This is a genomic window from Moorena sp. SIO1F2 (assembly GCF_010672755.1).
In the GTDB taxonomy this organism is placed as follows: Bacteria; Cyanobacteriota; Cyanobacteriia; order Cyanobacteriales; family Coleofasciculaceae; genus Moorena.
On sequence record NZ_JAAHFV010000021.1, the window covers coordinates 1 to 53,402 of the forward strand.

The following is a 53,402-nucleotide window of genomic DNA, read 5'->3' on the forward strand; positions in this document are numbered from 1 at the left end:
CTAAGTGCATTAGGTCTAAATCTCTGAGCTTTTGAATCTCAAAATGAGTTACGATTTCAGCTATACTTTAAGCCATACTGTTGAGGATTGTGATAGCATAGCGATGGGGAGAAAGATACCGCTGGGCTAAGTGCATTACGTCATTAGCTGTTAGCTTTTGAATCTCAATCGGATAACTATAGGCTGCTTCTGCTGTAGCAATAATGTTGTAGTAACCATACAAACCAGCAAGTTGACCAGCAGATTCTGTGGAAAAAATATAGTCGTTATAGAGCTGACGTTGACAGCGTTTGATTTCTGTGGTTGACACTGGTGTCTGTTGCAATTGCCACAGGTGTTCCCTAATTATTGCTTCTACCTGTTCTAGGTACTCGGGTTCTAGGTAGGCGGTAATAGTAAACAAACTCGAATCACGCTGTAGAGAGAAGCTACTACCAATGTCTTGCACTAATTGTTTCTCTTCCCTTAATTCTCTTACCAAGCGAGAAGAGCGTCCATCAGCCAGGAGCACAGAGAGTAAATCCAAACCACAAGCATCCCCAAGCTGATCTATCCCTGGTCCGTGCCAAGCCATCAATAGACGTGAGTGCTCCAGGCGAGGCAAGTTTAGTTCCTGACGCCTAATTCCGATAAATGGTGGTTCAGCTATCACCTCTGGTTTAGGACAATCAGTGGGGGAAGGAAAATCTTGAAATGACTGGTTAACTATAGTTAATGCTGATTCTTGGTCAATATCACCTACAATCACCACAGTCATATTTTGCGGCTGGTAATGGCATTGGTGGAAACAGCGCATTTGTTGGGGAGAGTGAGCCATCAAATCCGCTTCAGTACCCAGAATCGGTCTGCCATAGGGGTGACGTTGGTAAACGCTCTCAGAAAGAGCCTGAAATCCCACCCAATCAGGATTATCGTAGCTGCCACGAATTTCTTCTAACACCACACAGCGTTCCCGGACAAATTCTTCTTCAGGAATAGCAGGATGTAAGAGTAATTCTGCCAAGGGAGGCAGGGTGTGTTTTAAGTACTCAGAAGCACTGGTTACGAAAAAATGAGCAAAGTCATGGCTAGTAGCCGCATTCGTTACACCACCGTGGCTTTCAATCACATAGTCAAACACACCAGGAGCAATGGTCTCGGTACCCTTAAAAATCATGTGTTCCAAGAAGTGAGCCATGCCATACAATTCTTCTGGTTCTGCGATCGCACCAGCACCAACCCACACATCCGCCACTACTACTGGTGTAGCGCTTAGGTATTGATGAATGACATTCAAGCCATTGGTCAGTTTGAAAACACTAGCAGGAAACTTTACTTGAGGTAGGGGCTCAGATAACAATGCTTCTAATCTCAATGTGTAACTTTTTACATGATATTACTTAACGTTAATTTTGATTAACCCAGTGTTAAAGATCATGATTACTACTTCACACTTCCCTAAACTAAGTCCCAGGACTGTGTACCTGAATCAGAGCCCCGTCAGCGGTATAGATTTCCATAGGGATATCGGAATTATAGCTAATCCCTTTGAGGGCATCTTCTAAAGTCAATACGTGATTGACGATGCCAGCGTGAGCCTCTACATCACCTCTGACTTGAGCCGTAATGGCTGTTTGTCTGACCTGATACATATAAGTAGGTGTTAATTCTACTTTAATCAGACTTTCATGAATGGTGTAATTACAAACTCGAGTTTCCCCAGTACAGATTTGTTCAAGATCACCACCAATTTGTTTTAACTTTACCTGCAACTGCAACTTGCTTTGAACTGCCTTAAGGGCGTTTTGATAAGGCTCAATTAAAGACTGTGCATTTTTGTGGTAGTACGTAGAGTTTGGAACTTGCTTCACGTAAGTTAAAGCGTTGCGCCAATGAATCGCAGCCACCGACCATTGCTGCTTTCCCTGAGCTTTTTGAGCCAACTGAGCCAAACGTAGTCCCTGATTGTAGGCGTTGGTAGCAATTTTTTCCTGGGTTTTGCGATCGCGCGCCCTGGCCAGATTATTTTTATAGAATTCCTCCAGTCGTTGCTTGTCCTCTTCAACGGTTGTTCCTTTAGGAATTTTGTTCAGACGGTCTAATGCGGTTTTCCAAGTACTATAGACTAGTTGCCATTCCTCTAAAGTCTGGGCTACACCCTGACGAGCTTGGGCAATCTGAGCCGCTTTCTTAGCTGCTTTCATAATCTGATTACCCTGTCTTTCTTTGAGTAATCGCCGATTAACTTCCTCTAAATTGACCTTATATAGCTTAATTTTATGTTGCGCTATAGCATTCAGGCTACTCTCCTTAGGCATTTGTTCAAGGCGGGCAATTGCCTCTCGCCACAGTTTTTGAATTGCTATCCACTTTGATGCCTTATGGGGAGGATTTTTCCCTTTATGACCTGCCCTAGCCGCCATTTGCATGGCTGTCACTAACTGATCTAGGTCTTTACCTCTGACTTGATAGGCTTGAAGCAACTCTTGTGCTGTGTCATGCTTCATTGACCAAAACGGAATTGCTTTGAGTGCTTCAATCGCTGTCTTTAATTGCTTCTGAGCTTCGAGAATCTCCTTTCCCGATTTGGGTTTTTTCAGGGTGTCTGCTGACTTTTTACTCAATAGCTGAGCTTCATTCAGTGAACTACAAGACCCAAATACGCAGGGACGGGTAAAAACATAAAAGCCGCCGGTTAAAAATACTAAACCCAATCCCATGCCCACCACCACCAACAAAAGAAACGTACTTTTAGAATTTCCTTCATGGGGTTGTAGTGTTTCAGGGAATGGCTCATCGGTTTGAGCCTCGGGATCAGAAATTGGTTCGTCCCAAGGATGGGCTGCAACGTCAGAATCCATTGATTGATCGTTGCTTTGGTTAGACTCAGGGGTTAACTGGTTAGAATCCATTGCCTGTAGCAGGAGGAAAGCCAGGGATACCAAAAAAGGTACTTAATCTTAACCCAAAATATCCTCCTATGCTGCCAGTGGTTAGGCAGGAATTGGTGAGATATTAAGGCAACAGTGAGGAATTATAGGGGTTAGGGGGAAATTATGAAGAATCAAAGAAGCAAGCAGTGACATCCTCCGACACCGTCATCTTTGATTGGGTCTAGACTTCCAACCTTACGATTAGACATGCCAAGATCCGCACTTATCTAGAACCATCAACAAACAGCTACCGTGATCTGGCTGCGGCGGTGATCTGGAGTTATCAACTCCTAACTCCTATCATGGATTAATAACTCAGTGATGGCGTTTAAAGCGATCGACACCTGCTTCCCTTCTACCTATTCTACCTAGGGGCTACTGGGGGAATAATTTTCCTGTTTTTAATAACCAATTTCAGGCCGCTTCAGCTGGCAGACACTTTCACGGAAGTGTTTCTACAGCATGGACCAAGTGGCAAAAGATTTGAAATGTCGTGCTTAGGATTGTTCGCGAATCATGCATCTACTAGAATACCAGGCTAAAGAATTATTCCGTGAGATTGGCATTCCGGTTTTGCCTGCTCAACGCATTGACCATCCTACCGACATCAAGGGATTACAGATTCCCTATCCGGTGGTGCTCAAATCTCAAGTATCTACTTATGGAGACAACCCAGCTCGTCGCATCCGGTGTGTAGAGAATACCATCGATGCGATCGCAGCAGCTAGGGCAATTTTCAAACTCCCGATTCTGGGTAAGCATCCTCAAGTGCTGCTAGCAGAATCCCGTTACAATGCTGAACAAGAATTTTATCTAGCCGTGTTCCTAGACTACAACTTGGCCCGTCCTGTGCTATTGGGTTCTTCCCAAGGGCGTATGGAAACCAAAGCCTTGATCACCGATATGCAAAAGGTTGTGGTCGAGCAAAACTTTTCACCCTTCTATGGGCGGCGTCTTGCCATCAAAATGGGACTTCATGGTAACCTGATTGAGTCAGTGAGTGGGATTATTAATAAAATGTACCAACTTTTTGTCCAAAAAGATTTGGACATAGTGGAAATTAATCCCCTCGGTGTTAGCCCGACTGGTGAACTCATGGCTCTTGATGGCAGGATTGCTATCAACGACAAGGCTCTGAGACGTCATCAGGATTTGATCAACTTGACATCGACCATGGCTGACAGTGGATTTTACCAAGAGATGCCCACTAACTCAAGCCATAATTTCAATGGTTGTGATCTCAAAGGTCGTGATCTCAAAGGCAACATCGGGATTATATGCAACAGCATGTGTCTAGCTGCAACAACAGTTGATCTGGTATACCAAGCAAAGGGTAAACCAAGACAGTGTCATCTCGTTCCAACTATCAACTCTAACCAATACTGGCCAATAACCCCTGCTGCCATAGAGGAACTGCAAGAGGCTTTACGAAAACTAACCACATCTGAAGGGATTAAAGTGGTCTTAGTGAATATCTTGAGCAATAGGGCTACCAGCAATGCCGCAGCTGAGATGATTGCCAATTATCTACTGTCTCAAAGTTGGGAAACAGCTGTACTCAATTCAGAGAACCAGGAGCAAAATTCCACCAGTCATCCCCTTAGCTCCCATCACCAAGACCTGTTATCTAAGGGCAAATCTCCTGGATCAGCCTCTGGGATTGAGAGACCTCACCTTGTGATCCGTTTAGTTGGGACAAATTTTCACTCGATTCAACAGCGTTTGGCTCAGCTCCCGGTACACTTTACAGACAACTTAGATGAGGCAGTCAAGCAAGCTGTATCTATTGCCAGGAAAGGCTCACGACGTCCTAACCTAGTCAGCTAGCTGAGTGCGTCAGTGCTCAGTTACGATTCTTTTGTTCCTTATCCTTTTTGATTAGCCAGAGTCTTCTGGCAACTCAAAATGATCAATGATCATTGATCAATGATCATTGACCAATGACAAACAACAAATGACTAAGGATCAATCACCAATTAACTTGAGCAGCGATAGCAAAGTCCTAGTACAAGGTATTACACAACCCTTAGGTTTGTACTACGCTGCCCGGATGAAAGCCTATGGCACCAATGTCGTAGCCGGAGTTAGTACTGGTCAGGGAGGGCAAACCTTACATGGCATTCCTGTATTTGATTTAGTAGAGCAGGCTTGCCATCATGTCGAAGCTGTAGACACAACGATTATTTTTGAAGAATCTTACCAGGTCAAAGATGCTGCCTTGGAAGCGATAGATGCTGGGATAGGGCAAATTATTCTAGTGACTGGTGGTATTCCTCCCTTGGATATGGTAGAATTGATAGCTATTGCCCAAGCTACTAAGACAATTATTCAAGGTCCGAGCAGTTCTGGAATTATTGTTCCAGGAAAAGTTTTGCTAGGGACTCACGAAAGTGAATTTTACACCCCTGGCTCAGTGGGATTAATTACCCGTGGTAGTTATCTGATCTACGAAGTGGCTTTTGGCTTAACTCAAGCCAACCTAGGACAGTCAATCGCGATTAACCTTGGCAGTGAAGCAATTGTTGGTTCTTCGTTTAGCTATTGGCTGGAGGTTTTGGAAAAAGATAAAGCTACAAACGTTATTGTCCTAGTTGATCAGACTGGTGGCGGCTACGAAGACGTGGCCGCCGCTGCCTATATAGCCCAGGAAATCCATAAACCAGTGATTTCCTACATTGCAGGACGTTATACACCAGAGACACAACTAATTAGTAACCCTAGTGCTATGCTATCGACTCACCTACCAGAGGCTATGAGTAATATGACTAAAGTGTCTACGGCACAGGGAAAAGTGGCAGTATTTAAGCAAGGGAGAATCCCAGTAGCCGAACGCCCTTCCCAAATTCCCATCTTGGTTCAAAAGGCTCTCGAGCATTGACAGGCATTGATTCGCCACCCCATTACCCATTGGTCGGATTTACATCATACTTTGCATACTACAAACTGACATGGGTAATGTGGGTTATAACCGGTAACCTACAACCTACAACCTACAACCTTTAACCTACAACTTTTAACCTTGTTAAGCCTAGTTTTTTGCAAAGTATCGTTAAGCGGGCTGGAATTTGGTTGAGATTGTTTACTAGAAAACAATCCTTTGGAAATAAATCGATAAAATAGAGGATGTAGGGTTTATGATAAGACCCAACTAATCGTCGTTTTCAACTGACCTAGTTTAAATTTCAATTAATTTATGGAACTTAGTGGCTCATCTGCCAACTCTTCTGACCCTCACCCATATAGATGGGCAGAAGTCTTGGGTACGGTAATTGCGCTGTTGACCTTAACATTACCTTTGTTGATCATCGCTTACTACTCTTCTTCAAATAACTACGTTAATGTTTTGCCACAACCCACCTACTCGCCTACGAGATTAGAAAATTGAGATACAAGTTTTTTAGATAACCAAAGAAGGATATGTGGGTGCGCTGATTTAAAAACCTTCAATAGCTCAGGTGTAATAGAAAATGCCAGCGTCATGTCTCCTAGGCAATGGCGTAAGGGGGATTCTGTGAAATCTCAGCTTTATAGAAAGTTTGAGTTGAATGGTATACCACTTGCCTTGGCTCCTTGATGATAGTTAACAGCGGACTTGGAAAAGGAGAAAGGGGAATCAGAGGAGATTGGTGTCGTCTCTTTCACCCAGGCTACCTCTGATCAAGCAAAGGGAAGGGAGACAAGGGAAAACCATCAACAATGAACAACAATGAACAACAATGAACAATTACCAGTCTCCGTCGCTATATGCCAGCTTAAGTTGGTAGCCTTCACCCATAACCTTTCACTTTTCACTTTAACTAAATCTCTAAGGCAAAAAAACCTTTAATTTAAAGAGAATGAAAAAAATATAACTAGAAAATAAAAGAGTTTGTAAAGTTGCGGAATTTCCCGGTTTAGGGATTGAAAATTATGTCAATGTGCGTAAAGATTAATTTCGCCTAACTCCATCTTTGGGCGTATTCCCAAAATGATTTTCATCGCAAAAGGATTCTGGCAACACTTAACTAATGTAGGTTTACTGACTTTGGTTTACCTTGGGCTGGCAAACTTAGTCCATGGATTGATTGGAGGGAATACATTAGTACCACCAGTTTGGTCTCCCACAGGAATTACCCAAGCAACCGTATTACTACTAAGGGAGCATCTTTGGTGGTTAACCGAACACCAAGGAGTTTTGCCATCGGTTTCTTGGGGACAATTTTTCTGGACTGTGTCGCCTCAGAGGTTCTGGCCAGTTTCTGGGATCACTGCTTTAGGCTATATCTTGTCAGTATTGCTCTCGATAGGATTGGCACTGTGGTGGCAGCTTCGTCCTTCCCTAGAACGGCGACGAGATGTATTGGGTTTCCTAGGGGTGTCGATGTTTGCCACACTCATCGCTCCGACTGTCAGTCTAACTCACTTACACCTGAGTGGTGAATTTGATGGTAGGAATTTCGGCTGGATGTGGTGGCAATGGTGGTTAGGGGACTTAATGGTGGTTTTAGTCGTAGTACCAGTGTTTTTAGTTTGGTGCTACCTAGTGAAGGAGTTGAAGGTTGGCAGGTTCAAGGTTGAGAAAGTTGAAGAGTCAACCCAAACTAACCTCCAACTGTCTAACCAACAACCGTTAACCCCTCAAGCAAGCATAAAGATAAAGCAAATTATTTTGGTAGCTATCTGGCTGATTTCACTCTTGACAGTGAGTTGGGGAGTGTTTGGGTCGGACATTGCGCCAGAAATGGCAACCTATCCCCTCGCCTGCTTGATATTTCCCTGGCTGATTTGGGCTGCCCTCCAATTTGGTCAACGCCTGACCACCCTAGGCTGCTTGATGGTATCGAGCATTGCCATTGTAGGAACCAGTTTGGGTACCGGACCGTTTCTTGCCAGCACCGGGAACTTGAGCGAAGCAGTTCCCCTACTACAGGTTTTTATGATACTGATGGCGACAATCCCTTTATTCTTGGCAGCGACTACATCAGAACGAAACTCAGCAGCAGAGTTGTTGCGCTTAAGCGTTGCCAAATACCGCAGCATCTTCGAAAATGCTGTCGAGGGCATTTGTCAGACCACACCTGACGGACGCTATATCAGTGCTAACCCCGCACTAGCGAGAATATATGGCTATCAATCACCGGAAGAACTCATAGCAAGTGTCACCGATATTGCCCACCAACTTTACGTTGATCCTCAACGACGGGCAGATTTGCTTCTACAGCTACAGGAAGATGGTGTTGTTTCAGGGTTTGAAGCACAGATTTATCAAAAAGATGGTACTATAATTTGGATTTCCAAAAACGTGCGGGCTATCCGCGATAGTAGTAACTTTCTACTCTACTACGAAGCTACTGTTGAGGAGATCACAGAGCGCAAGCACGCTCAAGAGGCACTCCGTAACCAGAATGAACGGCTGGAACATCAATTTCAAGAGCGAACAGCTACCTTGAGGCAGCTCAATCGACAATTAATCGCGGAGGTTCTTGAACACAAGCGCATTGAGGATGCACTTAGGGAGAGTGAGGAACGGTTTGCTCTGGCTATTCAAGCTAACACCAACGGACTCTTTGAAATCAACCTGAAAACCTATGATCATTACTACTCGCCCCAATTTCTCAGCCTGATTGGCTACCCATTGGATCAAGAGGGACCGACCATTAATGAATTACTGGCGCTGATTCATCTTGAGGATCAAGATCAGGTCAAAGCCATCCTAGATAACCTATGTGCTGGACGAAGTTCTCAGTGGAAACAAAGGTTTCGTCTGCTGCGCAAAGATGGCTCAATTTCCTGGATTCTCTCGACTGGTCTAGTGATCTCAGATGATCAAGGTAAAGTGGTTCGTCTAGTCGGTACCTTTACTGACATTACTGATAGCCAGAGAGTTAAAGCCTTATTAGCTGGACAAAATCGTATCCTGGAAATGATTACCCAGTGGGAGAAGCTGCCAGATGTACTAGACCAACTGGCTCGATTGATTGAGCAGCAATTTCCCAAAATTAGGTGTGCCTTCTTCCTGGTGGACAAAAATGGGGTTAATTTGCGTTATACTGCCGCTCCCAGCCTTCCAGAATCCTACATTCAGGGGATTGATGGTATGGTTATTGGTCCATATATGGGTTGCTGTGGCACTGCCGCCTATTGGCGAGAACCGGTCATGGTTAAGGATATTGCCACTCATCCCCTGTGTCGAAGTATAAGGGATTTGGCACTTTGCCACAATCTCAGAGGGTGTTGGTCTATCCCGATTTTGTCCACTCAAGGGACGGTGCTAGGCACCTTCTCAACCTATTACACTGAACCTCATACCCCAAACCGCGAAGAGCAAGAACTGGCGGATAAGGCCACCCAACTCGCTAGAATTGCCATTGAGCGCTCTGTGGCACAGGAGGATGTGCTCCGTACAAATGCCATGCTCAAAGCGCAACAAGAAGCTGCCATTGATGGAATTTTAGTGGTTGATGAAAATTTTCGGGTGGTTTCCTACAACCACCGTTTCTGTGACTTGTGGCAGACTCCAGAACAGTTGTTTCAAGCCAATCATATTAAAGAATTGCTCAAGCAGGTGAGTTCTCAACTGAACCATCCCGAAGAATTTCTGGCTCAGGTGGACTATCTTCAGGCTCATCCCAAAACAACGAACTACGATGAACTTTTAATCAAGGATGGGCGTATTTTTGACTTTTATTCAGCACCAGTGCTTACCAGTGGTGGGGATTACTATGGTAGAATCTTCTGTAACCGAGATATCACTGAACGCAAGCTATCAGAGGCAAAACTACGGCAGGCGGAACAGAAGTATCGCAAATTAGTTGAGTCAGCTGGTGATGCCATTCTGATGGCAGATGCGGAAACCGGAATCATCCTGGAAGCCAATCAGATGGCGGAACAGATGCTGGGCCGTGGGAGATCTGAAATTATTGGGTTACATCAGAGTAAGATTATTCCACGAGAACGATTCAAAGCCTACTCCCAAATTTTCCAGCAACATGTGGAGGCAGGGGGTGTATTTCAAGTAGAACTGGAATTACTGCATCAAGTTGGTACAACCGTGCCTGTAGAAGTTAGTGGGACTACTTTAGAGCTGCAAGGGAAGACAGTTGTGCAGGGAATTTTTCGAGACATTAGCGATCGCAAACAGGCAGAACAGGCGTTGAAGCAGGCTAAAGTTGAGGCGGAAGTAGCCAATCGGGCTAAGAGTCAATTTTTAGCCAACATGAGCCATGAATTACGTACCCCCCTTAACGGAATTTTAGGTTATGCCCAAATCCTCCAAGAGGAACCTAATCTGAGCGCTACGCAAAAAGAGCAGCTGAGTATTATTCAGCAAAGTGGTCAGCATCTGTTAACCCTACTCAATGACATCCTGGATCTATCAAAAATCGAAGCCAGAAAAATGGAACTGGATGTCAGAGATTTTCAGTTTCCCAAGTTTCTGGAAGGTATTGTGGAAATTGTGGTGATCAGTGCTAAACAAAAAAACATTTCATTCCGTTACGAATTCCTTTCGCCCCTCCCTGAATTTGTCAAGGGTGATGAAATAAGACTGCGACAAGTTCTGATGAACCTTTTGGGAAATGCTGTCAAATTTACAGATACTGGCGAGGTAACGTTTAAAGTTGGTTATTTGGGGTGTTCAGAGTTGAACGTTGATCGGTCTTTAACCGAAAAGCAAGGTACTCAAAAAATGCGCTTTGTCATAGCAGACACTGGCATTGGTATCCCACCAAAACAACTAGCAGAAATATTTTTGCCATTCCATCAAGTGGGTAACACTGACCGTCAGGTTAATGGTACAGGCTTAGGACTATCGATTAGTAAACGTTTAGCGGAATTAATGGGTAGTGAATTAAAGGTTAAAAGCACTGTAGGTCAAGGTAGTATTTTTTGGCTAGATTTAGATTTACCAGATGTTTCCCAGGAACAACAAGGAGGACAAGGAATTGTAGAATCCACTAAGGAAGAGAAAGCTGAAGAGGTTATGCCTGTAGCGCCATCGCCAGAGAAAATCTCCGTTCTGTATGAACTCGCCATCATCGGTGATATTAGAGGGATCCAAGAGGAAGCTAATTTGATTGAACAGTTGGATGATAAATTCATCCCCTTTGCTCAAAATTTGCGTCAATTATCAAAAGGCTTTCAAGAAAGACAAATACTGGAATTTGTTGGCCAGTACATGGATAAAAAATACCGCGAATAACCTCGGGAACAAAATAATTTAAAAAATCGATAAACTGAGTTGAAAAAAATTACCAAAATTTTGTAAAATAAAGCAATTAAAATGATTGTTTAATCCAGGAATAATTTATTATATTTTTAGGGGTGTATTTTTAAGGTTTATTTTAAAATGTCAATAACTATTTTTTTTTGGAGATGATATCCGATTAGTTGGACTTTTATAATTAGCCATTGATTAGCGACAAACCCCAATAACGAGTTCATGTGATTATGAATATTTCCTCAGTAACTCAAACTACTAATTATTCCTCTTCCAGGAAAATTACCCTAACTGAGAGCTATAACAAAATTGGCTATAAAGGTGTAATTGTGATTGTTGATGATAGTCCGACTAATTTAGGGGTGATGTTTGAGTTGTTGAGCAATTCTGGCTTCAAAGTCTTAGTCGCTCAAGATGGCTATAGTGCCCTCCAGAAAGTCAACTATACTCAACCGGATCTAATCTTACTGGATATTATGATGCCCGGAATTGATGGGTTTGAAACTTGCCGTCGCTTGAAAGCTCAAGAGTCAACTAGAGACATCCCAGTTATTTTTCTGACGGCTCGTACTGATACTCTCGAAAAAGTTAAAGGTTTCAAACTCGGTGCAGTAGATTATCTCACCAAACCAGTGCAGCAGGAAGAAGTAAGAGCGAGAGTCAACACTCACTTGAAACTCGGGCGTTTACAAAAGCAACTACAAGAACAAAATTTTCAACTTCAACAGGAAATCAAGCAGAAACAAGAAGCTGAGCATAAATATCGCAGTATATTTGAAAATGCCACTGAAGGCATTTTTCAAGTTACACCAGAAGGACAATTTATCACCGCTAATCCAGCACTCGCAAGTATTTTGGGCTATCAGTCGCCAAAAGAACTGATTAATCAAGTCACCGATATTGGGACACAACTCTACCTCGAACCGATGCGTCGTGACGATATATTAGCCCTAATCCACAAAGAAGAAACCTTATCAGACGTTGAGTCCGAGGTCTATCGGAAAGATGGTATGGTAATTTGGATTTCGGAAAATATACGAGCAGTCAGAGACAATTTTGGTGATTTACTCTACTACGAAGGGACAGTTAGCGACATTACAGAGCGAAAAAAATATGAAGATGAACTTCGTCGTGCCCGAACCCAAGCTGAGCTTTTGCTGCTTAATATCTTGCCCCAACCGGTCGCAGAACAGTTAAAAAAAGGAGAACGTACCCTGGCAGAAAGTTTTGAAGATGTAACTGTTTTGTTTGCTGATTTAGTTGACTTTACCAAACTCTCAACCCAAACCTCTCCCACCGAACTGGTCGAAATTCTGAATGTAATTTTTTCAGAGTTTGACCAACTAGCTGAGGAGCATGGTGTGGAAAAAATTAAGACGATTGGTGATGCTTATATGGCTGTTGCCGGTCTGCCAAAACCCTGCAAGTATCATGCGGACGCGATCGCTAAAATGGCATTGGATATGCAAAAATTAATTGCCCAGTACAATGCTCAAACGAATCAAAATTTCCGTCTCAGGATTGGCATCAACAGTGGACCAGTGGTGGCTGGGGTAATTGGAATCAAAAAATTCAGCTATGATTTGTGGGGTGATACGGTAAATATGGCTAGCCGTATGGAATCTCAGGGTATACCAGGTGGCATTCAGGTTACAGGTACAACATATGAAAAATTAAAAGATAAGTACCTGTTTGATAAACGGGAACCGTTTGAAGTCAAAGGCAAAGGGAAAATGACTACTTATCTGCTCACAGGTCCATTAGCAATGGGTAATGGGTAATGGGTAATGGGTAATTGACCTAACTATACATGAGTTGACCCTTGACGGATTTCTTTAGTTCAGCCTTTAGATCAGCAGTTTAGCAACACCCTAAATTAAACTAACCCATGGAAAAATAACCCAGATTGAGCAACCTGTGCTACTATCTGGGAAAATCCTCCTAGCTGAGATCACCAATGGGTAAGGTTCTGGTGTTAAACGCCTCCTATGAGCCGCTCAACATCACCAACTGGCGACGGGCAGTTGTCTTGTTGATCAAGGGTAAGGCAGAGCGTATCGAACATAACGGCAAATACGTTTACGCAGATTTTCCACTGCCTACAGTGATTAGACTGCGCCATTACGTCCGGGTACCCTACAAAGAGATTCCCCTGACCCGTCGTAACATCCTGCACCGTGATGGTCACTCTTGTCAATACTGCGGCTACAGCGGTGATGACTTAACGTTAGATCATGTAATTCCTCGTTCTCGCCATGGAGGTGACTCCTGGGAAAATCTTGTTACAGCTTGCGTGCGCTGCAACGTCAAAAAAGGGAATCGCACCCCTAAAGAAGCCAACATGATGTTGCGAACCCAACCCCGGAGACCTTATAGTAGTCTCCACTTTGAAATTGCTAAAGACTTAAAAACTGGACGGCATCAGGAGTGGCGGAAGTATGTGATTGGTGCTTAGTCCGCTAATTCATCCCACGATTAATGAAGCCAAAAGGGGGTTGAGCAATGGCTAATGAGTAATGGCTAATGAGTAATGACCAATGGCTAATCACCAATGGCTAATGACTAATGACTCATAACTAATGACTAACAATTTACTTAACAGTGGTGCATCTAGCTTAGATTCAGAACAGGTTGATGCTAAAGCGCAACCGTCATCTACTCAAGATGTAAATCCTTCCGTGGGAAATTCCCAAACAACAAGGCGGCAGTCTACATCAGGTTCAAAAGTACATTCAAAAGTACAACAGTTCCAAGAGACTCTAGAGCGTCATCAAAATGAGCGGCAACTGATCATCCTACAAGATTTCCCTGACCCAGATGCTCTCTCTAGCGCTTGGGCTTACCAGCTGATTGCCCAGGAGTATAATATCCAATGCGATATTGTCTATGCTGGGACCCTCTCTCACCAGGAAAACATTGCCCTGGTTAAGCTGACTGGTTTACCAGCCAAACGCTCCAGTGTCGAGACCACAAAAAATCAAGATTTATCGGTGTATCAGGGCTATGTGCTGATTGATAACCAGGGTACAACCACCCAGCTATTACCGATTGTTACCAAGGCGAATATTCCTCTAATTGCCATCTTTGATCATCACAGTAGTCAAGGGGAGTGGAAAGCAGAATTTATTGACCTTCGTCCTCAAGCAAGAGCCACCGCGACGCTATTAACCCATTACCTTCAGGCTGGGTTACTACAGCTCGATAGTAGCATTAGTGAACATATCAAATGTGCGACAGCTTTGATGCATGGTCTGCGCTCTGATACTAATATGCTGATGCAGGCTCAGGAAGAGGATTTCTTGGCAGCTGGATATCTGAGCCGCTTCTATGACACTCAACTCCTTAACGCTATACTCAAGACATCTCGATCTCGTCGAGTGATGGATGTTATTGAGCGATCGCTTAAATATCGCATTCTCCAAGATAACTTCTCTATGGCTGGTGTGGGCTATCTTCGCTATGAAGACCGGGATGCTATTCCCCAAGCTGCTGACTTTTTAGTTACTGAAGAAAATGTTCACACTGCTGTGGTTTACGGGATTGTTTACGATGAAGACCAAGAATTAGAAGTGGTGATTGGTTCCTTGAGAACCAATAAGTTAACCCTCGACCCTGATGAATTTATCAAAGAAGCTTTCGGTCAAGACAGTCATGGGCGTTTCTTTGGTGGTGGACGCATGATGGCTGGTGGCTTTGAAATTCCGACGGGATTCTTGAGTAGTTTTAATGACAAATCGGAGTATGCCAAGCTCAAGTGGGAGGTGTTTGATACCCAAGTCAAGCAAAAACTACTGCGGTTAGTTAATCCCCAGGATACGGTTATCTAGAGTGACATACTCCCACACTGAATCCAAGATTAAAGTGTAGGCTTCTTACCAACTCCACCCAACGGTTAGGATACTCGGTAAGCTTTATTAACGATACGGTCAGAAGTTACCGCAAGAAGAGTGGAGCCTTTATGGTTAGCAGGCTATGCATAAAAGGGTTAAAACTTTATGATTAAGGCTCCACTCTTCTAAGGTTTCGTCTCCGGGATGCCCCTCCGCACGCCTTACAATACAATAAGTTCTGTTTTTGATTAGTAGGTGGCGGTTAGCTCTTAATTTGTCTTCCCTACTCTCTCTAGTATAAACTATATAAACGTTTTTGGGTTCCCTACTTGTTGAAAACTCTGTCCGCGATTCATATCAAACTCAATGTTAAGCCATGAGTTTGATATGAATCGCTTTTGAAGTTAATTAATAGCCAATGATGAACTCAGGAGTATTTTAAGTGTAGCGATCGCATTTTAAGCTACTGTTAACAATCAGCCCATGGAACTCTACTTAATTCGCCACGGTATTGCTGCTGAGCGAGGCACCTACAACAACGATCGAGAGCGGCCACTGACCAAAATTGGCCATGAAAAAACTAGTAAAGTAGCAAAGGAGCTCCATAAACGAGGGCTAAACTTTGACCTAATCTTGACTAGTCCATTGGTCAGAGCTAAGGAAACCGCTGCTATCCTCCAAGATGTTGGTTTAGGCTCATTGGTTGAAGAGTCGGATAGTCTCGCTCCTGAGGGTGACATTCACCAATGGCTCAGCTGGCTACAGCAGAGGTGGAGAAAGACTGATGTTCAAAGACGTTTGGCTCTAGTTGGTCATCAACCGGATTTAGCTAATTGGGCGGAAATGTTGGTGTGGGGAGTATCCGATCAAAAACTAGTGCTAAAAAAAGCTGGAGTAATTGGGTTAAAGCTTCCTAATACTGGGAAGCCCTTCGGTCGCAGTGAGCTATTCTTGCTGACCTCACCTAAGTGGTTAGTATAGCAATCTTTCAGGGTTGATGGGGTTCGGAATCTCCCCCGATTCATGAGTCAGATAAGTTAAAGAGTACTAGAGATTAATCGTAGCACAAAAAAGTAATAATCTTTGTAGCACGGAAGACTTAAGAAAACTCGCGGAATTCCCCACCTTCTTTCAAGGTGGGTTTGAAGTTACCGTAAGGTAGGTTCGCCAATCAGCGTAGGCAGATTATGCATAAAAGGTAACGGTCTTTTGTAATCAGGCTCCAAAACAATCAGGTTTCGTCTCCGGGATGGATAGCGATACGACAATCTATGACGATTCGTGCTAAAATGAATATGGTTGCTGACCCGCCTGACTGTCTAAAAGGCTACCTTACAAACGGTCTTATCCGGTTAGTAATGACCTGAAGGTATACAAAGTACTAGCAGAGATCAGGGAAGAGACAAGCCCCAGCTGGTTAGCCATAGATGCTGTAATTCCAAGGTGAGTCTGTCGTAAAACTATACGTCTGCGGAAGGCGGATGTCTGCCAGTGGACGCTGAGTAAGACCAATTCCAGCAGGCGCGCGCCTCCTAGGCCGCGAGCAATCCCTCGCGGCCTAGGGTCGCGCCTCTGGTTGAGGCGTCGGCGGATGAAGCGGGAAACCCTAAAGACGAATAAAACCGTCCCTGAGTTGACCTGAAAGTTGGAATCCCCAACCTCAGCTGATCAGTTTGGGGTACTTCACCCACTAATCTCTGGTAAGTTACCCTGAGATGACTGAAGATTCTGTAGGTAATAACCTGGTTGACTGACAAAACTATTCAACAGCGTAGTGGTACGTTTGTATTTTGAACTTATGCTGATAGCTTCGTTTCTCATGTTGCTTGCGCGAAGCCATAGTTGGGTCAGGATCATGATTACTGGTGAAACGGACTCGACGAATAAGTCTCCAGCCATTCTCGCTCATAAGATTTGACCCAATCTATGCCAATGCGAAAATAGCTGTTGCCCCGAAACCAGTGGGTGTCTACCCACCGACGTTTACCCGTTTCTACCACCTCAACACCAAGCGGCTGTGACGTATAGAGTGGCCACTGCCAGGATAAACCATAATCGTGATAGAGCTGAGACGGAGCGAATTTCTGACTTTTGCACATTCCAGCCGTTGGATTGGTCATCCAAGAAATTTTCCTCGATATCAAACCGCAAACCATATTCTTGAAAAGTTTGGAGGGTCGTCTTTTCATTGCTGACAATCGCCCAAAACTCACCATTGATATTGTTGCAACCGAAGATCAGATGAACCGAGCCATACCAATGCTCCTTGTGAATCCTGACATTATGAAAACACAGGGCTTCACCGGGTTTGAAGTGGAAATCTTTGAGCTGACACCAACCTTTACCGGCTCGCCAAATCCAGGTGTCTTTTTTCAGACGAATCCGATAATGCCAACCCCATTGATTGGTCATCGCTTTCATCAAATCGGTGTGGATAAACCCTCGATCTGCTAGTAATACGACCTTAACCCCTAAAGGTAAACGTGGGATGGCTTGTTGCAGCATCTCTCGATAATCGTTGAATGCAACCGTGGCACTGGGATGTTCCATCACTCGCCACACTACGGGCAAGGCACGTCCGGTGATGGACTACGACCAATCGCACCAGGCAGTACTTATCCCAAAACAGCGAAGTGTCCTTGCCTTAGATAAATACAATCGTCTTCCCAATCTGCTAAGGCTGCCTGGATCAAAGGTTTATACAATCGTTCGCGTAGCGTGGCCTTTTGGCCATGGATGTTAATCCGGGCATTATACAGCCAACGCTGCATCCGACGCTGTTTGCTTTGGGCATATTGGCCGAACCATGGGACGAACGGGAATCCAACGGGTCAAATTTACCTCCCCTGTCTGGATCAGGGCAGACACCATCCATAAACAGGTTGTCAGGTGGGTCAGATGTGCCCACTCACACACAGGTTGATCTATCCAGCTCTTCAAGGCATTGTATAGACGGGAGTTTTTTTCACAGCATTCCAAGGGTATGAGTGGTTTCTGTCCGAACGAATGCTGGCTCCCACTCACTTTAGTCAAGAGCGGCTATCTCTCTCGAGATAAGTATTTGAGCACTTTTGACTTCATTTTTTGTCAGTCAACCAGTTCTGTAGGTAATAACATGATAGCTTGCGAGTACCAGCCAGGTTTAGAAGGCATTCCAGCAGCTCAATCCAGTATCAGCTACGTTGATGGGCAGAAGGGAATACTAGAGTATCGTGGCATTAGGATCGAAGAACTCGCATCAAAAAGTACTTTCCTAGAAGCCGCGTATCTACTGATTTGGGGTGAGCTCCCTACTAAGAACGAACTTTATGAATTCCAGGAGGACGTTCGCCTCCACCGACGGATCAAGTACAGCATCCGGGACATGATGAAATGTTTTCCAGAAACTGGTCATCCGATGGATGCTCTACAAGCCTCTGCTGCTGCTTTGGGTCTGTTTTACTCCAAGCGGGCTTTAGACAATCCACAATACATTCGGGGAGCCGTGGTTCGCCTGTTGGCTAAGATCCCTACCATGGTAGCAGCATTTAAGCAGATGCGCAAAGGGGACGATCCAGTACGCCCTCGGGATGATCTTGACTATGCAGCTAACTTTCTGTATATGCTCAATGAGGAAGAGCCCACTCCCCTAGAGGCTCATGTCTTTGATGTTTGCCTGACACTCCATGCCGAACATACTATCAATCCCTCTACTTTTTCGGCTCTGGTGACTGCTTCTACTCTTACTGACCCCTATGCAGTAGTGGCATCAGCGGTGGGAACTCTAGCTGGTCCGTTACACGGAGGGGCGAATGAAGAAGTGATTACCATGTTGGAAACCATCGGCTCAGTGGAGAATGTCCACCCATACTTGGAGGAGCGCTTGCAGCGCAAAGAAAAAATTATGGGTTGCGGTCACCGAGTCTATAAGGTAAAAGACCCGCGAGCAACTATACTTCAGAACTTAGCGGAACAACTGTTTAAGGAATCTGGCACAGACAAGTACTACGACATTGCTTTGGAGTTGGAAAAAGCAGTGGAGGAAAAACTGGGTCACAAGGGGATTTATCCTAATGTGGATTTCTATTCCGGCTTAGTTTACCGGAAGCTGGGTATTCCGAGTGACTTGTTTACACCAGTGTTTGCGATCGCACGGGTTGCAGGTTGGCTAGCTCACTGGAAGGAACAGCTAGCAGTCAATCGAATTTTTAGACCTACTCAAGTTTACACTGGCACTCACGATTCTCCCTATATTCCTATCGAAGCTCGTTAGTCGTTAGTCATTAGTTATTAGTTATTGGTGATTTGGGCGTTGGTGATTCTTGAGGTTTGTCCACAAAGCTGGGAGCTAGCGCATATACCCAGGAAAATAAGAATTACCAATTACCAATTACCAATTAACTAATGAAATTTCCGTTAAGAAAAAAATTCAATAAATTTATAATTTGGATATTAATAGGAGTGGTGCTGTTGGTAGGAGTTAACATTATCATTCCTGCCCCTCGCCATACCCCAAAAACCACCAATAAAATTCAAGGAATTTGGGTAACTCATGTCGGTAACAACTTTCTCTCCTATATAGGACAAACTGACAATGTATTTCACCAGTTATCTGGTCTGAATTTTAATCGAATTTACGTTGATGTTTATAATGGTGGAACTACCTATCCTAGTAACTATTCCCTCAAAAATAACCGGATTACCTTACCCTTCACCGACCCCCTAAAAGCCGCCATTAAAGAAGGTGAACGACAAGGATTAAAAATCTATGCTTGGTATGAGCATGGCATGATGCTTCATCTTAATTCAAAATTTGCTAAGCAGCATCCCGATTGGCTCCTGAAGACATCAACAGGAGAAAAAGCTATCGATCAACATCTGTGGCTAAATCCAAACCACCCAGATGTTCAACAGTACTTCATTAATTTATTTACTGAAGTGGCTAAGAACTATCCCAACCTCTATGGTATTCAACTAGACGATCATTGGGGCATTCCAACTCAGTTTGGAAATCACGCCAGAGTGATGACAGAATTAACCCGTAAAATTTACCAAGCTGTTAAAAAAAATAACCCTAATTTAATTATATCTCTTTCCCCCAACTCCCCAAGTTTTTCCTACAGAAAATATTCTCAAAATTGGTTGTATTGGGTACGCCAAGGCTTGATTGATGAAGTGATCGTCCAAATTTATCGCAAGACCAGCCAAGAAGTAATCAATACTCTAAAATCTTCTGGTTTACGAGAAGCTAGTTATTACGTTCCGGTAGCCGTAGGTATCTACAGTGGAGAATTCTATCGCCCTAAGCCCATCAATGAACTCAACAAGCAGATAAAAATAGCCCAAAACTCTGGTTATGGTTATTCTCTTTTTTGTTGGGAATCTACCTATAGTCCATTTCGTCATGTAAAACCAGAGCACAAAGAAGCGTTTGTTAAAACTTACTTAGGCACAAAGAAGCTTTTATTTAAATTTATAAGGTTTCTGAAACTATTAGTTTAAGTAGTTAGGTATAGCAAAGGGAACAGGGAACAGGGAACAGGGAATAGGGAATAGGGAACAGGGAGCACAATTATCTCAATTCCTACAGGGATTGCTATATCAGCTCTCAGCAGTTAGCTAAAAACTAAACCCATTCGTTATGGATTAGGCGAAACTATTTACTTAATTTACTATTTTTGACCCATTTATCACTTTTATCCTCTTGCCTTGTCTATAGATACAGGACTTACGCACATAATCCATGGGTAGGGTGGGCAAAACCTTGCCCACCCTACAGGTAGCGTTAAATTGAGGGATTTGCGTAAGTCCTAAGATAAATCCTCAAAACCCATTAAATTTTAAATTTAGTAAAATTTTATTAAGTTTAATTAAGGCATGCCCTACCATGAAGCAAAACCTGATTGAAGGGAAGGTGAGCTCCCAGCTAACCCGACTAACGATACCCATGATTTGGGGAGTGTTTGCAGTTATTGCTTTCAACCTGATTGACACCTATTTTGTCGGACAACTGGGAACCAAACCCCTAGCAGCTATGAGTTTCACCTTTCCGGTGGTGATGACTTTAGGTAGTCTAGCCATGGGGTTGGGGGTGGGAGCATCCTCTGTGATTGCCCGTGCTATTGGAGAGGGCGATCTCCAGAAAGTGCGGCGACTGACAACAGATAGCCTAACCCTGTCTCTGCTAGTAGTAGCACTGTTCACGTTCCTGGGATTAGCAACTATCGATCCCCTATTCACGGCCTTAGGAGCTGATGCCGATGTGCTACCACTGATTCGTAGTTACATGCAGATTTGGTATTGGGGAATGATTTGTCTGGTTATCCCGATGGTGGGTAACAATGCTATCCGCGCTTCCGGCAATACTGCTATTCCCAGCGTGATAATGACCGTTGCTGCATTCGTCAATATTGCCCTCGATCCAGTATTAATCCTCGGACTGGGAGGATTTCCTCGATTAGAACTGGCAGGGGCAGCGATCGCAACAGTAATTTCCCGCGCCACCACCCTAGTTGTAGCCTTGTGGTTTCTCAACAATCGGCTGCAGATGCTTTGCTTCAACCTGCCCAAGCTGAGAGTAATTTTAGAATCCTGGAAAAAAATTCTCTATGTGGGTTTGCCTGCTGCTGGAACCAGCATGGTATTTCCCATATCTATTGGTGTGATCACTGGGTTGCTAGCTGGTTACGGAACTATAGCAGTAGCAGGTTTTGGCATTGCCTCACGAGTAGAATCCTTTAGCCAGATTGTCCTAATTGCAATCTCTGCCAGCATTGGACCGTTTGTAGGGCAAAACTGGGGGGCGAAAAAATACCTCCGTGTCCATCAAGCCTTGCGTCTAAGTTTCCTATTTTGCTTATTTTGGGGAGTGCTAGTAACAGTGATTCTTGCTGCCACAGCTCCTTGGTTAGCCTCCCTGTTTAACAGCAACCCAGAAGTAATCACAATTACCGCCACTTACCTACTTATTGTTCCGATTAGCTATGCCGGAGCAGGCGTGATTCTAGTTGCCAGTTCCACCTTTAATGCCTTAGGTAAACCCTTACCATCAGTGGTGATGATGGTGACTCGGATGCTGGTGCTTTACATACCACTGGCCTATCTAGGCAGTCACCTATTTGGCGTGAATGGTATCTTTGCCGCTGCCTGTATTTCTAACCTAGCTGTTGGTTTAGGGGCATATATCTGGAATCAAAAAACTTGTAATATCAAAACTGTTTCAGCATTGGAGAAAAAATCAGTTTCTGCTGGCATTGGTCAGCTTTGAGGTAAGCGATCAGCTATCAGCTTTCAGCTTTCAGCTTTCAGTTATCAGCGATCAGCGATCAGCGATCAGCGATCAGCGATCAGCTTTCAGCTTTCAGCTTTCAGCTTTCAGCCAAAGGCTGACTACTGACCACTGACGGCTGACAGCTGTTCCCGTAGCGTGGGTGGAACAGGCTTCTAGCCTGTGATAAGTGCCCATAGGCTTACCTTCTGATTTCACTGCTTCCAGCTCCAAAGCTCCCTAAAAACATGTACCTCACCTAATTTAAAAGCGCTATATAAAACAATAGTGTTCCGCAGGCTGCAAAACCTTATGCCTGTCAATACAAATGATTAATTTCTAATCCTTTTCCCCGATATCAACTATGATAATTACTCAACCATAGTAGCTATAAAAACGTTAACTACTAGTAACTTAAGTCGCTATAACTATTATTTGTAAATAAATGTAATTTTTTTTAATTAGCCCTTGCATTTTTTCGAGAATTTATCTATACTAAAGAAGGTAAAGACTGATACTAATAACCGCGCTGAGCATGGCCGTTAATCATCACCAGCGCGGCTTTCCTCCCAACCAAGTAGGAGTTACTTCTATAATGCAAAAAAAAATCACGATCATCAATCCCGGCTTTTCAGCAAGTCACCGGCTCTCCCTTGGCAATACTGAATTCTGACCTCGAAGACTGTAAGCATTCAGCTTATGGGCTATGGGCACGCTACTTGAGCGGCCATGCGGCCATTGGGTGCATCTCCTCAAAGCTGATAGGAAAGCGCACCGGACTGTTTACTCCATTGATTAAACACAACTTGGAGTTCTTCGTAATCTAAATTAATCATGACTCTTCTGATTGCTGAATAAGAAGGAACACGAGCATGCATGAATTTGAAGTCTACTAATTAATTCGGGCTCGGTGGCGTTCCACAAATCTACCCAATTGTCGATAACCTCAATAACCACTGATCATCCCCATAATGATAATTAGAAGCACTAGCCATAGAGGATGACGAAGACCATGAGGATCAAGGGTGATCAAGTATTTGCAAGAGAAACGTCGATTAAGCTTTTCTTCAGGATTTGGGTATATTATCGGAATTATGCCATTTTTTCGGGCTATTGCTTCACTATAAACCTTTTTTTTCTATAATGGAATAGCCCTGCCACTGGCGAGGGGATTGGCCAAAATACCGCCGGAAATCTCGACTAAACTGAGATGGGCTAGAGTAACCCACTTGATATGCGGCCTCAGCAACTGTAGAGCCACTCACAATAAGCCTGGATGCATCATTGAGGCGATGAAGCTTAATAAACTGAATAGGGGAATAAGTCGTGATTTCCTTGAACTTGCGGTGAAACGCTGCGCGGCTCATGCCTGCTTCCTTGGCCAACTCGTCAATCGAGATAGCTTCATGAAGATTGGCTCTCAGGAAGGTCAAGGCCCGCGATATTTTCTGCATTCCTCCACCAAATACTTGGTAAACCGAGCACCCAGCCTCGCCTCGAAGAACGGCAAACATCAGTTCTTTAAGCCTACCGTTGCCGAGTATATTGAGGGCAACAGGATCATCTAGCAATTCCAGGATGCGCTGAAGTGCCTTCGTAAATTCGTTATCCCATTTGGCCACAGTTAGCCCAGGTACTATTTCGGTACTGGAGGTGCTGGAACTGTCTATAGCTGCCATGTCAATAACAGTTTCAAACATTGTGGGAGTCTCAATGCCCAACCAAAGACCAAGTAGGGGTTTTTCCGGTGATGCCTCGATCACCTCTGCCTCTACAGGAAGAGGCAGCGTACAGCACAAGTATTGGTTCTTATCATAGATTTGCGTTGTGCCGTTCAAATATGCTCGTTTCCTACCCTGGACAATGGCGCAAATGCCAGGTTCGTATACCCCTGGCAATCGTTCCACAAGGTGACTCGTTCGAAACAGTTGTAATCCCTCAATAGGGGTATCGTTTACGCCCTCGGAACTTGCGTGACGATTAATAAGATGGACAATCTTACACATATTCATGAATCTAGGATGACTTATTTTGACTATATTGATCCTTCTCTGAGATAAATAGGCAAAAAAATGAGAGGAATAGGCTTGTTTTAGAAGATTCCAAGGGATTAATCTGCAAGTAGACGCAGAGCGCTTGGGGCACATTCTAAGGTCATAAATGCTCTGTGGAGAAGTCCTGAAAATCGTGCTGAAGACTCTGCTAATCAAACTATGTAGATAGGAATAAAACATGTTTAATCTGATCCTTAATCCCGGAAAAAACGAGATTTCCTTTAAAAGCCAGGGATATACTCTAGCGGCTAATCTATATGTTCCTAGAGACTTTGATCCTTCTAACAGCTATCCAGCTGTTATCTATTCGCCTCCCTTCAATCAGGTCAAGGAACAGAGTGGTGCGATCTATTGCCACAAGCTGGCCGAGAAGGGCTATGTTGCTTTAGCCTTCGACCACGTTGGCTATGGTGACAGTGAAGGTGAAATTCGCAACTATGAGAACGCCAACATTAAGATGGAAAGCATCCGCGATGGGATTAGTTTTCTGGGCACCTTACCCTTTGTTAATAGAGATCGCCTTTTTGGCCTTGGCATGTGCGCCAGTGGTGGCTATATGGCCCTAGTGGCAACTACGGATAAAAGGCTCAAAGCGATCGCAACCGTCTCTGGCATGATGAGTAATCAAACAAGTTATTTCAAAACGATAGACCGTGAAACTGTTTGCGCTGCCATCGCAACAGCAAATGCGGGACGGCAAAAGTTTTATGAAACGGGTAAAGTCGAATACATGGATGCCCTTGGTATGGAAAGTTTGGATCTCGACTCCCTCGACAAAAAATCAGCTCAGTATGAAGGCTATGAGTTCTACATGACCAAACGGGCTGGAGCTGAAACCTATCCTAACTACTCTCACAAGTCGCCAACTTTTCTGCTGGAAACACCAATGCTAGCTGATGCTCAGTCCTATGCACCCTATCTTTACACACCCTACATCGGTATCTACGGTGAGAAGGCATTACAGGATACTGGCTCATTGACAGTAAAATTTTATGAGGCTGCAAGCGAACCGAAAGAGCTGGTTGAGATTTCAGGTGCAAGTCATGTATCGCTCTATGACATCAATGCAGATGTAGATCGTGCTATCACGGCAATGGATACATTCTTCCAAAAACATTAAAAGCTAATTTTGCCTTGAAATTAATACTGATACCAAATCCTGTTGAGATAGGTCCCTTATTATCAATTAATATTTATGTATATCAGTCTTTTCTCAATAAGAAAGGGTTCTCTGTAAGCCGGATTTGGTATGACATGGCTGAGGGGGTGACATGAGCCATGAAAAGCTTGCTGTATAAGGCTTTGAGGCCAATTAACTCAGGCAAGATACAGTCCCAAATTAACTCTCAATTCATTGTCTTGATGCAGCGCGCTGCATCAAGAAGCGCTGTAGTCTTTTTCTTTTACTTTCAAACTTTATTCCAAGAGGTAAAGCATTGGCTAACTTTTCAATGGCTAACTCTTTTGATTGATTGTAGCATAATAACTACAATATTTACTAAAATAGAATTACGATCCTTTAGTTTAAATTTTAGATGCTTTTGATATAATAAGGGTAACTAACATTTTCAACAAAAATCCGTATGGGGGCTAGTGACGAATGGTTTACGCTATCAATTTGTTTATCTGCACCAGGAAACTTCACCAACTTATCAGCTGATGCCATTACTAAACTTGATGTAATCTGAGAGTTATCTTCAATTGTTAAAAGTTTTGGAAGCTATCTGTAAACTCTAAGATATTAGATCCTAAGGTGATATTATCAGCAGGTATTATTTTTTTTCTTATACTTTTTCAGTCCCAAAGAAAAGTAGATACACCCTGCGCTTAGTTAATCTCTCGAATTCTTCGATTACAGAAACTGAAGCATCAAATTCCTGAGTATCCTTTATCAAGAACAATCATTGTTTGTGACGACGATAGAATCACAATCCAATTTTATTATTTCCCCATTGGTATAAGGATATGCGCGTAGCGCATATCCTTACCGATTGATAACAAACGAATTTTCTACTCTACTATTAGTAATATCCAAGACAAAAGCCGCTTGATTGATATCAACTCCTTAGGTTTTGACAATGCGGCGTGTCCCAGCTAGACCTACAGCGAATAAGCCTAATCCCAGTAGAGTGGAGGGTTCCGGTACACTAACTGGTTTGGGGTCAGAGGGGCGGATAACTTTTATAGGGGATATTGCTGTTAGTTTACTACTGCCTTCACGATTAGACCCTACACTTTGCAGACGCACTCCAAACTTTTGCTCCTCAAACATATCGATCGTTAAGGCTTCTGTAGCGTGAGATAGGATAAAGCTAGTGGATTGAATATCATCAGTTCCGATACCATTGGTGCCAATCTTTAAACCAAAATCGAATGAGCCAGGGTTGCTAGGACCACCACCGTTCAGATTGACACCATTGCCAAGATTGCTAGTATTGGTTACCAAACTCCCGGTTACATCATTGCCACTAACACTCAAATCATTTGAGTTCAAATTGAAAGTGTCGTTAATATCGAAGAATACCCCAGTGATGTCGGCCAAGGTATCAGTCACTTCAAAGTTAAACTTAACATCATTGCCAACTTCCTCTAAAGTAATGTTGACTGTAGCTGGATCACCGGTAAACGGAGAAATATCGAAGTCAAGAACAGCCGCTTCGGCAGAGATGGCGTTCAATGTAGAAGCAGCGATTGTTACAGTAGCAGCTGCCATTAAAGAGGGCTTGATGTTCATGAGTGGTAATCCTTAACTGTTCTTAATTATCAGGATTACAGGCTGATGTTTGCATTCAGGTTAGTTCAATGTATCCGTAGTTGATGAGTTACTGTATCACTTCCGCAGATAGCCTAGGTCTAATTCCATAATGACGATAATTCCAATAATCCTGCAAAATTTTGTTGTGGTCAAAGCAGAGATTAGATGGCACTTCCCAAGGGTGAAAAATGCCAAGATTTTTAGCATCATCAGCCGCTTTTGGAACACCCGTTGCTGTAGCTAAAAAGACAATACTAATGGTATGCTTACGGGCATCACGATTAGGGTCGGAATACACCTGGAATTGCTCAATTAGTTCAACGTGTAAGCTGACTTCTTCCTTAGCTTCTCGCACCGCTGCTGTTTCTACCGACTCGCCGTAATCTACAAAGCCACCGGGAATTGCCCAGCCTAGGGGGGGATTCTGCCGTTCTATCAAAATAATCGGTCGATGGGGTCGGTCGATTAGTTCAATAATGATATCAACAGTGGGAGCAGGATTACGGTATTGAGTAGAAGTCATGGGTTAGATAAAATATGCTTGAGTATTTATCATATAGCAAAGGGAGTAGGGAGTAGGGAGTAGGGAGTAGGGAAGTTTCGATCATAAATTCTGACAATTAATATTGTCATAAATGCTCTAGATCCGATTAGTCTGACCGAAAAATCCATGCACTAGACGGAATTTTATCTCTCGCCTGAGTTACAATAATCCTTTATTCAGCTTCACCACTACAGACTCAACTCGCCGACGATGCTTTACTGTTAAAGCTTTACCATCAAAGCTTTACCGTCAAATTTCAAATTTTTAGTTACCAGAGGCAGTTGACTTCGCTGGTGTAACTATCCCACTGAGGGGAAGGTGCTATGTTTACGCTCATCAATGCTTTATTTGCTTTGATCATGATCGGGATTCTACTCCTGATCGGCAGGTTTCTTAAACAAAAAGTTCGGCTATTTCAATCCCTTTATCTACCAGAATCTGTTATTGCTGGGGGAGTAGCATTGTTACTCGGACCAGCAGTATTGGGTGCGATCGCATCTACCCTATCAGGTACAGATTCATTACTGGCTGGGGGTCTGTTTCCGAAAACCATGGGAACAGTTTGGTCTCAGTCTCCTGGTGTCTTTATCAATGTTGTCTTCGCCGCCTTATTTTTAGGTGAAGCGATCCCCAGTCCCATAAAAATTTGGCGCAAAGCGGCACCTCAGGTCGCATTCGGTCAAACCCTGGCCTGGGGACAATATGTGATTGGACTGCTGCTAGTTCTGTTAGTGTTGAGTCCGATATTCGGTGTCGATCCCATCGCAGGTGCATTAATCGAAATTGCCTTTGAAGGCGGTCACGGCACCGCTGCTGGCATGACCGATACCTTTAGAAAATTGGGTTTTAACGACGGTGGTGACTTGGCTCTAGGCTTGGCTACACTCGGTATTGTCACAGGGGTGATCGCAGGTACCTGGCTAGCAAGCTGGGGCAGGCGCAAGGGCTACATCCAGGCCAGCCCTGATCCCAGCAGTGAGCTACAACAGTTTCGGGATAAAATTCAAAATACAATTCAACAGACAATTCAAGGAGAACCTACTGAAGTTAGGTTAGCCAGAGCGAGATTAATGGATGGTTTACTGATCGATCCCCTGTCATTGAACCTTGCTTTTGTAGGAGTTGCGATCGCAATCGGCTGGCTAATCCTGGCAGTGCTCAAGTTCATTGAGTCAGTGACTTGGGGAGCCGGTGGCTTTCAAGTAATTCAGTATGTGCCTCTGTTTCCCATGGCACTAATTGGTGGTTTGATTGTCCAAGTCGTAACCGTGCGTCTAGGACTAGGGTCACTAATTATTCGACCCTTGCAGGAGCGCATCTCTGGGGTAGCGTTAGATGTGGTAATTGTGACCGCATTAGCGTCGATTTCCCTAAAAGTGCTGGGAAATAACCTCCTGCCATTTTTAATTCTTGCGATCGCTGGCATCGTCTGGAACATCTGGGCATTTGTTTTCCTCGCACCCCGTATACTCCCCAGATACTGGTTTGAGCGTGGCATCGGGGACATGGGACAATCCATGGGAGTGACAGCAACCGGTATTTTGTTGATCCAGATGGTAGACCCAGATAACCATACCGGTGCTTTTGAGAGTTTCGCCTACAAACAGTTGTTCTTTGAACCGATAGTAGGTGGTGGCTTGTTTACTGCTGCTGCACCAGCACTGATTGTGCAATTTGGCCCATCGGTAGTGTTACTGCTAACAACAGGATTACTAGCCTTCTGGTTAATCTTTGGTCTGTGGAACTTTAAGCGGATGAGAAAGAGATTCAGGCAAGCTAATCTATAAAGGGTTGCTGATTCTGGGGATGAGGGGGAGGGTTTGACGGTTTATTTGATAACATGAACAGATTCAATTTAGATGCGTATGAACTTATAATCGCGATCGCCTGATCCTTTTCGGGGATCACTCTTGACCTCAAAAACGCCAAGTCCTCACTCAGCAATCCTTCTGAGGCTTGGTAAAATTTTGTCACGATACTATTGACGAAGTTAGCGCAGCTCTCGGAGCTTGCATCCGAGAGAACGCTGACAAATAGAACATAATCTCAAATTGTCACCAATGGTGGCGCACTGATGGCGATCGCAGGAGGAGACTTATTCAGTAAACCCTACTTACTTGATCAAATGACTCAAGGGGAATAGAATCGAGGATGTTCCCAACAAAGGAGCCGAATATGAGTAGTGGAAAAAGTCTCCAACTAAAAAAATATTCCAAGCATAGATACAATAACACTGAATCCATTGATTTTGATGTAGCCGTGAAGTATGGTGGCGCACTGATGGCGATCGCCGGAGCCGATGGCCAACTGGCAGAAGCTGAATTTCAGTGGTATATTGATGAACAAGAGCTTTTGATAGTAGACCCTCAAGAGTACATCGAAGCACTACGCCAATTCGATTGGAAAAATGCCAACATTGAGGAGCTATTAAATGGAATCAGCTATAATTTTCCTCTAAATTTTCGCCGAGTCATGTTGTACCAAGCGATCAAGATGAGCCGAGCTGATGGTAGTTACCATGAAAAAGAAAAAGCGGCTGTGGCTAAAGCGGCAGAGATTTTAGGGATAGAACGCAGTGTTGTTGTGAGTCTAGAGTCTCTGGCAGAATTGGAAGAATCCACTGAGCGACTGCGGCTTGGCTTATTTGAAACAGACGTTTAATTCAGGTTCACACCTTTTTCTAGAGGATTTTGATAGGCTTGTCTTCTGAGTTAGTCTATCAAAATCCTGTTTTGATAGCTGGAAAAAAAACTGTGGATAAAATATGAAATCAGGATTCCAGGATAATAGTTATCGTTTTTTATCGATAACCCCAAAGAGCATTTAACAGTATGAATAGTCATAGCGATAAAGAAACGATCATTGACAACTTTGACTGGAATCAGCTTTCCCTAGAGCGCTTGAAGCTGCTTAAAGCTAAAATTAGCAAAGCAATGGATCTCAAGAGACACGAGTTATACTTAACCAAGTCTACTACTAATAATACTCTAATTTATGGGTATAGAGTAAGTTTATCTAAGGTATCTCCCGCTCGCCTACGTAGCTCACTGTCTGAGTATCAAAAGTGTATTTTCGGAATCAGCCTTGGCAGCAAAAACTTTGTTGAGCGTAAGCGCATTGAACCCTGCATTAAATGGATTAGTGAAAACTTTAATGCTTGCCTAGTCCTAGTTACTGATAGTATATACCGACTGACAATCGAGGTGAGACAGGGAGTGAAAGGGGATGAAGCTCGGTTGGAGGCAATTCGCACTGGAGAGCAGTTTATTAATGAAAACTATTCCCTGTTCGAGCAGTACTCCGGAAGCTGTCAATTTCAGTTAAAGAAAGCGTCAGAAATTGAGCAGCAATCGGACTTTAAGAGATATTATGAGGAGCTTCAGAGCCTTTACCAAAAAAATGAATCTTTTCAAGGCTTGGTCAATTTATTTGCCCAAAACTATCTGAACCGAATTCAACAGCTAGAAATACAACAAGTGGATGAGGGTAGGCAGCATCTAGGGATAACATACCTGCTTGAGGAGTCAGCTTTAAACGCCTGCCTTGTCAAACAAGGATGGCTAGTTGTGGTTTATCCTGGGTCAATCAAAACCTTTGAAGACATATCAGAGGGACTACACCCAGAAGTACCATTACCTCTCCAGCAAATGATCTGGGTTAGCCTGCGCCTCAAAAAGTGGACTGCTGGAAGTGGAAGTGAACTAAAGTAATAATATTACAGAAAAAGGACGGGAGTAGGACACCCCCTGGATCTATGGGCGAGGGTCAGGCAACGTCTACAGGGCAGCACAAACTTACGGTCCACGGGGTAAGGGCTATGATCGGCGAGTAATAGCCATTACCCCTTGCTTAATTTTATGCTATTTTTCTCCAGAGATCGATGATGTTGGGTTTCGTTACCTTAACCCAATCTTGTCGATTGGGCAAAACAAATATCTTTAACAATTGAACTGATAAATTGCCCATTTTTGCCCACCTCAAGTTACGGCTAGTAGCGAGGGATTGCCTAAGGCACCAGTGTGATCGCAAAAAGCTGGCAACCATCACATAATCTGTGGGAGCATGGCATCTGTGCAAATAGCTCCGATGTTTCCATGCCAAAGAATAACTCTGAAGTAAAAGACCAAGCACGAAGAATCTTGGACGCAATAGCCTTCACTCCCTTTGACCAATGCCAACTCTTGAACCGTGATTTTAGCCACATCCCTGCTCGTCCTGGCATCTATGCCATCAGGCATAAAACTGATGGACTGCTTTACATTGGTAAGACCAAGAGCTTGCGAGGTCGCTTCAGTGGTGGACACAAAGCTTTTTTGTGGGCATGGCTCGACAAATATAGCGACGAAGATGTTCGTATTGCTATGCAGACAATTTCCTACTGGCAAAACCCTGCGCTACTATTGGAGCTAGAAGCTATCATCTTGAGGGCTACCGAACCTCCCTATAATGTCAAAATCCCAATGGAGCAGTAAACTTATGCAGGTAGAACTTTTGGGGCGAATCTCCTCCACTGATGCAAAGGTCATCTTGGAACGCCTGCCCGAACATATTCAGGCTGCTCTCGTTGAGCGTGCTGCTGAAATTGAGTATCCAATTGAAGCAGTTATTGAGATGGCAATTGCCAGCTTTCTCGATACCGAAGCATTAAGTTTTGTAGACTGTAAACCGGGGCGTGGACAATAAGTCCAGCCAGTTATCATCGGTTGCAGCTAGGCAAGGCTAGGGCTGAGGTCTTATACCAAATCCGGTTACTATAGGACACATATCTTATTGATACAATTTTGATATATATGGATTCTAATTGACTTGTTTGTGGTCTGGCTAAACCAGATTTGGTATTACTCGTCAAAACCACCGACACTTGAGAATCAGACAACATATAGGCTAAACGTTCTTGAGGATAGCCCAGATCAAAGGGAATGTAAGCTCCCCCAGCCTTTGTAGACTTTTTCAGCAAACGCTAGCTAGACAAAATTTAAGTTTTTCAGCTAATACCTGAACGTGAGGTTCACCATCAGGACGGATCCCTTGATGGATCACCCGATTGGCTGATTGAAATTCGTTCCCCTGACCAAAGTACTTTAAACTTGCAAAATAAGATTCTGCATTGCCTCAGTAATGGAACACAATTAGCCTGGTTAATCGATTTCGCTCGTCAGCAGATTTGGGTCTGGCAGGGAGATGACTTACCCATAATCTGTTCAGGAGCAGAGATTCTGCCAAGTTTAGGCATTCTACCCGAACTTACGGTCAACGGGGTAATGGCTATGACTCGCCGATCATAGCTCGTTGCCCCTTGCTTGATTTTATGCTATTTGTTGCCAGATATCAGGGAATAAAATATAGGTTGGGTTGAGCTTGGTGAAATCCAATCAATCAAGATAATGCGTTCGCGTAGCGGCTCCAAAGGAACATCGCACTTTTAAGATGATTTTGGTAAATTGTGGGTAGCATTTTTAGTTATATCATGTCGGCATAATTACCCTTAATAAAAATCTCCCCATCTAGCCATCTCCCCATCTCCCCATCTCCCCACACTTCAACCCCTCCCCACCCTCCCCTTAATTATGGGTATTCAACCAGACTTGATATTAGAGGCCTTTTTGTCACTCCCCCCGGAATAACTGGCGATGATGTTCTAAACACTGCTCATGTGAATCAAACAGGATTTGATCATTAATGTAATCTCGAATAGGAATATTAGTATTTGGTCCTTTAAAAACACCTATAGAAATACGTTCCTCATCTGGTATGCGAACTCGATGTATAATTGAGTTTATCCTTCCGCCTAGCATTTTTTCTAAGGTTTCAGACAGAAATAGCACCCCATACCCTGGTTGGGGATTAACGTCATGCCATTGATCATCCCAAAACACTTCTAATCCTGGCTTGTCCATCAAAATTACAGTCATCAAATCATAGTCTTTATGAGCTTTCATTCCACTATTGCTTTTCTTCTTTGTATTTACCTTAGCCGGATAATAGGCAATTGAGAATGATGAAGAGAGATCACTATCAATCACGACTTCCTCGAAATAGTCTTCAACACCAAAGTAACTAAATATCTCTTTTAACAGAACTATAATAATACGCTCTTCACAATAGTTTGAAATTTTAAAAACTGAATTGCGACACTCTTTAAAGGGGCCACTGGGATTCTTCAACCTAAATAAAAACTGTTGAACCGAATGTATGTCATCAATTGAACGGTCGATATAACCTTCAACTTTACCATGGGCAAACCATTTTTGTTTTTTGATTTCGTCCTGCCTGAAAAAAGCTAAAGCCTCTCTTTTTATAATTTTAAAATGTTTAAAAATTTCTGGTTCTGGTATTCTGACATAGCAGCAACCCAGATTAACAAGGGTGTTTATTTCTTCTCGCGTCACCCTATCTACAGCATTGAGAGTTGGTAGTTCCATGATTCAGAAAACAAAAAAAATAACTCAACTCAGGTAATTATACCAGGATTCTGGGAAGTTTATCTAAGTCGCGATCGCCCAATACAGTATAATAGGATTTGAGCCGCCGAAAAGACCAGTATATAGTGAACTTACAAGAGCGAATAGAATCTCTAGAAGCGAGAATATATAGTCCTTCCGACTTTCCTCTTGCCCAGTTGAGTCAAACCGAACTCGACAGTTTACTCACATTAATTAACTATAGGAATCTAGAATCAATCTACCCCTTGTCGCCGAGGCAAGAAGGGATGCTGTTTGAGAGTCTCTATGCTCCTGAATCGGCGTTGCTGAATATGAAAATGGTTTAACCAGAAAGGGGGATTTTATGATCTCTTAAATAAGAGCTGATTCGTAAAGTAAATCTTAAGAAGTCTGAAAGCCTTGCTATGATTGTCTTTTGGTTATTAAATAGTTCAAATGTTCTATTTGATCGCAAGCCTTATCCTACAAGGATTACAGCGAGTTTACGAATCAGCTCTAATAAATAATAAGCCTAATTGATAACTCCAACATTTCTTCAGATTTAGAGTAACAAAGAGTTCGTCGATGTAGTCTGGCTAAATAATGTCTCAATCTTGTATTTTTATTCGGCGTTGCTGAATCAAAGAATGCTATAATGAAAATAAAAACATGACATGCGCGGGCATTCCATAGTTTTCTTTTTATAATACCATTTTTTTATTCAGCAACGCCCTATTTACCACTAATATTGCACTCGATTAAGGGCCACAATTACTAACCAAGATTGCTGCTCACAGGGTAAACCAGGTGGGCGGTAGTAATAATCAAAAATCTCAAATCCTGCTTGTTCAACACAGGGAGCCAAGCTTTGATATTCCCAACCTACAACATAGCGATAGCCGGTTGGACGAACACTATAACCCTCATGATCACCACGAATCATTGACATAACTATGGCACCATTGGTAACAAGCGATCGCTTTAAATCCTTAAGTACCCTAACCATCGAAGCACGAGGAATATGAATCAGGGATGCATTGGCAAAGATCCCATCAAAGCTCTTTGGTGGCAGCTTGAGGCTCAGAAACGATTGCTGCCAAACCTCGCATCCTGAAACTTGTTGCGCCATATTCACAAATGCTGGTGTAGCATCGAGACCAATTACTTGATGACCCTGGTCTTTAAAAGCAACCAAGTCTCTACCAGGACCACCTCCTAATCCAGAATCTTGCCTGGATTACGGGGCATAGCATCCACCAAGGCGTTGCGATTTTGAGACACATCGTGATTCCAGGTGCCTTCCCGGAAAGATTCTGCTGTTGCTTGATACTCAGCAATTGTCACTATTTCGTGATCTTCCACAATAGTTCAACCTGGTAATACTCAAGCAAATTTTACTATTTAACTAATAACTCGATAATAAACTCAGCCGCAGTGATATAAATTCGTTCTGGGGGTTGCTCACCTCTAGGCACCTGAACCCACCAGCCTTGGCATCTGGGCGATCGCCACAAATCCAAATGGGCAATTGGTGGTGAAGCATAGAAACTGTCTTCCCCTGCCCCCAATAGCCCTGAACTCCAGTGGGTAAAGTAATCGTGACTAATCCGGTGGATGGGAAAATTGCCATACAGAGGGACACCCCAGCCATCAATAGCGATCAATGCTTGGATGTTTCCTCCCAGTAGCTGCCAACCCCAAGCTGCTGCGATCGCACCCACTACCCCAGCACTGAAGCTGATCAAGACTATGGGAGTCTTCACCAAACCAATGTGACGTTGCAAGAACTCTAAAATATGAATAGCTGAGTAAGCTGGGTAGTCCTGAGCTGGAAAAATTAAGACTTTTTCAGTCCAGGGACTTGATAGCTCCAAGCTTGCTAAAAAATCCTGGGTCAGTTGGGGCTCATGGATACCGGGGCAAATAATTAAGTAGGGGGACATGATTAAACGCTAAAGAGGCAAAGAAGGGAAATCAGCTGGATGTGTAAGACAGTTAAGATGAAGAAATGACTATCAGGACTTACGCGGTTAAGTTGATTTCGCCCCCCTAGCCCCCCAATTCTGGGGGGTAAAGATGTCAAAGTCCCCCAGAATTGGGGGATTTAGGGGGCAAATGGGTAAGTCCTGACTATTGAGAAATGACTAATGACTAATGACCAATTGTCCCAAATGCCATCAACCTATCAATAGCAAGGTGATTACCTGTCCCCATTGTGGAGCAATCCTTAAAGCCTATGGTCATCCGGGGATTACCTTACACCAAACCACAGGAGATACACCCTTGTGTGAAACCTGTACCTATCATGCTGATGATACCTGTAACTTTCCCCAACGTCCCTATGCTAAGCAGTGTACCCTTTACGACGATAGTTCTGAAAGTACCTTAGAGCCTGAGCAGATTTATAATCCCCAGCGTGGCTTACTCGAATCGGTCAGGCTCTGGTGTCAAAGAAACCCAGCCTTACTAGGTCTATTGGTATTAATCGCTGCTAGCTTTTTGCTAGCCCTGATGGCAAATAGTTAAATTAAACTAAGTTTAATTTAACTAGTACTCCGTCAACATTGAATCGACTAGACATGATAGTACTAAGCACTACGAAATTGACAGATTGCTAGCAGTCGCTGAGTCGGTTGGTGTTGTCTGTGAGGTGTCTACTTGCAAATGTTCTTTAACCGTAATTTTTTTTTCTTCACACACCTCTAAATCAAACCAGAATGTTGTCCCAACTCCCACTTCACTAACTAAGTTTACTCGGCTATGATGTCTTTCGATAATGTTTCTGACAATTGAAAGCCCCAATCCCGTCCCTTCCAGGGTATGAACTCGGTTTTCTACCCGGAAAAATCGGTCAAAAATTGCCTTTTGGTCTTCTGGAGCAATGCCAATTCCCGTATCAGAGATTTCAATTCGCACCCTGCCTTTTCCTTCTTGGGGATTAAGTTCGGCTTCTAATTGATAAGCACGAATTACCACTCGTCCACCAGGCTCCGTGAATTTCAACGAGTTGCCCACTAAATTAGCCAAGACTTGGAGCAACAAATCGTAGTGACCCATAACTGGTGGTAAATCTGGTTCAATCTCCTGAGCCAGTTCAATAGTTTGGTCACGAGCATTGAGCTGATAAGTGCGCAGGGTTTGCTCTATAGGTCGAACAATGTCAAAGGGTTCAAGTTGATAAATTCGACAAGATTCCAGCCGTGATAAATCTAGGACATCGTTAACGAGACGGGTTAGTCGGTCAGTTTCCCGATTAGCCGTGTCAAGAAACTCCTTCCGCTCAGCTTCGCTAAGTTCTTCGCCGTAGTCGTGGAGGGTTTCGATAAATGATTTAATGTTAAATAGAGGTGTTCTGAGTTCGTGGGAAACATTGCTGATGAAATTGCTTTTTGCTTGATTAAGTTCCACCTCACGGGTGATATCCTGAACAGTGATAGCAATTCCCTTAATATTTTCCCGGGATTGGTTGAGTACCTTACTTAAAAGAATGCGAACTGTACGAGAGACCGGTTTGGTCAGAGTAATACGAAACTCTTCACCTTCGCGGGATTCCCGTTCTGTTTCTGTCTGTTTCTCCGCTGTAGCCATTTGATAAAGCGGTCGTGTTAGTTCCATTGTTACCACATCAGGGAGATGGTATAAGACATTTTTACCGATAATGTCTTGCTCATGCCAACCAAAAATCCGCCGTGCTGTCGGGTTGACTAACATTACCTGAAAATTGGTATCAATCAGTACAGCACCATCAGCAATTGTGGAAACTAGAGTCTCTAACTTAGCTTTTTCTGCGGTAAGTTCTTCAATATTTTGCTCCTCATAGCGTTCTAAACGCTCTGCCATGTCATTGAAGCTAGACACCAATTCCTTTAGTTCTACTCCCAAAGGCATCTCAATCCGCTGTTTGAAATTACCAGCAGCAATATTTCTCACCCCTACTAGTAGTTCTTTAATGGGCTTAGTGATAGTCAAGGCGTTGCCCACTGCACCTAAAATCACCATCACCCAGATCGAGATAAACACAGCAATAGTAACATCTCTGGTTAAATTGGAGGAAACCACCACCGTAGGGTTAGGGTTAATGCCCACAGCTAAAACCCCTAAGTATTTGTTTTCCTCGTCGATTAGGGGAACAAACACATCAGTGACTTGACCATCAGGAGTCAGGTGCTGCCGTGCCATGGGCTGATCAGAGTTTTTGGCGTAGCCCTCCGGTAGCTCAATCCGACGCTTAATGGTTAAAGAATTCTTTACTTCTGCTGCGGAGAAAGGAATGCCAAAGATTATTTCCCCATCCTCGTCAGCATATATAATGTAACGCACACTGGAGGTACTACTGTAGAAGCGGCTGGAAAAGCGAGCTAGTTCGTCGAAATTATTTGCCGCAACATGAGGTTCAACGTTGGCAGCCAGCAAGAGACCGAGATCACGACCAAAGCGAGTGTCGTTCATCCTAGCATCCTGCTGAATCGTATTCACCGCCCAGAAGGTCAAGCCACTCATGAGCAATGAGACAACCAGAGTTGCTGCTGCCATTAGCTTGGTCTGGAGGGTAAACTCCGACCACCAACGCCTGATAATGTCGATAAGGGTTTTTAGCAAAGCTAGCAAGGTCGGTTCAACTCTCTCAACAGGGAAGACAACAACACTCCTTCCAAAGGTAGATGCTTTGATTGTGGCAAAGCATCTACTTTTGGCTATCCTCCAATTATAAAGCCAGAAAACCTTAGCTCTTGAGTGGAAAATAAAGATTATAGGTGTTAGGTGTTAGGTGTTAGGTGTCGGGTTTTAGGACATCAAGCCTAATCCTAACCCAAGCAATATGATGCTTACTGCTTCACTATTAAAGTTTTAAACTTCATTAATAAAGTATTATTTCGTTTTTTTGCTGTTTAAAGACGTAATTATGCTGCTTTATTACTCAATTATGTAACATAAAACTTAACGCCATTAGCCTCAAGCCTGATGCCTAACACCTAAGACCTCATGACTCTTCTTGCCCAGATAGGACAAAATCCCAAGACCTAAGCTCACACTGCTAGCAGTCACTAACCAAAAACCACTGGTAAATTCTGGAGATTGATCCAATGCCCAACCTCCTAAAGATGGTCCAATAAAGTAACCTACTGCCCAACACTGAGATTCAAGGGAAAAGTAAAGTCCTCGCAACGATTGTGGAGCTAAATCCCCCACTAAAGAAGAGGCAGAAGGGATATAAATTACCTTAGCTAAGGCTAAGAGTAACAAAGCACAAAGTGCTGGAATAACTGCCAGAGTAGAAACAACTCCTGTGAGCCACACTAACACAAATCCTCCAGACCACAGCAGTAAAGAAACCATCAAGATATTGGTGCGTTTAAAATGGTTGAGAAAGCGAGCAACAGGTAGTTGAAAAATGGCACTAAAGGCGACATGCCAGAAGAAAAGAAGACTAATCGTTTCTGGAGCTAATCCGGTTTCTGTTCCTCCTCCTGGCACAAAATTGGCAAAATAGAGGGGCATAATGCTATTGAGTTGAGCATCATAGGTGGTGAAGAGAGTATTCCCTAGTAACCAAATCATCAAAAAGCGATCGCTTAGTGCTTGTTTCCAGGATTGGGTAGGGGATTGAGGCACCTCTTGAACGTTATTTGTTTCTGCGATCGCTAAATAAATCACAACGAAGAAAATCACATAAAAAATACTTTTGAGCACAAATAAAGTACGGTAATTCCCAGAAGCAGCAATTAACTGCCCTGCCCCAATAACTCCCAATCCTAGTCCCAAGCTATCAGCTAAACGAGTCACTGAAAAGGCTTCATTACGCTGAACAGGAGTAGTTAGATCGGTAACCACTGCCTCAGTAGGCGGCCAATATAGACCAATCCCTAAACCCATCAGTAAGTTAGCAATAACCAGAGTTTGAAAATTATAGGTAAACGCTAAACAAAGGCTTGCTAGAGCAGAAACAGCTGCCGAGAGTAGCAAAGTTTTCTTGCGTCCCCAAAACTTGGAATCAGCCAAAGTTCCTGATATCAAGCGTCCTAGTACTCCAGAAATTGAAGAACTCCCTAGAGCAATCCCAACTTGGGTGGCGGATAAACCAATCTGATTAACAAAAAAAATCGAGGCATAAACTAAAGTAAAGCCTTGACCGATGTGCAATAACAATCGACCGGTTGCTAGAATCCAAATCTCTTGCCTTAATGCTGGGAGCAAAGATAATAATTTATTGAGCAATTTCGGTAAGGTTAAAAGGTTGAGGGGTTGAGCCATTGAGCAGCATTTACAATTCTTTAAATCTAAGTAAATAGTATAGGGTAATCGCAATAATCAATCAGGAAGCATTATGCTAATGACTATTGATCAAGACGTGCAATAGTGCTGATCATCAAGGCTTAATAGGGTCATAACTGCCAACCTTAAGATTCTCTTGTGACAGTTGACAGGGTGGAATGTGGTATCTAGCAAGGTTCCGGCTCTTTAGTGGAGAATAGTAACTACCTGTATCCTAAATCAGCCCCCCTTGCATTCCTATGTAACTAGGAATATTGCCTATGTCATCGCCACGGGAGGGTTATATCACTATTGCCCTCAACACCAATACTTCTCAGTCTAAACTGTTGGAAGCTTTAGCCTTATGGCAAGAGTTAGGTTTACTCTCTGAGACTAGCATCGACATCATATTTAAAACTAAAGCATCCCATCCCGCCCTTTTAGAAGGATTAGATGCTTGGTTACGTTTGGGTTTGCTCCAGGAAACCTTTGTAAAACGGTTGTGTCGAGAACATCTCACCTGTGCTTTACCAGAACCTAGTGTAACTCCAAAGGTTTCTGCTCTACCAGTCTCGAAACCAGCGCGTCAACTAGTCTCACCCTTAGCTAGTAATGACTTTGCACCGGAGACACCCAAAGCGAAGAAACCCAACTCGATTGCTCAAATGTGGCAATCCCTTCAAGCAGAATTCAGTGTCCGCTGGTTGCTATTCCTGGGTATGTTTATGGTGGTGGTATCCTCTGGGGTACTGGCTGCTAGTCAATGGGACAATTTCCCAGCTGCTGGACAGTATGGAGTATTGCTTGCCTATACCTTGAGCTTTTGGGGGATTAGTGCTTGGACAACCAAACAAGGGAATTTACCGTTAACGGCTCAGACCTTGCGAGTTGTAACTCTGTTGCTGATCCCAGTCAATTTTTGGGCAATGGATGGCTTTGGCTTGTGGCGTCATCCCTTAAATTGGCTAGTGGTAGCAGTGGCGACAGTGGTACTAAGTGCGATAGTACTAAGTTCGATACTCTTAGGTCGCGGCTACGGGAACGGATTTTTACGATTACGACAACAAAAATCATTTCCCTTACCCATTATTAATTATTTAGGTTTGAGTTACCTAAACTGGGGTTGGGGTATCCCTGGATTTCCCATAGGAGCAGTCTATTTGGGTATCGGTAGCATCATCGCTACCTTATATATAGAATCCAGAAAGCAAAATTCAGCGTTTATTTTTGATGTTGCTGGCTTCCGCATCTTAGTTTATGGCATCGGCATCCTGCTATTTAGAGCCATTTTTGTCATAGGTGTCGATATTGAACAACTGGGGTTAGCTATTGGGATGTGTGGTTGGTTTCTCTACTGGCTATCCCAAAAGCCTCAGGCACCATCTGTCCCCGTCTCCCCGTCTCCCCGTCTCCCTATGATTTGGTTAGGGGGTAGCTTGCTGGTGCTGGGTTGGCTAGTTTGTGTAGCAGCTGAGATTCCTTGGCAAGCCATGATTGTCAGTGGGCTAGGGGTGTGGTTATTTGTCAATCGTTTACTAAAATCTTGGCGACGTTCCGATTTAGCCGCCATATTAGCCATTGGCTTACAGATGGTTTGGCTTTCATGGCGATTGATTCCGCCATCAATACAAACCTCGCTACTGGAAACAGCAACTACGTTAACCCATTCCCAAGAAACTCCCTATGTATTGTTGAGTTTAGTACTGTTTCCCTATCTGGTTTTAATTGTTGGGTTAGCAGATTGGTTATATCAGCGCAAAAAACATGATCTGGCAGAATTTGCAGAAGTCATTGCACTAGGAATAGGAGTTTCTCTAACTACTCTATGTTTTTCCAATCCCCTGTTACTCACGATTAATGGTATTAATTCTGCTATCACTTTAGGGATTGTGACTCAGCGACGGGATAGGTTAGGGATTAAGCATCATCTGCGCTTAAGGGTCTACCTAACCCACAGTAGTGCGATCGCAACCGTTATCAGTGCCATTAACTATCTCTTTCCCAACCTACATCTAGGCGGCTTTTCAGCAATTTTATTAGCCCTGATGCTAGCAGAATGGAGCTTGAGTTTAAAGATTCCCGCTACTTCTGACTATGTCAAGATTTGGCGAGAGAGTGCTTGGCACTTGGGTTTAACTTTAGCTGGTCTGAGTTATGTATTATTGTGTGTTAACTATAGTCCCTACGACGTTAACCCAGATAGTTACCAGAGAGCATGGGGTCTGTTGTGGCTAATCACTCCATTATCTCTGACTGGATTAGCACGTGGTTATCGCAGTTGGCAACCCCCTCAAGACAAGTTTGTGATCCGGTTGAGTGTAGTTGCTGTCATCCTATCCCAATTGCTGATCCTAGGAATACCAGGAATTAGGTTAATCAGTTTAGCATCCGCTACAGCACTGATGTTGGTTAATACCCGCTATTTAAAGCAATTAACATCAGCAGCAATTACCGTAGGATGCGGCATCAGCTTAGTCGGGTTCCTGCTTTGGGATGGCATCCTTGGGTTTCCCCAACCGTCCGGACAAGATTGGTTTGTTGTTGGAGCGATCGCTATTTTAACCTTATGGTTATGGCAAAGCTGGTTACTTCGTATTAGCAAGATACAGGATAACCAATCACAATTCAAAACTTCAAATCAACAAGCCAACCTACCCGAAGGGAACGCCAAAGGCGAACAACAAACTAACCTTCAACCTTCAACCCTTCAACCTTCAACCCTTCAACCATCCAACCTTGGCCAAAAGGCCACGCTACGCGAACAACCATCTAACCTTCAACCATCTAACCTTCAACCATCTAACCTTGGCCAAAAGGCCACGCTACGCGAACAACAAACTAACCTCCCAAAACTCTATGCACAAGCAATGGATGGGTGGGCGATCGCACTGTGTATTTTTCAGCTAATTCTGCTGACTTGTTATTCTCTGATAGTCTACATTGGGTTTTGGTCACCAACATGGTTTATGCTCATTGTAAATGCAGTGACCTTAGGAGCGATCGCGTATCGCAGTTTTCCTTATCCATCCAACTGGGCTATTTATGGGATTGGTTGGAGTGTGGAACTGTTAACTACAGAAACGCTGGGCTTAACAGAAGCGCTGGGCTTATTTGAGCATTCACTGATCAATTTAGCCATTGCCAATATAATATTAGGACTAATTGCTCAATTGTTAGGAGATTGGTGGCGACGCCGATCTAATCTCGACAAAATACCTAGTAGCTGGCATATTATTCCCCTGCTATACGGTAGCTTAGGACCGCTCTTAAGTTGGGGAACCTTTACCAATTGGACAGGTTTATCCTCTTTTGCCCTAGCAATAATTGCCATTGGGGTAGGGCGTCGCCGTGCAGAATTTAAACCTCTAATTTACCTGGCGCTATTTGGGATATCGGTTTCTGCCTATCAACTGTTGTTCTATCAATTATCCCAGTTAGGAGGAGGAGCAAGAGGGGATGGATTGATTATAATGGCAGTGCTTGGCACTAGTATTATGTACGCCTATCGGGTATTTTCTCCTTGGCTGAAAGGATATCTACATTTTACCCCAAAAGAACTAAAGGTTATTTCCTATCTCCATTGGATATGGAGTAGTTGTTTGTTGATAGCAGCAACAACTGAGCCCATTGAATCCGCTATGATGCTGGGATTTAGTACTGGCGCGTTTTTAGTTATCTATGCTATTTCTCAAGGACGGAATCGGTCGAATCCCTTGCTTGGAGAAATCTGGGTTTATTTAGGTTTTGCTGAAGCATGGGGGATGCGGCTGTATTGGATTAATACCCCTGTGGCGCGTCTGTTATCCGGACCATTAGTGCCTTGGAAAGGTGCGATCGCATCCTTAGTCGCTTACTTTCTGTATTTCCTACCTTGGGAAGATTGGGGTTGGTCAAAACGTCCTTGGCAAATCGCTGCTTTCTTAATCCCCCTGATTGCCATTGCAGAAAATCCCTATAGCGGTAATTTAGCTAGTTTGCTGATTATCGCAGCTTTCTATATTATTCTCGCAATTTTTAATCAGCAAATTCGGTTTACCTTTATCAGTGTAATAGTAATTGACTGGATGTTGCTCCGCTGGTTTGGACAACTACACTTAACTGCTGCTCTTTGGTATGTTCTCCCCTTGAGTTTATCCTTACTCTATATTGCCCAAGTCGATCCCTATCTAAGCCAACCCCCCCAAAAACAAATACGTCACAATCTCCGGTTAATCGGGACTAGTATGATTTGTTTGGTTTCCTTTTGGACTGCTCAATGGCTTGGGTTATTAACTGGGGGAATTAGTGTAGTGCTAATTTTTGCTGGATTGGCGATGAAAGTAAGAGCATTTCTTTATGTTGGGACGGGAACATTTTTAATTAATGCGATCTACCAACTACTGATTTTTAGCGTTGATTATCCATTTTCTAAATGGGTGGTAGCGCTGTTTGTGGGAATTGGGTTTATCTGGATTGCTGCTACCTTTGAAACTCGCCGTGATCAGATTACAGCTTGGATGAATCAATTCCAAAGTTGGGAATAAGTTTTGGTTGGAAGTTGAAGTTTTAAGGTTAAATGTTGAAGGTTAAAGGTTAAATGTTGAAGGTTGAAGGTTGAAGGTTGAAGGTTGAAGGTTGCAGGTTGCAGGTTGCAGGTTGCAGGTTGCAGGAGCAATGCTGCATGAGGTTTACCAAAAAATCACTGATGGTAACGTTTACGCCATGCTCTTTTTTTTATGACTTTTGCGCCCTTAGTCCCAATCTAGGATTTCCAAATAGATTATAAAAACCAATGCTGATTGATTGGAAACCAAAAAATTTCACCATCAAGATAATGATAAATAGGGAGACAGCAATGCTATCTCCCTATTTAAAACTATGATTTAAAACAATGCGTTAAAAAAAACACTAATTAGGCATCATTTAAAGCAGCAATTCCAGGTAGAACCTTGCCTTCGAGTAACTCAAGGCTGGCACCACCACCGGTGGAAATGTGGCTCATTTGGTCAGCAACACCAACTTTTTCGACGGCAGCTACTGAGTCACCACCACCAATGATGGTAGATGCACCTGTCTTGGTCAGCTCAGCCATAGAGTTTGCGATCGCTTCTGTGCCCTTAGCGAACTTATCAAACTCAAACACTCCCATCGGACCATTCCAGATTACAGTTTTGCAATCTGCTAAAGCATCCTGAAACACCTTTACAGAATCTGGACCAATATCCAAACCCATCCAGCCATCGGGAATAGCTTCAATACTGACAGTCTGGGAATTAGCATCAGGGGCAAAATTATCTGCGATAACCACATCAGTGGGCAACAGCAATTCCACACCACGCTCTTTGGCCTTAGCTTCTAAAGATTTCGCCAAATCGAGCTTATCGTCTTCCACCAGGGACTTACCCACACTCATACCACGGGCCTTGTAGAAGGTAAAAATCATTCCACCGCCAATTAGCAGTTTATCCACCTTCTCCAGTAGAGTGTCAATCACCCCAATCTTACTGGACACCTTAGAGCCGCCAATAATTGCAGCTAGAGGCTTTTCGGGATTTTCTACAGCATTTTGTAAATACTGCAGTTCTTTCTCAATCAAGTACCCAGCTACAGAAGGACTCAGGTAATGGGTGACTCCCTCAGTAGAGGCATGAGCCCGGTGGGCTGTTCCAAAGGCATCATTGACATACAAATCAGCCAGAGATGCCAACTGTTTGGTGAATTCTGGGTCATTCTTTTCCTCCCCAGCGTGGAAGCGGAGATTTTCCAGTAAAGCCACCTGACCATTTGCCAAAGCACCAACTTGGGCAGCGACCTCGTCTCCAACACAGTCTTTACACATGGTGACTGGTTGACCCAGCAGTTCCGAAAGACGGTTAGCAACGGGGGTTAGACGCAAGCTTTCCTTGACTTGTCCCTTGGGTCGTCCCAAGTGGCTACACAGGATTACCTTTGCCCCTTTCTTAAGTAAATCTTGAACAGTGGGTAAAGCAGCACGAATGCGAGTATCATCGGTGATGGTGCCATTGTCATCCAGGGGTACATTCAGGTCTGCTCTGACCAATACCGTTTTTCCGGCTAAATCTGATTCACTTAAATTGGCTACACTTTTCTTGGACACAGTATTAATCTCCTAATTGCTATTGCCTGCTAATCCCTGACTATCAGCCGTCTTGCCGGATGATTTGACGTCAGAGAGTCGCTGTACATTAACTGGTAAGTCACCAGCTGAATGACCAGGACAAAAGGTATTCTTTTGTTAAGACCGTTCACATTTTACCGGAGTCCGGATCCTGGAGGAAATCTGTGATATGTTCAATACCGTTGTATTTCCGATTGACTCAAGTCGAGAAAGCCGTGAAGCTGCTGAGGTTGTTGCGAACATAGTGCAAAAGTACGGCAGCAATCTATATCTGCTGTCAGTGATTGAAAAAGCTGACCCTGATCAAGCTACAGCAGCTGCTCCCGAGGCAATGACATCCCCTGAAGCAGTAACAGAACTGCTTAACGGTGCCAAAGCACTATTTGCTCAGCAAGGAATTGAAGCCAAAACCGTGGAGCGTGCAGGAAAGCCTGCCTTCGTGATCTGCGATGTGGCTGACGAAATTGGGGCAAATTTAATTGTGATGGGCTCTAGGGGGCTAGGGTTGACAGATGAAGGTATAGCTAATAGCGTGGCCGATCGAGTGATTAATTTGTCCCCTTGCCCAGTTTTGATTATTCCCTAATTTGTGATTAGTCATTGGTTTCATAAAATTCCTTGGTTACTAATTGTCAATTGCCAATGGTCGATTTTCAATTAACTAATGACCAATGACTAATCAGCAATGACTAATGACTAATGGCTAATGACTCATGACAATCCAGTGGTATCCCGGACACATTGCCAAAGCCGAGCGAGAACTCAAGGAACAGTTGAAGCGAGTCGATGTGGTATTAGAGGTGCGGGATGCTCGGATTCCCCTATCTACCCATCATCCTCAAACCGACCAGTGGGTGGGTAATAAAACTCGGGTGTTAGTGATCAACCGGGTGGATATGATTGAGCCAAGGATGCGCCAACTTTGGGAATCGTGGTTTCAACAGCAGGGGGATATCCCTTATTTCACTAATGCTCAACAGGGTAAGGGTATCCGCGCTGTGGCTAAAGCCGCCCAGACAGCTGGGGAGGAAATCAATCGACGTAGGCGCTCACGGGGAATGCGACCTCGTCCTGTCCGAGCTGTGGTAATTGGATTTCCCAATGTTGGTAAATCGGCTTTAATTAATCGACTTTTGGGACGTCGTGTGGTAGAGAGTGCTCGTCGTCCCGGTGTGACACGTCAATTGCGTTGGATACGTATTTCTGACCAACTCGAACTACTTGATGCTCCTGGTGTTATTCCTGCCAAGTTAAACAATCAGCAGCAGGCGCTCAAGTTAGCTATCTGTGATGACATTGGTGAAGCATCTTACGACAACCAACGGGTAGCAATAGCACTGATTGCATTTCTGAAAGATTTAGATAAGATGAAGGAGTACACTTTTTTATTAAAGTCTTCTTTACAAAAGAGGTACCAACTAGACCCAAACCCATTAACCGCTGAAGATTACTTACATGGTCTAGCCGACTATCGCTATCAGGGAAACATCGAACGTACAGCGCGGCAACTATTGGGTGATTTTCGTAAGGGTTTACTCGGAACAATTGCATTGGAAGTACCACCAGAAGTACTACCCTAAGTACCACCAATGTAAATCCTTAGCATTTACAGCATCTACACAAGTAAAATTGCAAGCCCGATTCTACTAGTGAGTACTAGCTAGTGAGCGTCCTACTAGGGAGTATTACTAGGGAGTCTTTCTAGATAGTCTTTCTAGGGGGCCTAAGTTCCCTATGGATATGTTTGTCTATAAAAGGAAAGAATTTAAGTCTTATTGAACCAATATTGTCAATATCTATTGAAAAAGAAATACCAGAACTTAAGCGAGGAAGCGAATTGAGGAGCTAAACCTAACTTGAGACAGATGACTTGAGCTAATTAGCGTAACCAACTTCAGTAATATTGCCGAGGGAAAAGTTTTTCAATCAGTCCTATAATCAGTATTGAGCACCGAAACAGCTGATGCAGGGCTTACGCAAGAACTCTACAGGTAGTGTTAACAGTTACCCTTTAACCCCTACAGGTAGTGTGTCGATGGCTGAATTGCGTAAGCTCTGTTTACCTGTATTAATATATACTGCTATAAGCATCAAGATTTATTAACTAAAGTTTGTATTTGTTGACGGTTGACGGTTGTCTTGATTAGACCTATTGCAAAAGTATTGTCTTGATGCCGTGCCGAATTGGGGGAAGCCACGGCAGTCGCTCATGGGGGAGACCCCCGCAGGTCGGCGCTGCCTCCTCAAGATCACAGTGGCTCCCTTTGACAGCGCTACCTTGCTGCATCGCTTTTCTGATACTGTTTTTCATAAATTTTGTCTGGTGATCGGAAGTTCCCCGATCCGAAGTTGCAAACAACAGCAGCTAGGTCTATTGTGCCATTTGTTCCAAAATTATCCTAAAATCAGCCAAAATACCAGGCAAATTGTCTAGATTCAGCACAGGTACATGAACAAAGATACAAGAAGTATTGAGGTGATGTTCTCCAAGATACTTCAACACTTCGTAATAGAGTCCTTCGCAGACAAATTTACCAGCATCATGGCTAATCTCACATCCACTCAAGGCAGCTACTAGTTTCTCTAAGTTCACTGGGGTTTGAAGGCAGTCATCTTCACGACTAGCACAGGATTCGACGGTTAATTTGTGCCGTTTAGTAGCCATTCCACAACAAATAATCCGATCGGGTTGTATTTGATCAATTTTGGCAATTACCTGAGCACTAGCTTCGGCAATATCGACGGGCAACTGTCTAAGAAAAGTCAGGGAAGCAGATAAATCATTGATTTGAGCAATTTTCCCTAATAAATCATCAGAGGAGTTAGATACCTGATCCGGTAGCCAGGTTTGAAAGGATGTCAAGAGGATTTTTTTGTTCATTCAACAGAACCAATTAAAATAAAAATAGCTTCAATAGTTCAATGTAAGGGAAAGCAGGTTAATGCCAGTAATTGCGGTTGTAGACTACGACATGGGGAACCTGCACTCTGCCTGTAAAGGGTTACAGAAAGCTGGTGCAACTACCTTAGTGACAGATTTAGCAGCAGATATAGCACAGGCGGATGCGGTGGTACTACCGGGAGTGGGGGCGTTTGACCCAGCGATACAACATTTGCGATCGCGTAACCTGGAGCAACCGATTAAACAAGCTATTGCCAGCGGTAAACCCTTTTTAGGTATTTGTCTAGGTTTACACATTCTGTTTGAGGCTAGTGAAGAAGGCACAGAACCTGGATTAGGGATTGTGCCTGGCACAGTGCGCCGCTTTCGTCGAGAACCAAGTATTACGATTCCCCATATGGGTTGGAACCAGCTAGAGTTTACTCAACCAGATTGTCCCCTTTGGCAGCATTTATCGGGCAATCCCCGAGTCTATTTTGTCCATTCTTATTATGTTGACCCAGTTGACCCTGGGATTCGAGCCGCAACTACTACTCATGGGAGTCAAACGGTGACGGCTGCGATCGCTTACAATAATGTCGTAGCAGTACAGTTTCACCCGGAAAAGTCTTCTACTACAGGACTGCAAATTTTGTCTAATTTCGTGGCTCAGGTCAAGAGTTACTGCCATGATCGTACACTTGTCACCAAAGCCTGAAAATTATTCTTCTTAAAATTCTGCTACTACTACTGATTTAATCAGCACGCTCCCCACTGTCCTGTGTTTGGATGAGAATTTACGGCAATCGCCAACTGAAAACTTTGCCAGGACAAATTACCCGCCCGACACCAGCACGGGTGCGGGAGGCAGTATTTAATATTTGGCAAGGCAGTGTAGAGAATTGCCGATGGCTGGATTTATGTGCTGGTAGTGGTTCAATGGGTGCTGAGGCTCTATGTCGGGGAGCTGCTTTAGTGGTAGGGATTGACAAATGGGCAAAAGCTTGCTCAATTATTCGTCAAAACTGGCAACAGATGGCTCAGGCGCAGCAAGAATTTCGGGTGTTGCAGGGGGATGTGGTCAGGCGATTGAAAACCTTGGCTCCTCAGCAGTTTGACCACATTTATTTTGACCCCCCCTACGCTAGTGATTTGTACCAGCCAGTGTTAGATGCGATCGCTCAATACCAGCTCCTCGACAGCCATGGTGAGTTAGCTGTTGAGCATAGCTCTAACTACTGGCAACCACAACCAATCCCCAATTTAGAAATTTGTCGCCAGAAGGTCTATGGCAATACTGCCTTGACCTTCTATTGCCCATTAGTTTAAGTCAGGGGTAATGGTCAGCTCATGGGAAGGAAAAACTAACCCCCAAGTTGGTTACCCCGTTGGTATTGCATATAGGCAGCAAAAAATAACCCCAATAGAGTAACAGGTATTAAGCCAAGGACAATCCCAACAAGCAACGGTTCTACCACACTAAGTCTCCTAATTAAGTTTTTTTACCTGTTTCTCATATTACTAGGTCTGATCAACCTTAGGGTGCTGCTGGTGGTCAAACACTAATTTATCAAGCATCCTGAGTTCCATGGGTTGAGATTGCTCAGTCACACTTAGGAGGCTCTGACCTAATGACCTAAGCCCTGACTTGACTTGAGTACTTTTTCCTATATCCCAGCTTATATACTAAAATGTATACCTTAGATCTATTCCCTTAGTATCAGGTATATAGAGGGAGACATAGTGTAGCATATAATACAAATACAACACAAGATCTTGATTAATGACTCCATAAATTTTAAGCTATGTTTATAAACAAAAATAATACTTAGTCTAAGTATTTACTTATCATTGCTTAACACAACTTAATCAATGGTTCAGTTTTATCGAGATTACAAGCGCTTTATCGATAGTCAACTTGACAGGAGATCCTTTGGAAAACCAGCTTGTCCAACCTAGAGTTCTAGTGCGGCGAGTCACCTTGATAGTACTAGTGGCTTTGCTTGCTATAAGTCTTAGCCTGATCGGAATTCCCATGATGCAGGATTCGGATCCTTATGTACAAAAGGTTTTGTCCCTGAACGGTGATCCAGTCCGAGGTAATGCTATTTTTCAAATCAACTGTGCTGGGTGTCATGGAGCCAACGGGGATGGTAATGTAGGACCAAGTCTACTGAATATCTCTAAGAGAAAGTCTGACGTCAGCCTGATTCAGCAAGTCATCAGTGGTAGAACACCACCAATGCCTAAGTTTCAACCTCAAACTGGAGATATGGCAGACCTGTTGAGTTACCTGGAGCAATTGTAACCAAAGGTTGTTCGCGTAGCGTGGCCAAAGGCCAAGGTTAAAGGTTGAAGGTTGAAGGTTGAAGGTTAAAGGTTGTCTGTCAGAATGCAGAATTAAGAATTAAGAATTAAGAATGTAGAATTCCAAATTCTTAATTCTTAATTCTTAATTCAAAAAGGTTGTTCGCCTTTGGCGTTCCCGTAGGGTAGGTTAACGAAGAGCGCTGAAGAAAAAATATGCCAGTTAAATGTTGATTAACTTATAATATTTCCGGCGTTGCTGATTGATTTGTGATTTAGCTGGCCGTAAAAGAAGCCCCACACCTCAATCCGCAAGGATGAGTGTGGTTAGAAGTTACCGCAAGAATAAGGCAGCCTTTATGGTTGGTCGGTTATGCGTAAAAGGGTTAAAACTTTATGATTAAGGCTGCCTTATTCTAAGGTTTAATCTCCGGGATGAATTTTACACAGGGTATGCACGGAACAGGGAAACGAGCTATCAAGCTTGTGATCAATTCAGACGAAGTCATACCGCGTTTCTGTGCTTCTTGCTAGAACTGCCTTTTTTCAAAGTCGGTAATTCTGATTACTAGTTTTTTGTCTTTGATTTTGGATTGACATTTGTTCAGACGCTTGTTACAATCTTAATAGGTCGGTAAACAAGGTAACAACCAAGGATGAGATTAGCGTATCAGTACAAGATCAAGCCAACAAAAGCACAAAAAGCCGTTATAGATAATTGGCTGTCAATGCTGTGTGCTCAATATAATTATTTGTTAGCTGATCGATTTAACTGGTACGAACAGAATCGTTGTTATGTTAATGCTTGTCCCCTTGTTTGTCATCTTTCAGAATTAAAGGAAAATCCCGATTATTACAGCCAAAAAAAGACTCTACCAAACCTGAAAAAGACTCATCCTTGGTACAGGCAGATTCACTCTCAGGTACTTCAGGATGTTGTCAAGAGGGTAAAACTGGCTTTTGATAGGTTCATAAAAGGAGACAGTAACGGTAGGCGAAGTGGGCGACCTAGATTCAAAAAACGGCACCGTTACCGTACTTTTACCTACCCTCAAATGAAAGAGGGATGTCTGGAAGGTGATCTAATAAACCTCCCTAAGATAGGCATGGTAAAGGTTGTACTCCACCGCCCTATTCCCGCTGGATTTAAAATAAAAACAGCCTCTATTACTAACAAATGTGATGGCTATTATCTGGTCTTATCTCTGGAGGACAAGACTGTTCCTGAGGTAAAGCCAGATATTAATCCGGACTCAATGATTGGGATTGATGTTGGCCTTAAAGATTTTTTGACGACTTCTGAAGGGGAATCTGTCGAGATACCTCAGTACTATCGAAAAGCTCAAAAACGTCTAAAAGTAATCCAGAAGCGTGTATCTCGTAGAAAGAAGGGAGGTAAGAACAGGCTCAAAGCTATCAAACAGCTTGGATTACAGCACAAGAAGGTAGCAGACAAGCGGAAAGATTTTCATTTCAAGACCGCAAATTATTTGTTATCAAAATATGATGTTGTTGCTCATGAAAAATTAAACGTAAAGGGACTGGCTAAGTCCCGATTGGCTAAATCTGTGTTGGATGCTGGGTGGTCAAGCTTTCTGACAATTCTTTCAAGCAAAGCCTTAAATGCTGGCTTGTTGGCAGTTGCAGTAAGTCCCAAAAATACTTCGCAGAATTGCTCCAATTGTGGAAAAAAAGTTCCTAAAAAACTGCATGTTCGCTGGCATGATTGCCCTCATTGCGGATGCAGTCTTGACCGGGATCATAATGCGGCAATAAATATAAAAAATAGAGCGGCAGGGTTTGAAGTTACCGTAAGATAGTGGAGCCTTAATCAAAAAGTTTTAACCCTTTTATGCATAGCCGACTAACCATAAAGGCTCCACT

Annotated in this window: 43 protein-coding genes and 1 pseudogene; 26 read left to right on the plus strand and 18 right to left on the minus strand. The window is 43.5% G+C overall.

What is annotated here, in order from left to right:
* Window positions 1–67: 67 nt before the first annotated feature.
* Both F6J94_RS04530 and F6J94_RS04535 read right to left on the minus strand, forming a co-directional pair.
* The gene (locus F6J94_RS04530; protein WP_293037314.1) at window positions 68–1,339 is read right to left on the minus strand and encodes a pitrilysin family protein; all 1,272 of its coding nucleotides are present in this window, start codon (window positions 1,337–1,339) and stop codon (window positions 68–70) included.
* Window positions 1,340–1,442: 103 nt separating this feature from the next.
* Window positions 1,443–2,840 carry a hypothetical protein gene (locus F6J94_RS04535; protein WP_293037320.1) on the minus strand — a complete coding sequence of 466 codons (1,398 nt, stop codon included), beginning with the start codon at window positions 2,838–2,840 and terminating at the stop codon, window positions 1,443–1,445.
* 588 nt (window positions 2,841–3,428) lie between these two features.
* Between F6J94_RS04535 and F6J94_RS04540 the strand changes: the two genes are divergently transcribed.
* From F6J94_RS04540 to sixA, 7 genes are all read left to right on the plus strand, one after another.
* Entirely contained in the window at window positions 3,429–4,739 is a 1,311-nt protein-coding gene (locus F6J94_RS04540) for an ATP-grasp domain-containing protein (protein WP_293037326.1), read from the plus strand.
* Between the two features lie 127 nt (window positions 4,740–4,866).
* A complete protein-coding gene (locus tag F6J94_RS04545; RefSeq protein WP_367142164.1) occupies window positions 4,867–5,790 on the plus strand; it encodes a CoA-binding protein in 924 nt (307 codons plus the stop codon).
* 1,089 nt (window positions 5,791–6,879) lie between these two features.
* Window positions 6,880–11,091 carry a PAS domain S-box protein gene (locus F6J94_RS04550; RefSeq protein ID WP_293037332.1) on the plus strand — a complete coding sequence of 1,404 codons (4,212 nt, stop codon included), beginning with the start codon at window positions 6,880–6,882 and terminating at the stop codon, window positions 11,089–11,091.
* Between the two features lie 248 nt (window positions 11,092–11,339).
* Window positions 11,340–12,890, plus strand: a complete 1,551-nt coding sequence (locus tag F6J94_RS04555) for an adenylate/guanylate cyclase domain-containing protein (protein WP_293037337.1) — start codon at window positions 11,340–11,342, stop codon at window positions 12,888–12,890.
* 176 nt (window positions 12,891–13,066) lie between these two features.
* Window positions 13,067–13,564: an HNH endonuclease gene (locus F6J94_RS04560; protein ID WP_293024617.1), complete on the plus strand. Its 498-nt coding sequence runs from the start codon at window positions 13,067–13,069 to the stop codon at window positions 13,562–13,564.
* Between the two features lie 124 nt (window positions 13,565–13,688).
* Window positions 13,689–14,936 (plus strand): bifunctional oligoribonuclease/PAP phosphatase NrnA, encoded by a 1,248-nt coding sequence (locus F6J94_RS04565; RefSeq protein WP_293037342.1) that lies wholly within the window; start codon window positions 13,689–13,691, stop codon window positions 14,934–14,936.
* Window positions 14,937–15,422: 486 nt separating this feature from the next.
* Entirely contained in the window at window positions 15,423–15,920 is a 498-nt protein-coding gene (sixA, locus tag F6J94_RS04570; RefSeq protein ID WP_293037345.1) for a phosphohistidine phosphatase SixA, read from the plus strand.
* Between the two features lie 1,020 nt (window positions 15,921–16,940).
* On the opposite strand, the gene F6J94_RS04575 is transcribed toward sixA, so the two are convergent.
* Complete coding sequence (locus tag F6J94_RS04575) at window positions 16,941–17,501, minus strand: transposase (protein WP_293037428.1); 561 nt, start codon at window positions 17,499–17,501, stop codon at window positions 16,941–16,943.
* Window positions 17,502–17,554: 53 nt separating this feature from the next.
* Window positions 17,555–17,710, minus strand: a complete 156-nt coding sequence (locus F6J94_RS04580; protein ID WP_293037348.1) for a hypothetical protein — start codon at window positions 17,708–17,710, stop codon at window positions 17,555–17,557.
* A 344-nt stretch (window positions 17,711–18,054) separates the two neighbouring features.
* Here F6J94_RS04580 and F6J94_RS04585 point away from each other — a divergent pair, with 344 nt between their 5' ends.
* The 3 genes from F6J94_RS04585 to F6J94_RS04595 all read left to right on the plus strand — a co-directional run bounded on the left by F6J94_RS04585 (window position 18,055) and on the right by F6J94_RS04595 (window position 22,185).
* A complete protein-coding gene (locus F6J94_RS04585; RefSeq protein ID WP_293037352.1) occupies window positions 18,055–19,191 on the plus strand; it encodes a citrate synthase in 1,137 nt (378 codons plus the stop codon).
* 131 nt (window positions 19,192–19,322) lie between these two features.
* Window positions 19,323–20,420, plus strand: a complete 1,098-nt coding sequence (locus tag F6J94_RS04590; protein WP_293037357.1) for a family 10 glycosylhydrolase — start codon at window positions 19,323–19,325, stop codon at window positions 20,418–20,420.
* A 385-nt stretch (window positions 20,421–20,805) separates the two neighbouring features.
* Complete coding sequence (locus F6J94_RS04595) at window positions 20,806–22,185, plus strand: MATE family efflux transporter (RefSeq protein ID WP_293037361.1); 1,380 nt, start codon at window positions 20,806–20,808, stop codon at window positions 22,183–22,185.
* A gap of 1,121 nt (window positions 22,186–23,306) precedes the next feature.
* On the opposite strand, the gene F6J94_RS04600 is transcribed toward F6J94_RS04595, so the two are convergent.
* The gene (locus F6J94_RS04600) at window positions 23,307–24,419 is read right to left on the minus strand and encodes an AraC family transcriptional regulator (RefSeq protein ID WP_365939917.1); all 1,113 of its coding nucleotides are present in this window, start codon (window positions 24,417–24,419) and stop codon (window positions 23,307–23,309) included.
* On the opposite strand from F6J94_RS04600, the gene F6J94_RS04605 reads away from it, so the two are divergent.
* Window positions 24,418–25,359 carry an alpha/beta hydrolase gene (locus F6J94_RS04605; protein ID WP_293037366.1) on the plus strand — a complete coding sequence of 314 codons (942 nt, stop codon included), beginning with the start codon at window positions 24,418–24,420 and terminating at the stop codon, window positions 25,357–25,359. The genes F6J94_RS04600 and F6J94_RS04605 overlap by 2 nt on opposite strands.
* A gap of 945 nt (window positions 25,360–26,304) precedes the next feature.
* On the opposite strand, the gene F6J94_RS04610 is transcribed toward F6J94_RS04605, so the two are convergent.
* Together F6J94_RS04610 and F6J94_RS04615 are read right to left on the minus strand one after the other, a co-directional pair.
* Window positions 26,305–26,973, minus strand: a complete 669-nt coding sequence (locus F6J94_RS04610; protein WP_293037371.1) for a PEP-CTERM sorting domain-containing protein — start codon at window positions 26,971–26,973, stop codon at window positions 26,305–26,307.
* A gap of 88 nt (window positions 26,974–27,061) precedes the next feature.
* Window positions 27,062–27,517, minus strand: a complete 456-nt coding sequence (locus F6J94_RS04615; RefSeq protein WP_293037376.1) for an NUDIX hydrolase — start codon at window positions 27,515–27,517, stop codon at window positions 27,062–27,064.
* A 344-nt stretch (window positions 27,518–27,861) separates the two neighbouring features.
* On the opposite strand from F6J94_RS04615, the gene F6J94_RS04620 reads away from it, so the two are divergent.
* From F6J94_RS04620 to F6J94_RS04640, 5 genes are all read left to right on the plus strand, one after another.
* Window positions 27,862–29,325 (plus strand): sodium/glutamate symporter, encoded by a 1,464-nt coding sequence (locus F6J94_RS04620; protein ID WP_293037379.1) that lies wholly within the window; start codon window positions 27,862–27,864, stop codon window positions 29,323–29,325.
* A 364-nt stretch (window positions 29,326–29,689) separates the two neighbouring features.
* The gene (locus tag F6J94_RS04625) at window positions 29,690–30,199 is read left to right on the plus strand and encodes a hypothetical protein (protein ID WP_293037382.1); all 510 of its coding nucleotides are present in this window, start codon (window positions 29,690–29,692) and stop codon (window positions 30,197–30,199) included.
* A gap of 170 nt (window positions 30,200–30,369) precedes the next feature.
* Window positions 30,370–31,248, plus strand: a complete 879-nt coding sequence (locus F6J94_RS04630; RefSeq protein ID WP_293037385.1) for a tRNA-dependent cyclodipeptide synthase — start codon at window positions 30,370–30,372, stop codon at window positions 31,246–31,248.
* A 309-nt stretch (window positions 31,249–31,557) separates the two neighbouring features.
* On the plus strand, window positions 31,558–32,010 hold the full coding sequence (locus tag F6J94_RS04635) for a GIY-YIG nuclease family protein (protein ID WP_293037388.1): 453 nt from the start codon (window positions 31,558–31,560) through the stop codon (window positions 32,008–32,010).
* Between the two features lie 4 nt (window positions 32,011–32,014).
* The gene (locus tag F6J94_RS04640; protein WP_071106566.1) at window positions 32,015–32,221 is read left to right on the plus strand and encodes a hypothetical protein; all 207 of its coding nucleotides are present in this window, start codon (window positions 32,015–32,017) and stop codon (window positions 32,219–32,221) included.
* 13 nt (window positions 32,222–32,234) lie between these two features.
* Here F6J94_RS04640 and F6J94_RS34140 read toward each other — a convergent pair whose 3' ends face one another.
* Window positions 32,235–32,495: an AMP-binding protein gene (locus F6J94_RS34140; RefSeq protein WP_364300811.1), complete on the minus strand. Its 261-nt coding sequence runs from the start codon at window positions 32,493–32,495 to the stop codon at window positions 32,235–32,237.
* Window positions 32,496–32,529: 34 nt separating this feature from the next.
* Between F6J94_RS34140 and F6J94_RS04645 the strand changes: the two genes are divergently transcribed.
* Window positions 32,530–32,823, plus strand: a complete 294-nt coding sequence (locus F6J94_RS04645; protein WP_075903592.1) for a Uma2 family endonuclease — start codon at window positions 32,530–32,532, stop codon at window positions 32,821–32,823.
* A 321-nt stretch (window positions 32,824–33,144) separates the two neighbouring features.
* Here F6J94_RS04645 and F6J94_RS04650 read toward each other — a convergent pair whose 3' ends face one another.
* The gene (locus F6J94_RS04650) at window positions 33,145–33,960 is read right to left on the minus strand and encodes a 2OG-Fe(II) oxygenase family protein (protein WP_293037391.1); all 816 of its coding nucleotides are present in this window, start codon (window positions 33,958–33,960) and stop codon (window positions 33,145–33,147) included.
* Between the two features lie 125 nt (window positions 33,961–34,085).
* On the opposite strand from F6J94_RS04650, the gene F6J94_RS04655 reads away from it, so the two are divergent.
* Window positions 34,086–34,307, plus strand: a complete 222-nt coding sequence (locus F6J94_RS04655; protein WP_293019026.1) for a hypothetical protein — start codon at window positions 34,086–34,088, stop codon at window positions 34,305–34,307.
* 169 nt (window positions 34,308–34,476) lie between these two features.
* On the opposite strand, the pseudogene F6J94_RS04660 reads toward F6J94_RS04655, so the two are convergent.
* The 4 genes and pseudogenes from F6J94_RS04660 to F6J94_RS04675 all read right to left on the minus strand — a co-directional run.
* A pseudogene (locus F6J94_RS04660) lies at window positions 34,477–34,584 on the minus strand (IS1 family transposase); the annotation flags it as partial.
* Between the two features lie 118 nt (window positions 34,585–34,702).
* A complete protein-coding gene (locus tag F6J94_RS04665) occupies window positions 34,703–35,155 on the minus strand; it encodes a bifunctional 2-polyprenyl-6-hydroxyphenol methylase/3-demethylubiquinol 3-O-methyltransferase UbiG (RefSeq protein WP_293037394.1) in 453 nt (150 codons plus the stop codon).
* Window positions 35,156–35,175: 20 nt separating this feature from the next.
* The gene (locus F6J94_RS04670) at window positions 35,176–35,322 is read right to left on the minus strand and encodes a hypothetical protein (protein WP_293019029.1); all 147 of its coding nucleotides are present in this window, start codon (window positions 35,320–35,322) and stop codon (window positions 35,176–35,178) included.
* Window positions 35,323–35,357: 35 nt separating this feature from the next.
* A complete protein-coding gene (locus F6J94_RS04675; RefSeq protein WP_293037397.1) occupies window positions 35,358–35,903 on the minus strand; it encodes a hypothetical protein in 546 nt (181 codons plus the stop codon).
* A gap of 211 nt (window positions 35,904–36,114) precedes the next feature.
* Here F6J94_RS04675 and F6J94_RS04680 point away from each other — a divergent pair, with 211 nt between their 5' ends.
* Window positions 36,115–36,486, plus strand: a complete 372-nt coding sequence (locus F6J94_RS04680; RefSeq protein ID WP_293019031.1) for a zinc ribbon domain-containing protein — start codon at window positions 36,115–36,117, stop codon at window positions 36,484–36,486.
* 69 nt (window positions 36,487–36,555) lie between these two features.
* On the opposite strand, the gene nblS is transcribed toward F6J94_RS04680, so the two are convergent.
* Complete coding sequence (nblS, locus tag F6J94_RS04685; RefSeq protein ID WP_293019114.1) at window positions 36,556–38,568, minus strand: two-component system sensor histidine kinase NblS; 2,013 nt, start codon at window positions 38,566–38,568, stop codon at window positions 36,556–36,558.
* Window positions 38,569–38,913: 345 nt separating this feature from the next.
* Complete coding sequence (locus tag F6J94_RS04690) at window positions 38,914–40,212, minus strand: MFS transporter (protein ID WP_293037400.1); 1,299 nt, start codon at window positions 40,210–40,212, stop codon at window positions 38,914–38,916.
* Window positions 40,213–40,493: 281 nt separating this feature from the next.
* Between F6J94_RS04690 and F6J94_RS04695 the strand changes: the two genes are divergently transcribed.
* Complete coding sequence (locus F6J94_RS04695) at window positions 40,494–44,735, plus strand: DUF2157 domain-containing protein (protein WP_293037403.1); 4,242 nt, start codon at window positions 40,494–40,496, stop codon at window positions 44,733–44,735.
* A gap of 368 nt (window positions 44,736–45,103) precedes the next feature.
* Here F6J94_RS04695 and pgk read toward each other — a convergent pair whose 3' ends face one another.
* A complete protein-coding gene (pgk, locus tag F6J94_RS04700) occupies window positions 45,104–46,309 on the minus strand; it encodes a phosphoglycerate kinase (RefSeq protein WP_293037406.1) in 1,206 nt (401 codons plus the stop codon).
* 190 nt (window positions 46,310–46,499) lie between these two features.
* Here pgk and F6J94_RS04705 point away from each other — a divergent pair, with 190 nt between their 5' ends.
* Window positions 46,500–46,916 (plus strand): universal stress protein, encoded by a 417-nt coding sequence (locus F6J94_RS04705; protein ID WP_293037409.1) that lies wholly within the window; start codon window positions 46,500–46,502, stop codon window positions 46,914–46,916.
* Between the two features lie 127 nt (window positions 46,917–47,043).
* Window positions 47,044–47,910, plus strand: coding sequence for a ribosome biogenesis GTPase YlqF (gene ylqF, locus F6J94_RS04710; RefSeq protein WP_293037412.1), 867 nt, complete (start codon window positions 47,044–47,046; stop codon window positions 47,908–47,910).
* A gap of 791 nt (window positions 47,911–48,701) precedes the next feature.
* Here ylqF and F6J94_RS04715 read toward each other — a convergent pair.
* The gene (locus F6J94_RS04715) at window positions 48,702–49,211 is read right to left on the minus strand and encodes a peptidase C15 (protein ID WP_293019056.1); all 510 of its coding nucleotides are present in this window, start codon (window positions 49,209–49,211) and stop codon (window positions 48,702–48,704) included.
* 61 nt (window positions 49,212–49,272) lie between these two features.
* On the opposite strand from F6J94_RS04715, the gene hisH reads away from it, so the two are divergent.
* Both hisH and rsmD read left to right on the plus strand, forming a co-directional pair.
* The gene (hisH, locus tag F6J94_RS04720) at window positions 49,273–49,929 is read left to right on the plus strand and encodes an imidazole glycerol phosphate synthase subunit HisH (RefSeq protein ID WP_293037415.1); all 657 of its coding nucleotides are present in this window, start codon (window positions 49,273–49,275) and stop codon (window positions 49,927–49,929) included.
* Window positions 49,930–50,000: 71 nt separating this feature from the next.
* Window positions 50,001–50,540: a 16S rRNA (guanine(966)-N(2))-methyltransferase RsmD gene (gene rsmD / locus F6J94_RS04725; protein ID WP_293037418.1), complete on the plus strand. Its 540-nt coding sequence runs from the start codon at window positions 50,001–50,003 to the stop codon at window positions 50,538–50,540.
* A gap of 35 nt (window positions 50,541–50,575) precedes the next feature.
* Here rsmD and petG read toward each other — a convergent pair whose 3' ends face one another.
* Window positions 50,576–50,689, minus strand: coding sequence for a cytochrome b6-f complex subunit V (gene petG / locus F6J94_RS04730; RefSeq protein ID WP_070395274.1), 114 nt, complete (start codon window positions 50,687–50,689; stop codon window positions 50,576–50,578).
* 455 nt (window positions 50,690–51,144) lie between these two features.
* On the opposite strand from petG, the gene F6J94_RS04735 reads away from it, so the two are divergent.
* Together F6J94_RS04735 and F6J94_RS04740 are read left to right on the plus strand one after the other, a co-directional pair.
* The gene (locus tag F6J94_RS04735) at window positions 51,145–51,519 is read left to right on the plus strand and encodes a cytochrome c (RefSeq protein ID WP_075903624.1); all 375 of its coding nucleotides are present in this window, start codon (window positions 51,145–51,147) and stop codon (window positions 51,517–51,519) included.
* Between the two features lie 655 nt (window positions 51,520–52,174).
* A complete protein-coding gene (locus F6J94_RS04740) occupies window positions 52,175–53,338 on the plus strand; it encodes a transposase (RefSeq protein WP_293037421.1) in 1,164 nt (387 codons plus the stop codon).
* Window positions 53,339–53,402: the final 64 nt, after the last annotated feature.

Bases quoted from the DNA above. Each gene is read 5' to 3' on its own strand.
- F6J94_RS04535 (WP_293037320.1), bottom strand. From the start codon at position 2,840: ATGGATTCTGACGTTGCAGCCCATCCTTGGGACGAACCAATTTCTGAT.
- F6J94_RS04540 (WP_293037326.1), top strand. From the start codon at position 3,429: ATGCATCTACTAGAATACCAGGCTAAAGAATTATTCCGTGAGATTGGC.
- F6J94_RS04545 (WP_367142164.1), top strand. From the start codon at position 4,867: ATGACTAAGGATCAATCACCAATTAACTTGAGCAGCGATAGCAAAGTC.
- F6J94_RS04550 (WP_293037332.1), top strand. From the start codon at position 6,880: ATGATTTTCATCGCAAAAGGATTCTGGCAACACTTAACTAATGTAGGT.
- F6J94_RS04555 (WP_293037337.1), top strand. From the start codon at position 11,340: ATGAATATTTCCTCAGTAACTCAAACTACTAATTATTCCTCTTCCAGG.
- F6J94_RS04560 (WP_293024617.1), top strand. From the start codon at position 13,067: ATGGGTAAGGTTCTGGTGTTAAACGCCTCCTATGAGCCGCTCAACATC.
- F6J94_RS04565 (WP_293037342.1), top strand. From the start codon at position 13,689: ATGACTAACAATTTACTTAACAGTGGTGCATCTAGCTTAGATTCAGAA.
- sixA (WP_293037345.1), top strand. From the start codon at position 15,423: ATGGAACTCTACTTAATTCGCCACGGTATTGCTGCTGAGCGAGGCACC.
- F6J94_RS04580 (WP_293037348.1), bottom strand. From the start codon at position 17,710: ATGCAGCGTTGGCTGTATAATGCCCGGATTAACATCCATGGCCAAAAG.
- F6J94_RS04585 (WP_293037352.1), top strand. From the start codon at position 18,055: ATGATAGCTTGCGAGTACCAGCCAGGTTTAGAAGGCATTCCAGCAGCT.
- F6J94_RS04590 (WP_293037357.1), top strand. From the start codon at position 19,323: ATGAAATTTCCGTTAAGAAAAAAATTCAATAAATTTATAATTTGGATA.
- F6J94_RS04595 (WP_293037361.1), top strand. From the start codon at position 20,806: ATGAAGCAAAACCTGATTGAAGGGAAGGTGAGCTCCCAGCTAACCCGA.
- F6J94_RS04605 (WP_293037366.1), top strand. From the start codon at position 24,418: ATGTTTAATCTGATCCTTAATCCCGGAAAAAACGAGATTTCCTTTAAA.
- F6J94_RS04600 (WP_365939917.1), bottom strand. From the start codon at position 24,419: ATGTTTTATTCCTATCTACATAGTTTGATTAGCAGAGTCTTCAGCACG.
- F6J94_RS04610 (WP_293037371.1), bottom strand. From the start codon at position 26,973: ATGAACATCAAGCCCTCTTTAATGGCAGCTGCTACTGTAACAATCGCT.
- F6J94_RS04615 (WP_293037376.1), bottom strand. From the start codon at position 27,517: ATGACTTCTACTCAATACCGTAATCCTGCTCCCACTGTTGATATCATT.
- F6J94_RS04620 (WP_293037379.1), top strand. From the start codon at position 27,862: ATGTTTACGCTCATCAATGCTTTATTTGCTTTGATCATGATCGGGATT.
- F6J94_RS04625 (WP_293037382.1), top strand. From the start codon at position 29,690: ATGTTCCCAACAAAGGAGCCGAATATGAGTAGTGGAAAAAGTCTCCAA.
- F6J94_RS04630 (WP_293037385.1), top strand. From the start codon at position 30,370: ATGAATAGTCATAGCGATAAAGAAACGATCATTGACAACTTTGACTGG.
- F6J94_RS04640 (WP_071106566.1), top strand. From the start codon at position 32,015: ATGCAGGTAGAACTTTTGGGGCGAATCTCCTCCACTGATGCAAAGGTC.
- F6J94_RS04650 (WP_293037391.1), bottom strand. From the start codon at position 33,960: ATGGAACTACCAACTCTCAATGCTGTAGATAGGGTGACGCGAGAAGAA.
- F6J94_RS04675 (WP_293037397.1), bottom strand. From the start codon at position 35,903: ATGTCCCCCTACTTAATTATTTGCCCCGGTATCCATGAGCCCCAACTG.
- F6J94_RS04680 (WP_293019031.1), top strand. From the start codon at position 36,115: ATGACCAATTGTCCCAAATGCCATCAACCTATCAATAGCAAGGTGATT.
- F6J94_RS04690 (WP_293037400.1), bottom strand. From the start codon at position 40,212: ATGGCTCAACCCCTCAACCTTTTAACCTTACCGAAATTGCTCAATAAA.
- F6J94_RS04695 (WP_293037403.1), top strand. From the start codon at position 40,494: ATGTCATCGCCACGGGAGGGTTATATCACTATTGCCCTCAACACCAAT.
- F6J94_RS04705 (WP_293037409.1), top strand. From the start codon at position 46,500: ATGTTCAATACCGTTGTATTTCCGATTGACTCAAGTCGAGAAAGCCGT.
- ylqF (WP_293037412.1), top strand. From the start codon at position 47,044: ATGACAATCCAGTGGTATCCCGGACACATTGCCAAAGCCGAGCGAGAA.
- F6J94_RS04715 (WP_293019056.1), bottom strand. From the start codon at position 49,211: ATGAACAAAAAAATCCTCTTGACATCCTTTCAAACCTGGCTACCGGAT.
- hisH (WP_293037415.1), top strand. From the start codon at position 49,273: ATGCCAGTAATTGCGGTTGTAGACTACGACATGGGGAACCTGCACTCT.
- rsmD (WP_293037418.1), top strand. From the start codon at position 50,001: ATGAGAATTTACGGCAATCGCCAACTGAAAACTTTGCCAGGACAAATT.
- F6J94_RS04740 (WP_293037421.1), top strand. From the start codon at position 52,175: ATGAGATTAGCGTATCAGTACAAGATCAAGCCAACAAAAGCACAAAAA.